The 49,158-nt window shown below is 74.4% G+C and carries 45 protein-coding genes (1 of these 45 only partly in view); 12 read left to right on the forward strand and 33 right to left on the reverse strand.

The features are described from left to right. On the reverse strand, positions 1-114 hold the 5' end (the start) of the coding sequence (locus ACFVX9_RS08485; protein ID WP_387981031.1) for an amino acid adenylation domain-containing protein. 7,848 nt of this gene lie to the left of the window's left edge; only the first 114 of its 7,962 coding nucleotides appear in the window; its start codon is at positions 112-114; the stop codon falls past the left edge of the window. 103 nt (positions 115-217) lie between these two features. Further along, positions 218-1,255, reverse strand: a complete 1,038-nt coding sequence (sbnA, locus tag ACFVX9_RS08490) for a 2,3-diaminopropionate biosynthesis protein SbnA (RefSeq protein ID WP_063348730.1) — start codon at positions 1,253-1,255, stop codon at positions 218-220. Positions 1,256-1,476: 221 nt separating this feature from the next. On the opposite strand from sbnA, the gene ACFVX9_RS08495 reads away from it, so the two are divergent. Beyond that, positions 1,477-8,634: an amino acid adenylation domain-containing protein gene (locus ACFVX9_RS08495; protein ID WP_387981033.1), complete on the forward strand. Its 7,158-nt coding sequence runs from the start codon at positions 1,477-1,479 to the stop codon at positions 8,632-8,634. Positions 8,635-8,748: 114 nt separating this feature from the next. On the opposite strand, the gene ACFVX9_RS08500 is transcribed toward ACFVX9_RS08495, so the two are convergent. From ACFVX9_RS08500 to ACFVX9_RS08570, 15 genes are all read right to left on the reverse strand, one after another. Further along, the gene (locus ACFVX9_RS08500; protein WP_279634911.1) at positions 8,749-9,507 is read right to left on the reverse strand and encodes an AfsR/SARP family transcriptional regulator; all 759 of its coding nucleotides are present in this window, start codon (positions 9,505-9,507) and stop codon (positions 8,749-8,751) included. Positions 9,508-9,643: 136 nt separating this feature from the next. Further along, the gene (locus tag ACFVX9_RS08505) at positions 9,644-9,934 is read right to left on the reverse strand and encodes a helix-turn-helix transcriptional regulator (RefSeq protein WP_107453059.1); all 291 of its coding nucleotides are present in this window, start codon (positions 9,932-9,934) and stop codon (positions 9,644-9,646) included. A gap of 258 nt (positions 9,935-10,192) precedes the next feature. After that, entirely contained in the window at positions 10,193-12,418 is a 2,226-nt protein-coding gene (locus ACFVX9_RS08510; RefSeq protein WP_380487430.1) for an MMPL family transporter, read from the reverse strand. Positions 12,419-12,572: 154 nt separating this feature from the next. Continuing rightward, positions 12,573-13,172, reverse strand: a complete 600-nt coding sequence (locus ACFVX9_RS08515; protein ID WP_371518148.1) for a 4'-phosphopantetheinyl transferase superfamily protein — start codon at positions 13,170-13,172, stop codon at positions 12,573-12,575. A 179-nt stretch (positions 13,173-13,351) separates the two neighbouring features. Next, a complete protein-coding gene (locus ACFVX9_RS08520) occupies positions 13,352-14,512 on the reverse strand; it encodes an acyl-CoA dehydrogenase family protein (RefSeq protein ID WP_380378840.1) in 1,161 nt (386 codons plus the stop codon). Beyond that, positions 14,509-15,240, reverse strand: coding sequence for a hypothetical protein (locus ACFVX9_RS08525; protein ID WP_380335734.1), 732 nt, complete (start codon positions 15,238-15,240; stop codon positions 14,509-14,511). Before ACFVX9_RS08525 ends, ACFVX9_RS08520 begins: the two co-directional genes overlap by 4 nt. Then, on the reverse strand, positions 15,237-16,127 hold the full coding sequence (locus ACFVX9_RS08530) for a hypothetical protein (RefSeq protein ID WP_380427785.1): 891 nt from the start codon (positions 16,125-16,127) through the stop codon (positions 15,237-15,239). The genes ACFVX9_RS08525 and ACFVX9_RS08530 overlap by 4 nt, the downstream gene beginning before the upstream one ends. 2 nt (positions 16,128-16,129) lie before the next feature. Continuing rightward, on the reverse strand, positions 16,130-16,402 hold the full coding sequence (locus tag ACFVX9_RS08535; RefSeq protein ID WP_063348736.1) for an acyl carrier protein: 273 nt from the start codon (positions 16,400-16,402) through the stop codon (positions 16,130-16,132). Positions 16,403-16,449: 47 nt separating this feature from the next. After that, positions 16,450-17,736 (reverse strand): type III PLP-dependent enzyme, encoded by a 1,287-nt coding sequence (locus ACFVX9_RS08540; RefSeq protein WP_063348737.1) that lies wholly within the window; start codon positions 17,734-17,736, stop codon positions 16,450-16,452. A 2-nt stretch (positions 17,737-17,738) separates the two neighbouring features. Then, the gene (locus ACFVX9_RS08545; RefSeq protein ID WP_063348738.1) at positions 17,739-19,151 is read right to left on the reverse strand and encodes an ATP-grasp domain-containing protein; all 1,413 of its coding nucleotides are present in this window, start codon (positions 19,149-19,151) and stop codon (positions 17,739-17,741) included. Positions 19,152-19,268: 117 nt separating this feature from the next. After that, positions 19,269-20,201: a 3-oxoacyl-[acyl-carrier-protein] synthase III C-terminal domain-containing protein gene (locus tag ACFVX9_RS08550; RefSeq protein ID WP_063348739.1), complete on the reverse strand. Its 933-nt coding sequence runs from the start codon at positions 20,199-20,201 to the stop codon at positions 19,269-19,271. Positions 20,202-20,270: 69 nt separating this feature from the next. Further along, a complete protein-coding gene (locus ACFVX9_RS08555; protein WP_380378848.1) occupies positions 20,271-21,851 on the reverse strand; it encodes an ABC transporter permease in 1,581 nt (526 codons plus the stop codon). Further along, positions 21,848-22,750 (reverse strand): ABC transporter ATP-binding protein, encoded by a 903-nt coding sequence (locus tag ACFVX9_RS08560; protein WP_380487418.1) that lies wholly within the window; start codon positions 22,748-22,750, stop codon positions 21,848-21,850. The genes ACFVX9_RS08555 and ACFVX9_RS08560 overlap by 4 nt, the downstream gene beginning before the upstream one ends. A 107-nt stretch (positions 22,751-22,857) precedes the next feature. Next, on the reverse strand, positions 22,858-23,436 hold the full coding sequence (locus tag ACFVX9_RS08565) for a TrmH family RNA methyltransferase (RefSeq protein ID WP_350878299.1): 579 nt from the start codon (positions 23,434-23,436) through the stop codon (positions 22,858-22,860). After that, complete coding sequence (locus ACFVX9_RS08570) at positions 23,433-24,077, reverse strand: class I SAM-dependent methyltransferase (protein WP_380335744.1); 645 nt, start codon at positions 24,075-24,077, stop codon at positions 23,433-23,435. The genes ACFVX9_RS08565 and ACFVX9_RS08570 overlap by 4 nt, the downstream gene beginning before the upstream one ends. A gap of 240 nt (positions 24,078-24,317) precedes the next feature. Here ACFVX9_RS08570 and ACFVX9_RS08575 point away from each other — a divergent pair, with 240 nt between their 5' ends. Then, positions 24,318-24,515, forward strand: coding sequence for a hypothetical protein (locus ACFVX9_RS08575; RefSeq protein ID WP_063348742.1), 198 nt, complete (start codon positions 24,318-24,320; stop codon positions 24,513-24,515). Positions 24,516-24,552: 37 nt separating this feature from the next. Here ACFVX9_RS08575 and ACFVX9_RS08580 read toward each other — a convergent pair whose 3' ends face one another. Then, on the reverse strand, positions 24,553-27,117 hold the full coding sequence (locus ACFVX9_RS08580; RefSeq protein WP_387981040.1) for a lysylphosphatidylglycerol synthase domain-containing protein: 2,565 nt from the start codon (positions 27,115-27,117) through the stop codon (positions 24,553-24,555). An 83-nt stretch (positions 27,118-27,200) separates the two neighbouring features. Next, positions 27,201-27,962, reverse strand: a complete 762-nt coding sequence (locus tag ACFVX9_RS08585) for an SDR family oxidoreductase (RefSeq protein ID WP_387981042.1) — start codon at positions 27,960-27,962, stop codon at positions 27,201-27,203. A gap of 229 nt (positions 27,963-28,191) precedes the next feature. Here ACFVX9_RS08585 and ACFVX9_RS08590 point away from each other — a divergent pair, with 229 nt between their 5' ends. The 3 genes from ACFVX9_RS08590 (at position 28,192) to ACFVX9_RS08600 (ending at position 30,183) form a co-directional block, all read left to right on the forward strand. Then, positions 28,192-28,458, forward strand: coding sequence for a UBP-type zinc finger domain-containing protein (locus ACFVX9_RS08590; protein ID WP_063348745.1), 267 nt, complete (start codon positions 28,192-28,194; stop codon positions 28,456-28,458). Positions 28,459-28,622: 164 nt separating this feature from the next. Then, a complete protein-coding gene (locus ACFVX9_RS08595) occupies positions 28,623-28,895 on the forward strand; it encodes a hypothetical protein (RefSeq protein ID WP_063348746.1) in 273 nt (90 codons plus the stop codon). A gap of 310 nt (positions 28,896-29,205) precedes the next feature. Beyond that, a complete protein-coding gene (locus ACFVX9_RS08600) occupies positions 29,206-30,183 on the forward strand; it encodes a sigma-70 family RNA polymerase sigma factor (RefSeq protein WP_380378856.1) in 978 nt (325 codons plus the stop codon). Here ACFVX9_RS08600 and ACFVX9_RS08605 read toward each other — a convergent pair. Then, positions 30,091-30,429, reverse strand: coding sequence for an STAS domain-containing protein (locus ACFVX9_RS08605; protein ID WP_380487409.1), 339 nt, complete (start codon positions 30,427-30,429; stop codon positions 30,091-30,093). The two genes, ACFVX9_RS08600 and ACFVX9_RS08605, sit on opposite strands and share 93 nt — an antisense overlap. Positions 30,430-30,633: 204 nt before the next feature. On the opposite strand from ACFVX9_RS08605, the gene ACFVX9_RS08610 reads away from it, so the two are divergent. Then, positions 30,634-31,125, forward strand: a complete 492-nt coding sequence (locus ACFVX9_RS08610; RefSeq protein ID WP_063348748.1) for an NUDIX hydrolase — start codon at positions 30,634-30,636, stop codon at positions 31,123-31,125. 61 nt (positions 31,126-31,186) lie between these two features. On the opposite strand, the gene ACFVX9_RS08615 is transcribed toward ACFVX9_RS08610, so the two are convergent. From ACFVX9_RS08615 to ACFVX9_RS08625, 3 genes are all read right to left on the reverse strand, one after another. Beyond that, positions 31,187-31,936, reverse strand: coding sequence for a Clp protease N-terminal domain-containing protein (locus tag ACFVX9_RS08615; RefSeq protein ID WP_380378858.1), 750 nt, complete (start codon positions 31,934-31,936; stop codon positions 31,187-31,189). A gap of 195 nt (positions 31,937-32,131) precedes the next feature. Further along, positions 32,132-32,872, reverse strand: coding sequence for a tyrosine-protein phosphatase (locus ACFVX9_RS08620; protein WP_380378860.1), 741 nt, complete (start codon positions 32,870-32,872; stop codon positions 32,132-32,134). 173 nt (positions 32,873-33,045) lie between these two features. Continuing rightward, positions 33,046-33,756 carry a VC0807 family protein gene (locus ACFVX9_RS08625; RefSeq protein ID WP_380487402.1) on the reverse strand — a complete coding sequence of 237 codons (711 nt, stop codon included), beginning with the start codon at positions 33,754-33,756 and terminating at the stop codon, positions 33,046-33,048. 205 nt (positions 33,757-33,961) lie between these two features. Between ACFVX9_RS08625 and ACFVX9_RS08630 the strand changes: the two genes are divergently transcribed. The 3 genes from ACFVX9_RS08630 (at position 33,962) to ACFVX9_RS08640 (ending at position 38,002) form a co-directional block, all read left to right on the forward strand. Continuing rightward, positions 33,962-34,843, forward strand: coding sequence for an RNA polymerase sigma factor (locus ACFVX9_RS08630; RefSeq protein WP_380487400.1), 882 nt, complete (start codon positions 33,962-33,964; stop codon positions 34,841-34,843). After that, the gene (locus ACFVX9_RS08635) at positions 34,840-35,973 is read left to right on the forward strand and encodes a hypothetical protein (RefSeq protein WP_380487398.1); all 1,134 of its coding nucleotides are present in this window, start codon (positions 34,840-34,842) and stop codon (positions 35,971-35,973) included. The genes ACFVX9_RS08630 and ACFVX9_RS08635 overlap by 4 nt, the downstream gene beginning before the upstream one ends. A 412-nt stretch (positions 35,974-36,385) precedes the next feature. Then, on the forward strand, positions 36,386-38,002 hold the full coding sequence (locus tag ACFVX9_RS08640; RefSeq protein WP_380380330.1) for a protein kinase: 1,617 nt from the start codon (positions 36,386-36,388) through the stop codon (positions 38,000-38,002). A 33-nt stretch (positions 38,003-38,035) separates the two neighbouring features. Here the strand turns inward: ACFVX9_RS08640 and ACFVX9_RS08645 are convergent, their stop codons facing one another. The 8 genes from ACFVX9_RS08645 to ACFVX9_RS08680 all read right to left on the reverse strand — a co-directional run bounded on the left by ACFVX9_RS08645 (position 38,036) and on the right by ACFVX9_RS08680 (position 44,831). Then, complete coding sequence (locus tag ACFVX9_RS08645; protein WP_380346440.1) at positions 38,036-38,662, reverse strand: glyoxalase; 627 nt, start codon at positions 38,660-38,662, stop codon at positions 38,036-38,038. Next, entirely contained in the window at positions 38,659-39,096 is a 438-nt protein-coding gene (locus ACFVX9_RS08650) for a helix-turn-helix domain-containing protein (protein WP_380380328.1), read from the reverse strand. Before ACFVX9_RS08650 ends, ACFVX9_RS08645 begins: the two co-directional genes overlap by 4 nt. An 88-nt stretch (positions 39,097-39,184) precedes the next feature. Beyond that, on the reverse strand, positions 39,185-39,595 hold the full coding sequence (locus ACFVX9_RS08655) for a VOC family protein (protein ID WP_380487873.1): 411 nt from the start codon (positions 39,593-39,595) through the stop codon (positions 39,185-39,187). An 85-nt stretch (positions 39,596-39,680) separates the two neighbouring features. After that, the gene (locus ACFVX9_RS08660) at positions 39,681-40,214 is read right to left on the reverse strand and encodes a potassium channel family protein (RefSeq protein WP_079135787.1); all 534 of its coding nucleotides are present in this window, start codon (positions 40,212-40,214) and stop codon (positions 39,681-39,683) included. A gap of 115 nt (positions 40,215-40,329) precedes the next feature. Next, positions 40,330-41,748 (reverse strand): hypothetical protein, encoded by a 1,419-nt coding sequence (locus tag ACFVX9_RS08665; protein WP_380487871.1) that lies wholly within the window; start codon positions 41,746-41,748, stop codon positions 40,330-40,332. Between the two features lie 151 nt (positions 41,749-41,899). Continuing rightward, positions 41,900-42,196, reverse strand: coding sequence for a Sec-independent protein translocase subunit TatA (gene tatA / locus ACFVX9_RS08670; RefSeq protein WP_063348755.1), 297 nt, complete (start codon positions 42,194-42,196; stop codon positions 41,900-41,902). 292 nt (positions 42,197-42,488) lie between these two features. Next, positions 42,489-43,058, reverse strand: a complete 570-nt coding sequence (locus tag ACFVX9_RS08675) for a methyltransferase family protein (RefSeq protein ID WP_387981049.1) — start codon at positions 43,056-43,058, stop codon at positions 42,489-42,491. 228 nt (positions 43,059-43,286) lie between these two features. Next, the gene (locus tag ACFVX9_RS08680) at positions 43,287-44,831 is read right to left on the reverse strand and encodes an MFS transporter (RefSeq protein ID WP_380380320.1); all 1,545 of its coding nucleotides are present in this window, start codon (positions 44,829-44,831) and stop codon (positions 43,287-43,289) included. Between the two features lie 135 nt (positions 44,832-44,966). Here ACFVX9_RS08680 and ACFVX9_RS08685 point away from each other — a divergent pair, with 135 nt between their 5' ends. Further along, entirely contained in the window at positions 44,967-45,578 is a 612-nt protein-coding gene (locus ACFVX9_RS08685; RefSeq protein ID WP_363375054.1) for a TetR/AcrR family transcriptional regulator, read from the forward strand. 49 nt (positions 45,579-45,627) lie between these two features. Here ACFVX9_RS08685 and ACFVX9_RS08690 read toward each other — a convergent pair whose 3' ends face one another. After that, positions 45,628-45,945, reverse strand: a complete 318-nt coding sequence (locus ACFVX9_RS08690) for a cupin (protein ID WP_363375056.1) — start codon at positions 45,943-45,945, stop codon at positions 45,628-45,630. A gap of 143 nt (positions 45,946-46,088) precedes the next feature. On the opposite strand from ACFVX9_RS08690, the gene ACFVX9_RS08695 reads away from it, so the two are divergent. After that, positions 46,089-46,355, forward strand: a complete 267-nt coding sequence (locus tag ACFVX9_RS08695) for a hypothetical protein (protein ID WP_363375057.1) — start codon at positions 46,089-46,091, stop codon at positions 46,353-46,355. 114 nt (positions 46,356-46,469) lie between these two features. On the opposite strand, the gene ACFVX9_RS08700 is transcribed toward ACFVX9_RS08695, so the two are convergent. Then, the gene (locus ACFVX9_RS08700) at positions 46,470-47,627 is read right to left on the reverse strand and encodes an acyl-CoA dehydrogenase family protein (RefSeq protein ID WP_380380317.1); all 1,158 of its coding nucleotides are present in this window, start codon (positions 47,625-47,627) and stop codon (positions 46,470-46,472) included. A gap of 209 nt (positions 47,628-47,836) precedes the next feature. Here ACFVX9_RS08700 and ACFVX9_RS08705 point away from each other — a divergent pair. Next, positions 47,837-49,158 (forward strand): TetR family transcriptional regulator (locus tag ACFVX9_RS08705; RefSeq protein WP_387981052.1); only part of this gene is annotated, 1,322 nt, incomplete at its 3' end.

The raw sequence follows: 49,158 nt of genomic DNA on the forward strand, positions 1-49,158 counted from the left end.
ATCGATGTAGTCCGCCATGTTGTAGGCCAGCGGCCCGGCGGCGAACTGCTCGTCGAACCAGATCTCGGCCTGTGCCGCGGTGAGCGGAAGGACAGCGTTCCGGTTTGTCGTCACTGCTTTGCTCTCCGTCATTCTCAGCCTCAGCCCCGCCTTGAAAACTCTCGACCCTCTGACCCCGCCGGCTCCGACCCCGCAGGCCCCGCCCCCGGCGGACCGGTCAGCCGGACACCGTCTGGAGCCCGGCGGCGACGCCCGCCCCGAGGCCCCGGTGCTCGACCCCGGGCAGCAGGCCCTCCGGGCCGACCGAACCGCGCACCCACTCGTCGTGGTAGACGGTGTCCATGTAGCGCTCGCCCAGGTCCGGCGAGATGGTCACGGCGGTCACCCGCTCGCGCACGCCGCCCGCGCCGTCGCCGTAGTGCTCGTTCAGCCAGCGCAGCGCGCCGCTGACGGCCGTCCCGGTGGAACCGCCGAACAGGAAGCCGCCGCGCATCAGTTCGCGGCAGGTGCGGACGGTGTCGGTCTCCTCGACGTGCACCGCCCGCTCCACCAGCGACTCGTCCAGCAGCGCGGGCCGCACGCTGGTGCCCAGACCCGGGATGTGCCGGGTGGCCGGCGGGGCGCCGAAGGTGACCGAGCCGACGCTGTCGACCGGGACGACCCGCACCGAGGGGCGCCGCTCGCGGAAGTACCGGGCGCAGCCCATCAGCGTCCCGGTCGTGCCCGCGCCGATGAACAGCACGTTCAGGTCCGGGAACTGGCGGGCGATGGCCGGCGCGGTGGTCCGGTAGTGCGCCATCCAGTTGCCCGGACTCAGGTACTGGTTGAGCCAGACCCGCTTCTCGTCGGCGGCGAGCAGCGCCTTGACGTGGCGGATCCGCGCACCGAGGAAGCCCTCGGTCTCGTGCGGCTCGGTGATCAGGTGCACCTCGGCGCCGTACGACTCCATGGTGCGGCGGGTGACCTCGTTGCAGCGAGAGTCGGTGACGCAGATGAACTTGTAGCCGCGGCTGGCGGCGAGCACGCTCAGGGCGACGCCCATGTTCCCGGACGAGGATTCCACCAGGGTCGAGCCGGGGCCGAGGACGCCCGCCGCCTCGGCCTGCGCGACCATTTCCCGGGCCGCTTTCAGCTTGATGGACCCGGCGAAGTTGAACCCTTCGACTTTCAGGAAGAGACGGTGCCCGAAGAACGGCTGCAGATTCACGAAGAGGTCGCTGACCTCGAATTCGTGCGACGCGGAAATGACCGGCACTGGAGACTCCTGGCCTTCGGTAACGAATTAGCCTCGGCGGCAAGCCTCCCGCCGGGCGCTGACGAGGGGCTGACGGACTGCTGACGGGGTCCGCGACCAGGGTTTCGGACCCGTCCTGAGGCGCGCGTCAGCCGTCCGTCAGTTGCCGGTCAGTTGCTCGTCAGCGCCATCGGAAAGCGTTTGTTATTCCGCACTTGCAGGCCTTCCACGAGGAGCCCGGTTTGAATCGGCCGTCCGCCATCAGTGAAGTCCTTCCACTCTCGCCGCTGCAACAGGGACTGCTCTTTCTCTCGGAGTACGACCGTGAGGGGACGGACGTCTACACCATTCAGCTGGTCCTCGACCTGGACGAGCTGACCGACGCCGATGCCGCCGCGCTGCGCACCGCGGCGGGCCTGCTCCTGGAGCGGCACCCCAACCTGAAGGCCTGCTTCCGGCACCGCAAGAACGGCGAGGCGATCCAGGTGATCCCCACGTCGGTCGAACTGCCGTGGCGCGAGGTCGCGGTGGCGGCCTCCGCCGAGGGGCCGGAGACGGAGTTCGACCGGCTCGCCGAGGAGGACCGGCTGCGCCGCTTCGACCTCGCCCGCCCGCCGCTCCAGCGGCTCACCCTGGCCCGCGCCGAGGGCGGGCGCTGCCGGCTGGTCTGGACCGTCCACCACATCCTGGTGGACGGCTGGTCGATGGTCTCGCTGATCGGCGAACTCGCCGCGCTCGCCGAGGAGCTGAAGGCCGGCGGCACCCCCGCCAAGCAGCCGCGGGCCGGCGCGGCCCGCTACCAGGCGCACCTGGCCTGGCTCGGCGCGCAGGACAAGGAGGCCGCCCGGCAGGCCTGGACCGCCGCCCTGGCCGGGGTCGTCGACCCGACCCGGCTGGTGCCGGCCGGCCGCGACCGGGCCGCCGGTGCGGCCGCGCTGCCGCAGGCCGTCCCGCTGGAGCTGACCCCCGAGGTCTCCACCGCGCTGACCGGCTTCGCCCGCTCGCGCGGCCTGACCGTCAACGCGGTGGTGCAGGGCTGCTGGGCGCTGCTGCTGTCCCGGCTGACCGGCCAGGACACCGTGCTGTTCGGCGCGGTCACCTCCGGCCGGCCGGCCGAGGTCCCGGACGTCGAGCGGATGGTGGGCCTGTTCGCCAACACGCTCCCGGTCCGGGTGGACGTCGACCCGGCCCGCACCCCGGCCGAGCTCTTCGCCGACGTGCAGCGGTCGCAGACCGCGCTGCTGGCGCACGAGCACCTGACCCTGGCGGAGGTCCAGCAGCTCACCGCCGTGCGCGGCGAACTCTTCGACACCGCCCTGATGTTCCAGAACTACCCGATGGGCGGCCTGCCGCTGGCCACTGGCACCGGCCCCCGGGTGACCGGCGCCGACGTCCGCTCCGCCACCCACTTCCCGGTCACCCTCACGGTCTTCCCCGGCACCCCGTTCGGCCTGGCCGTCAACCACGTGCCCGCGCTGGTCACCCGGGCCGAGGCCGAACTGGTCGGGCGGCGCTTCGCCCGACTGCTGGCCGCCGCCGTCGCCCGGCCCGACGAGCCGTGCGGCCGGCTGGACGTCCTGGACGAGGCCGAGCGCGCCGGGATCACCGAGACCCGCAACGCCACCGGGACGCCGCTGCCCGGCGACTGGCTGGCCCCGCTACTGGCCGCCCGGGCCGCCCGCACCCCGGACGCGCCCGCCGTGCGCTGCGGCGGGGAGCGCCTGACCTACCGCGAACTGCACGCCCGCGCCGACGCGCTGGCGCACGCCCTGCACGCCGCCGGGGCCGGCCCGGAGCAGGTGGTGGCGATCGCGCTGGACCGCTCCTGCGACCTGGTGGTCGCCGCCCTGGCCGTCCTCAAGTCCGGCGCGGCCTACCTGCCGCTGGACCCGGACTACCCGGCCGACCGGCTGCGCTACATGCTCGCCGACGCCGCCCCGGTGGTCACCCTCACCCACCGCCGGGTGCGCGAACTCCTCGCCGCCGAAGCCTCCGAAGGCGAGATGAGCACCGGCGAACTGTGGGTCCTGGACGGCCCGGACGCCGCGACCGGTGCGCCCGGGCAGCGCGTACCGGGCACGGCCCCGCGCGCCGACCACCCCGCCTACGTGATCTACACCTCGGGCTCCACCGGCCGCCCCAAGGGCGTCGTGGTGCCGCACCGGGCGCTGGTCAACCTGGTCGAGGACATGGTCGCCCGCTTCGCCGTGACCACCGAGGACCGCTTCCTCGCCGTCACCACCTTCGGCTTCGACATCGCCAACCTGGAGCTGTTCGTCCCGCTCGCCGCCGGCGCCGAACTGCTGGTCGCCGACCGCGAGACGGTCCGCGACCCGGCCGCCCTGGCGGACGCCGTCACCGGCCTGGACGCCACCCTGCTGCAGGCCACCCCCAGCCTGTGGCAGTCGCTCGCCGCCGACCACGCCCCCCGGCTGGCCGGCCTGCGCGCCCTGGTCGGCGGCGAGGCGCTGCCCGAGCCGCTGGCCCGCACCCTCACCGCGCACTGCGCGTCCGTGACCAACGTGTACGGCCCGACCGAGACCACCATCTGGTCCACCGCCGCGCCGCTGACCACCACCGCGGCCGGGCCGCCGCCGATCGGCGGCCCGATCGCCAACACCCGGGTGTACGTCCTGGACGGCGCGCTGCGCCCCGTCCCCGACGGCACCTTCGGCGACCTCTACCTCGCCGGCACCGGCCTGGCCCGCGGCTACCTGGGCCGCCCCGGCCTGAGCGCCGAGCGCTTCGTCGCCGACCCGTACGGCCCGAGCGGCGCGCGGATGTACCGCACCGGCGACATCGTCCGCTGGGACGCCGCCGGCACCGCCCTGGAGTACGCGGGGCGCAGCGACCACCAGGTGAAGATCCGTGGCTACCGCATCGAACTCGGCGAGATCGAGTCCGTGCTCGCGGCGCAGCCCGGAGTGACGCGGGCCGTCGTCACGGCCCGCACCGACCAGGCGGGGGACGCCCGCCTGGTCGCCTATGTCGTACCGGCAGGGATCGACCGCGACCGCATGCGGGAGCGGGCGTCATCGGTGCTGCCCACGCACATGATCCCTGCCGTGTACGTTCCCTTGGACGACCTGCCGCTGACCCCCAACGGCAAGGTCGACCGCAAGGCCCTGCCCGCCCCGCCGGACGAGCGGGCGGGCACCGGACGCGAGCCCGCGGGGGAGCGCGAGGAACTGCTCTGCGCGGTCTTCGCGGAGGCCCTCGGGCTCGACCGGGTCGGCGCCGACGACGACTTCTTCGAACTCGGCGGCCACTCGCTGTCCGCGACCAGGGTCGCCAACCGGCTGCGTGCCGCGCTCGGCGCGGACGTCCCGGTGCGGGCCCTGTTCGACGCCCGGACGGCCGAGGCGCTGGCCCGCGCCCTCGACCCGGAGTCGGCGGCCGCCGACGCGGCGGAGCCGGCCCCCCGGCGCCCCGCGCTGCGCGCCGTCCCGAACCGGCCGTCCTCGGTGCCGCTCTCGCACGCCCAGGAGCGGCTCTGGTTCCTGGACAAGATGGACGGCCCCACCGGCAGCTACAACATCCCGCTGGCGGTCCGCCTCACCGGCCCGCTGGACGCCGCCGCGCTGGCCGCCGCCGTCCGGGACGTGGTGGCCCGGCACGAGAGCCTGCGCACCGTCTTCGCCGAGGCCGACGGGCTGCCCTCGCAGCTGGTGCTCTCCGCCGAGGAGGCCGAGCAGGCCGGCGCCCCGCTGGTCGTGGTGGACCTCTCCGGGGCGGCGCCGGGCGCGCTGGAGGCGGCGCTGGCCGCCGAGGCCGCCCACCCCTTCGAGCTGTCCGCCCAGGTGCCGCTGCGGGCCCGGCTGTTCACCCTCGGCCGGGACAGCCACGCGCTGGCCCTGACGGTGCACCACATCGCCGCCGACGGCTGGTCGCTCGGCCCGCTCGCCCGCGACCTCTCCGACGCCTACCGGGCCCGGCTGGACGGCGCCGGGCCGCGCTGGGAGCCGCTGCCGGTGCAGTACGCCGACCACGCGCTCTGGCAGCGCGAACTGCTCGGCTCCAAGGACGACCCGGACAGCCTGGCCAGCGCCGAACTCGCGCACTGGCGCGAGGCGCTGGCGGGCATCCCGGAGGAGCTGGACCTGCCCACCGACTTCCCCCGCCCGGCCCGGGCCGGGCACCGCGGCGCCGAGGTCGAGTGCACGGTGCCCGCCGAGACCCACGCCCGGCTCGCCGAACTGGCCCGGCGCGGCGGCGCCAGCCTGTTCATGGCCGTCCAGGCGGGCCTGGCCGCGCTCCTCACCCGGCTGGGCGCGGGCACCGACATCCCGCTCGGCAGCCCGGTGGCCGGGCGCACCGACGACGCCGTCCGGGACCTGGTCGGCTTCTTCGTCAACACCGTGGTGCTGCGCACCGACACCTCGGGCGACCCGGCGTTCACCGCCCTGCTCGGGCGGGTCCGGGAGACCGACCTGACCGCCTACGGGCACGCCGAACTGCCCTTCGAGCACCTGGTGGAGGAGCTCAACCCGGTCCGCTCGATGGGCCGGCAGCCGCTCTTCCAGGTGATCCTGGCCTTCGAGAACAGTGCCGACCCGCTGCCCGCGATGCCCGGCCTGAGCGCCGAGGTGCTGCCGATCGGCAGCACGACGGCCAAGTTCGACCTGTCCTTCCAGGTGCTGGAGCGGACCGGCCCGGACGGCGCCCCGGCCGGACTGGACATCCGCCTGGAGTACCGCGAGGACCTGTTCACCGGGGCGACGGCGGCCCGCCTCGCCCGGGCCCTGGCCACCCTGCTCGACTCCGCCGCCCGCACCCCCGACGCGCCGCTCAGCGCCCTCGACCTGCTCACCGCCGAGGAGCGCCGCGTCCTGCTGGAGGAGTGGGCCGGCCCGACCGCCCCGTTCACCCCGGTCACCCTGACCGCCCTGTTCGAGGGCCTGGCGGCCGCCGACCCGGACCACCCCGCGCTGATCGGCCCGGACGGCGTACCGGCCGGCCCGGCGACGATGCGGCTGTCCTACGCGGCGCTCAACGAGCGGGCCAACCGGCTCGCCCACCTGCTGCTGGAGCGCGGGGTCGGCCCCGGCGACGTGGTCGCGCTGGCGATGCCGCGCTCCGCGCCGCTGGTGATCGCGCTGCTGGCGGTGCTCAAGACCGGCGCCGCCTACCTGCCGGTCGACCCGCAGTACCCGGCCGAGCGGATCGCCTACATGCTCGACGACGCGGCGCCCGCCCAGGTGCTGACCGTCGAGGCGGTCGCCGACCGGATCCCGGGGCTGCCCGAGGGCGTCGTCCCGCTGGTCCTGGACTCCCTGCGTACCCGGTCCGACCTGACCGGCCGGCCCGACCGCAACCCCGTCGACGCCGACCGCACCCGGCCGCTCGTCCCGCAGGACGTCGCCTACGTGATCTACACCTCGGGCTCCACCGGCCGCCCCAAGGGCGTCGCGGTGCCGCACCTGGGGGCGGCCAACCTGGCCGCCAACCACCAGGCGCGGATGGGCGCGGGGCCGGACACCCGGGTGCTGCAGTTCGCCTCGTTCAGCTTCGACGCCACCGTCTGGGAGCTCGGCGTCTCGCTGTACTCGGGCGGCACCCTGGTGGTCGCCACCGACGAGAGCCGGGTCTCCGGCGAGGTGCTGGGCGCGCTGCTCGCCGAGCACCAGGTCAACCACGTGGTGCTGCCGCCCACCGTGGTGGCCGGCCTGCCCGAGGACGTGGTGCTGCCCGAGGGCCTGCACCTGCTGGTCGGCGGCGAGGCCTGCCCGGCCGCGCTGGTCGACCGGTTCGCCCCGCTGACCGAGTTCCGCAACGCCTACGGCCCGACCGAGGCCTCGGTCTGCGCCACCTGGAGCGACCCGCTGCGCCCCGGCAGCGGCCGCCCGCCGATCGGCCGCCCGCTGGACAACCACCGGCTGTACGTCCTGGACGACGCCCTCGCGCCCGCGCCGGTCGGCGTCACCGGCGAGCTGTACATCGCCGGCACCGGCCTGGCACACGGCTACCTGCGCCGCCCCGTCACCACCGCCGAGCGCTTCGTCGCCGACCCGTACGGGCCGGCCGGCACCCGGATGTACCGCACCGGCGACCTGGTCCGCTGGCGGGCCGACGGCACGCTCGACTACGTCGGCCGGGTGGACCACCAGGTGAAGCTGCGCGGCTTCCGGATCGAGCTCGGCGAGATCGAGGCCGCGCTGGTGCGCCACCCGGTGGTCGTGCAGGCCGCGGTGCAGGTCGCGCCCTCGCCCACCGGCGTGCCCCAGCTGACCGGGTACGTGGTGCCGCTGCCCGGCGTCGCCGCCGTCGACGTGCCGGTGCTGCGCGCGTTCGTCGCCGAGTCGCTGCCCGCGCACATGGTGCCCGCGACGCTGGTGACGCTGCCCGCGCTGCCGCTGACCGCGAACGGCAAGCTCGACACCCGCGCCCTGCCGGCGCCCGGTGCCGCGCCCGCCGCCGCGCAGGCCCCGGTGCGGAGGCCGGGCACGCCGGCCGAGGAGGTCATCGCCGGGGTCTTCGGCGAGATCCTCGGCCTCGACCAGGTCGGCGCCGACGGGGACTTCTTCGACCTCGGCGGCGACAGCCTGCGCTCGGTGCAGATCGTCAGCCGGGCCGCGAAGGCCGGGCTCACGCTCTCGCTGGCCGACGTCTTCACCCACAAGACGGTGGCGGCCCTCGCCGCCGCCGCCCGGCCCGCAGGCTCGCAGCGGCTCCCCGCGACGGTGCTGGAGCCGGTGCTGCCGATCCGGCCGGCCGGCACCGCCGAGCCGCTGTTCTGCGTGCACGGCGGGGTCGGCTTCGGCCTGCCGTACGCGGAGCTGGCCCCGCACCTCGACCCGGCCCGGCCGGTGTACGCGCTGCAGTCCGACGGCATCGCCGCGCCCGAGGGGGAGTGGGAACGGCCGCAGGGCGTGCGGGAACTGGCGGCCACGTACCTGGCGAGGATCCGCCGGGTGCAGCCGCACGGCCCGTACCACCTGCTGGGCTGGTCCTTCGGCGGGCTGGTCGCGCACGAGATGGCGGTGCAGCTCCAGGCGGCGGGCGAGCGGGTGGCCTTCCTGGCGGCGCTGGACGTCTTCCCGGTGCTGCCGGGCGACCACAACCCGACCGACGAGGAGATCCGCGGGGCCTTCCTCGCCCACCACGCCGCCGGGGCGGGCATCGACGACGGGGAGCTGCGCCGGCTGATGGCGGTGATGCGCCACCACACGGACATCGCCCGGGAGTTCACCCCCGGCCGGTTCGACGGCTCGCTGCTGCTGTTCACCGCCGCCGACGAGGTGCAGGGCGCCCCCGCCGCCGAGCTCGCCGACCGCTGGCGCGCGCACCTGACCGGCGCGCTGACGGTGCACGACGTCGCCTGCGGCCACGAGGAGATGCTCGGCCGGGAGGCGGCCGGCCGGATCGGTGCGGTGGCCGACGCCGCGCTGCGCCGGTCCTGAACGACCGGACGGCCGGGCCCGGAATCCGGGCCCGGCCGTCACGGGGCCGTCGGCGGCTCCCCAGCCGGGGAGCCGCCGGCGTGCCGGGGCGAACTGCCCTCGCCCCGACGGGACTTACAGCGAGGGATCCTGCATCAGGATCGCCTGGTAGAGGTGGTGGAGACGACGACTCGGCTTGAGCCCCAACTCGTCGTCGAGCCACTTCCGGGTGCGGTGGAAGATGTCGACGGCCTCCGACTGCCGGCCGCACCGGTAGAGGGCGATCATCAACTGCTCGCTGAACCGCTCGCGTTCCGGGTACTGGGCGAGCAACTGCTTCAGCTCGGCCACCACCGTCCCCGCCTCGCCCGCTTGCAGCTGGGCCGAGATCAGGTCCTCCCGCGCGGTCTTGCGCTGCTCGTCCAGACGCAGCGCTACGGCACGGCACCAGGGCCCGTCGCTCGTGTCGAGCAGGGCCGGTCCGCGCCACATCCCGAGCGACTTGCGGAGCGTGTCCATCGCTTCGTACGGCCGGTCGCTGACCAGCCCCGCGCCTTTCTCCGCCGTCCGCAGGAACCGGTACGCGTCGACCGCGTCCTCCGAGACGTTGAGCATGTAACCGTTGTCAACCGTGCGGATGAGTTCCTGGTCCGGCCCCTCCAGACCAAGTTCCGCCAACGATTTGCGCATGCGTTTGACATTGGCCTGCAAGGCGTTGCGCGCGTTCTTGAGCGGCGCTTCCCCCCACAGCTCGTCGATCAGTTCGTCGAACGCGACCACCTGACCGGCGTTGAGCGCCAGCATGGTGAGCATCACGCGATTCTTCTTCGCCCGTAGACCTACGGTGCGCTGACCGTCGCCGATCAATAGTGGGCCTAATATGGAGATGTACACCAAATTCCCCGTCCCTAGCGGTGAACTCCAGCCACAAGCTTTTCTCCTGTGACCTCGGCCCGGCCACCGTCAACAGTGGTCGACGTGTTTGGGGTGGCCTGACAAAGGGGAAAAGCCTGGGTATCATTCGCGCTGGTCAAGTATCGGACACGCCTGGGTCGTCCGGCCATGTACCTTCGTACATGAGTTGATGAACCTGCGCCACCAACCCCACCTGAAGCCGCGACTCCACTCCCAGTTTCGCCAGGATGTTGGCGACATGCGCCTTCACCGTGCGCTCCGTGACGTGCAGTCGGGCGGCGATGCCGCGGTTGGAGTGTCCGGCACCGATCAGGTCGAAGACCTGCCGTTCCCGTCCGGACAACGTCCCGACCCGGGTGAGTTCGTTGCGCCAGCGCGCCGAGGCGAGGCTGCCGTCACTGTGCATGGCCACCCCCCTGACCGCCCCCTGCTTCCCCGTGGCGCGTCCACCGGCAGTTGCGCCCCCCCGTCACCGGGAAGGTCGTTCACGTGCCGACGAACGCGCATGCGATTCTACAACTCCCGTAACAAACCACCACGGGACAGTCGGCGTCAAACCCCTTGTCACGACTGGTTGTGGCCAGGCGCCTGCACCAAACGCACACGAAAAGGACCGGGGAGGGGCTAAGCCCTTCCCCGGCCGTCGAGTTGGACGGGTCCCGTGTTACGGGAGGGTCGTGCGTGCCGCCGAGGCCGCCGCCGCGGCGGCCACGATGGCCGGCATCCGCGGGGTCCGGGTCGTGGTCTGGCGCGCGAGCCGCGAGGGCCAGAAGGTCTTCCAGCCGAGCAGGGTGACCACGGCCGGCAGGACGACGATCCGGATCACCGTCGCGTCGAGCAGCACCGCGCAGGCCATGCCCACCCCCATCTGCTTCATCTCGATGAAGTTCAGCGAGGCCAGCAGGGCGAACACGCAGACCATCACCACCGCGGCGCTGGTCACCACGCCGGCCGTGCGGGTGATGCCCTGCTCGACCGCCTCCTTGACGGAGAGCCCGCCGCGCGCCGCCTCCCGGATCCGGCTGACCACGAAGACGTGGTAGTCCATCGACAGGCCGAGCAGGATCACGAAGAGCATCAGCGGCAGCCAGGCCACCACCCGGCCGGTGGACTCGAAGTGCAGCAGGTCCTCCGCCCAGGTGTGCTGGAAGATCAGCGCGAGCAGGCCGAAGGAGGCCGCCGCGGACAGCACGTTGAGCACCACGGTGATCAGCGCGAGCACCACCGAGCGGAACGCGGCGGTCATCACCAGGAAGGTCAGCACCAGGGCCACTCCGAGCACCCAGGGCATCTTGTGCATGACGTTCGCCCGGTAGTCGACGTCGAACGCGACGTCGCTGCCGCCGACCGCGAACTCGGCGCCCGCGACCGTGCCGAGGGTCTGCGGGGCGAGGTCCTGGCGCAGCCGGGCCAGCGAGGCGCGGGCCTGCGGGGAGCCGCTGTCGAAGTGGGTGCCGATCGCGATGGTGGCGACCGTGCCGTCGGGGGAGGTGCGGACGACCGGCGCGGGGTTGTGCACGAAGAGGTCGTCCTGCGAGGCGCGTTCGACCAGCGACTCCACCGCGGTGCCCAACTGCGCCGTCCGGTCGGCCGGGACCTTCACCGCGACGGTGTGGGTGTCGGCCTGGCTCGGGAAGGAGTGGGTCAGCCGCTCGTTGGCCTGCATCGCCGGGATCGACCGGGGCAGGTCGTCGATCCCGGTGGCCTTGAGCTTCAGGCCGAGGGCGGGCAGCGCGAGGACGAGCAGCGCGCCGACCGAGACCACCAGTGCGATCACCGGGTGGCGCAGGGCGGGCTTGAGCATGGTCGACCACAGCCGCGGCTTGACCCCTCCCTTCTGGGTGAGCCGCCACACCAGCGGGACCCGCGGCGCGTCCAGGTAGCGGCCGAACCGGGACAGCATGGCCGGCAGCACGGTCAGCGAGGAGGTGATCGCGATGGCGACCACCAGCACCGCGCCGGTGGCCATCGACTCGAAGGCGATGTGCCCTGCGAGGTAGAGCGCCCCCATCGAGATCATGACGACCACGCCGGACACCAGCACCGAGTGCCCGGAGGTGGCGGCCGCGATCTCGATGGCGTCGATGTTGTTGGCGCCCAACGCCCGCTCCTCGCGCTGGCGCTTGAGGTAGAACAGCGAGTAGTCGACCCCGATGGCCATGCCCATCAGCACGATGACGTGCGTCACCGGCCCCGGATCGGGCACCAGTTGGGAGGCCACCCCCCACAGGCCCAGCCCGGCGAGCACCGAGGACAGGCCGAGGACGACCGGGACGCTCGCGGCGACGATCGCGCCGAACACGAAGACCATCACGAGCAGCGTCACCGGCAGGCTCAGCACGGTCGCCTTGCCGAGGTCCTTGCTCAGCATCTCGTTGAGCCCGGCCTTGATCGAGCCGGCGCCGACGAGTTCCATCCGCAGCTCGGTGTGCGACGAGTGGGTCCTCGCCACGGTGTCGATGAGCGGCTGCACCCGGTCGGCGGAGGTCTCCGGATCGCCGTCGAGGGTCACCGGGACGAGCAGGGCCGAGCCGTCCGGCGCGGGCACCGGGGCGTCGATCGAGCTGATGCCGGGGAGGGCCTTCAGGTCGCGGGTGGCGTCCGAGGCCGCGGACTGCGCCTGGACGGGGTCGAGCCGGCCGCCGCCCCACGGGGTGATGAGGACGTTCTCCACCGCGCGCTCCTGGAGGCCGCCGCTGCGGGCGATCGCGGCCGCCCGGCCGGACTGGCCGATGGCGAGGTCGGAGGTGGTGGCCTGCCGGGTGCCCGTGACGCCGCCGACCACGAGGGCCGCCACGACGAACGCCACCCAGAGCGCGATCGCCCACCAGGGGTGGACGGCGCTCCACCGAGCGGCCCTGGTGATCACGTTCCTGCCTTCCACGATCACGTTCCCCTCCTCAAAAGAAATGCCCGGATCAAGACACGGGCCTGACTTGTGAGTCCGGCCGGTGCGGTGCGGCGTTCGCCTGCATCACTGAATCTAGTGACGCTTCGACGCATGATCACGGGTACAACTTCGACGATTGGAGGGGGAGTTTCTTCTACTTGACAGCCGACCCGAGAGGGCTGCCGCCGGATTCCCCGGGCGGAATTTGATACCACATCCGCCGGGACACGTTAAAGGGCCCGTCGCCGATCAGTGCGACGGACCCCGCGTATTCCTCGGGCAGCGGCAGGTCGGTGACTCTCCACGGCCCGGGCAACGGACCGGAGCGTGCGTACACGGTGGCTTCCGGTCCGTCGTGGGCGACCGGGATCCCCATGCCCTGGGTGAGTCTGGCGCCCGAGGCCTTCACACACGCCTCCTTCCTGGTCCACAGCCGGGTGAAGGCGTCGGGCCCGCCCCGGGCCACCAGCTCCCGTTCGTCCGGGGGGAAGAAGCGACCGGCCAGCCGGGCGGTGTCCAGCTCGGCGCGGGCCAGCTCGACATCCACGCCGACCGGCCGTGATGCCAGGGCGAGCAGGGCGATCTCGCCCGAGTGGGACAGGTTGAAGTGCAGGCCCGGCGCGTCCTCGACGGCCGGCTTCCCCCACGGGCCGCGGCTGAAGCGCAGCCCGGCCGGGGGGCGGCCGAGGCGCTCGCCGAGGACGATCCGGGTGGCGGCGTGCGCGAGCACGAAGCGGCGCCGCAGCCCGGGCAACTGTCCGCTCCGGGCGCGCGCCCGCTCCTGCTCGTCGAGCAGTTCCTCCAGGTGCGGCGGGTACCCGTCCGGGGCGCCCTGGGCGGCTTCGCCGTCCGGGCGGTCCGGGTGCTCGCCACCGGTCAGCGGAATCTGCCAGATCTCGACCGTATCCCGACCGACCGGTTGTTCTGTCCCGTTCAGAACCGGCCCACCTTTCCGGTGTGCAGCCCCTGGAACAGATTCAGCTTCTGGATGTTCCGTGTCCCCTCCATGAACTCCACGCCCCGTGCGTCCCGGGCGAGTTTGTCGAGGAGCGGGTGGTCCAGCCGGGCGCCGGGCCCGAAGAAACCCAGCGCGCGCATCGTGACGTCCTCGGCGAGTTCGCAGGCGCGGGCCTTCGCCGCCGAGGAGAGGTGCCCGGCGGCCGGCTTGCGGTCCACCGCGAGGGCCGCCCGGTAGGTCAACCGGCGGGCCGCGTCGATCCGCTGGCCGAGCGACTCGAACAGCTCGCGCTCCGCGCCGCGCAGTTCCCGGCGGTTCTCGGCGACGTAGTCGTGGGCGGCCCGGGCGATACCGAGGGCGATCGCGGCCACACTCGGGCGGAGCTGGTTGAAGACCGAGACGATGCTCCACATCCCCCGCCGGGTCGGCGGCAGGTGGGCGCCGAGCACCCGTTCGGCCGGCACGTGCACCCCGTCGAGGGTGATCCGGGTCAGCTGGACGCCGCGCAGGCCGAGGGTGGGCAGCGGCTCCGCCCGGAAGCCGGGGTCGGCGGTGTCCACCAGGACGGCCAGCACACCGAGCCGCTCGGTGCCCGCGACCCGCGCGAACACGGCGCCCAGGTCGGCCCGGGCGGCGTTGCCGACGTAGCGCTTCTCGCCGTCCAGGACGTACGAGCCGTCGCCCACCGGGGTCAGCGTGGTGGTCATCTCGCCGATGGCCGAGCCGCGGTCGGGCTCGGTGAGGCCGAAGCAGGTCCAGCGGGGGCGTTCGGCGAGCCGGCCGTACACCCAGTCCTTCTGGGCCTGGCTGCCGAGCACGCTCAGCAGCACCCCGCACATCGAGGCGCCGGGCGCGCCCAGCATCATCCCGGCATCGCCGCGCGCCAGTTCCTCGCTCACCAGGACCCGTTCCAGGGTCGCCAGGCCGTGCGCGGGGCCGGCACCGGCCTCGGCGGACGCCCGGTCCCACTCCGGCGGCACCTGGTGGCCGGCCAGGAAGCGCACGGCGGGCAGGTCCAGGAAGCGGTGGACGGCCTCCGGGTCCCGGTCGAGGTCGAGCGCGCCCGCCCGCAGGTCTTCGGCCCACCGCCGCACGTGCCGGTGCGTGGTTTCCAGCGGGCCGGGCAGGCTGATCACACGTTCCCCTTCCGGGAGTCGACGTTCTGTGCCGTGTCCCCGGCCGGCCCCGGCCAGCCGCAGTACACGTCGGCGAGGAGCTCGGAGGCGTACGCCGCCCGGCCCGGCCCCTCGGCGGTGAAACCGTACGCCCCGAGCAGCCGCAGCAGTGCGCGGTCGGCCTGGGTGATCTGGGCCTGGAGGCGGGCGAGGGCCGGGCCGTCCAGCGGCCGGGCGGGGGCCGGCGGAGAGTCGTCCGGCCCCTCGGTGAGGTCGTCGAGGACGCCCTCGATCTCCAGGTGGTCGATCAGCACGTCGGCGAGCGCGCCCTTGACCAGCTGTTGCAGCAGCAGCGAGGAACCCTCGACCTGGCGGCCCGCGAGGTAGGCCAGGCAGGCCTCCCGCAGCCGCTCGGACGCGCCGAGCCGCAGCCAGGCGAGGCCGGTGCCCCAGTCGTGGGCGTCGGGGCCGGCGGGCGCCCGGGTGGCGTCGGCGGGGCTCAGGACGGCCAGACCGGGCACCGGGTCCAGGCCCCCATTCCCGTCCTCGTCCCCGTCCTCGTCGTCGCCGAACTCGGCGTACTCGCCGAGGAGTTCGCGCGGGACCACGGCGTGCCCGCGCGGGCCGCGCGGTGCCACCCCGGGGGACAGCGCGCGGGAGAGCAGGGTCAGTGCGGGGACGAGGCCGTCGTTGCGCGCGCTCGTCCGGGCCTCCTGCCAGTGCTCGCGCACCTCGGCCGGAACCGTCATCGGACCCCCAACTCCCCCGTGTCGAGTGTGCAGTAGGCCAGGAAGCCGCGTTCCCGGTCGTAGTCGGCCACCACCACCGGGCGGTCCCGGTCGGCGGCGGCGAGCAGGGCGGCCCAGCCGCCGGTGGCGGGCTGTCCGGCCGCCACCTTGGTCCACGGACCGCCGTGTGCCGGAAGTTCAGCACAGCCGTCGGACAGGCCGGAGCCGGTGACCAGCGCGGCCGAGGCGTCCCAGCCGGCGAACAGCCCCGGCTCCGGGAGGCCCTGGGCCGCGCCGCCCAGCGGCGCGTCGCCGCCGTCCCAGTGGATCAGCAGCGCGACCGCGGCGTCCGCGTGGACGGCGCTCTGCCCCGTCGCGGGCAGCGGGAACGGCTGGGTTCCCTGGTCCACGACCAGCAGCAGCAGCCGAGACCAGCCGCACCGCCGGGCGTACTCCACGGCGACCCGCAGCGCGCTGAACGGCGCCAGGACGCCCTGGTCGGACAGGGCGAAGGAGAGCGGCTCGCCCGGCAGCCGCCCCTTCACGCAGGAGGCGACCAGCTCGGCGTGGTCGAAGTCCGGCGCGGAGTAGGCGACCACCACCACCTCGGGGCACTCCTCGGCGGTCAGCGGGCCCAGCGCGTCGAGCGCGCCGTGGGCCAGCTCCACCGAGGTGCGCCGCCCCGAGGCGGCGAACTGCTCGCGGTCGAAGTCCGCGCCGTAGAGCGCCCCGAGCTCGCGGTAGAAGTCCTCCCGCGCGGCCTCCGGCCGGTACGGCGCGCCAGGCCCCGGCGGGGTGTGGGCGCCGGCCCGGATCAGCCGCGGCAGGACCGCCGCCGGGGCCGGGCCGGGCGTGCCGTCCGCGCCGGCCGGGGCCGGACGCCGTACGGGCGCAGTCGCGCGGAACATGCTTAGGCGCTCGCTTCCGCGGCGACGAAGCCGGCCAGCGAGCCCACGGTCTCGAAGTGGGTCATGTCCAGCTCGTCGGCGTCGAACTGCACGTCGAGGATCTCCTCGATGGTGATGAGCAGTTCGAGCGCGCTGCTGGAGTCCAGGCCCAGCTCGTCGAAGAGGCGGACGCCCGGGTCGGCGCCGGAGACGTCCTTGTTGAGGACCTCCGACAGGCCCTTGCGGACGGCGTCGACGTACTTCACGTCGGCCACGGTGTTGGCAGTATCGCTCATGGTGTTCTCCTCGGACTGGTCCCGGCCGTGGGTCGGCCGGTCGGTGGTCAGTTCTGGTCGTCGCCGGGGGCCGCGTACAGCCGCTGGCGGCCGAGCATGGCCTCGACGTCGTCGCGCTCCCGGATCAGGTGCGCCCGCCCGTCCAGGACGAGCACCTCCGCCGGGTAGCCGTGGCTGAGGAAGTGCACCGGCGAGGCCGTCGGCCCGTACGCGCCGGAGCGCTGCACCCCGATCAGCTCGCCGGCCCGCAGCGCCGGCATCGGCACCTTCTTGCCGATGACGTCGTTGGGCGTGCAGAGCGGGCCGGTGATGTGCCAGGGCTCGGTGGCCGGCTCGTCCAGCCGCTCCAGCGCGGCCATCGGGAAGTTGCGCTTCACGTACGAGCCGATGCCGACGGCCGCCATGTGGTGGTTGGTGCCGCCGTCGGTGACCGCGAAGTTCTCGCCCATCGAGGTCTTGGTGTAGCGCACCCGGGTGACGTAGGTGCCGGACGCGGCGACCAGGAAGCGGCCCAGCTCCATGATCATCCGGGTCTCCGGGTGCCGGGCGCGGAAGTCCGCGATCAGCGGGTTGAGCCCGGCGGTCAGCTCGGCGACGTCGAGGTCCTTCTCGTTGTCGAAGTAGGCGATGCCGAGGCCGCCGCCGACGTCGACCGTCTCCAGCGGGAAGCCCAGCTCGGTGGAGAGGCGCTCGGCCAGCTCCAGGATCCGCCGGGTGTTCTCGACGACGGACTCCTCGATCAGGATGCGGGTGCCCAGATACACCTGGACGCCCATCAGCCGGATGTTGGGGTAGCGGCCGGCGAGGTCCTTGCCCTCGGCCAGCAGCAGCTCCTCGTCGGTGCCGAACTGGCGCGGCTTGCCGCCCATGGTCAGGCCCGAACCCTTCACCGAGAAGCGCGGGTTGACCCGCAGCGCGACCCGGGCGGTGATCCCGCGCTCGCGGGCCACCTCGTCGATCAGGTCCAGCTCGCCGATCGACTCGCAGACGATCGCGTGGATGTCCTCGTCCAGGCAGGCCGCCACCTCGCCGCGGCTCTTGCCCGGGCCGAGGAAGATGATGTCGCGCGGCTCGACCCCGGCCCGGCGGGCGGTGACCAGCTCCGTCAGCGAGGACACCTCGGCGCGCGAGCCCAGGCTGTGCAGCAGCGCGCAGACGGAGATGTTGGGGTTCGCCTTGAGCGAGTAGAAGACCTCCAGCGCCGGGTGCAGCGCCTCGCGCAGCCCCTGGAAGCGGGTGGTGATCTCCTCGCCGTCGTACAGGTAGAGCGGGGTGCCGAACTCCTCGGCGAGCTCGGTGATCCCGAGGCCCTGCACCTCGAATGCGACGCTCACGGTCAGCTCCGTTCCGGGTAGGCCGCGAGGCGGCGGGTGATGTCGGTGTCGAGCGCCTCGATCTCCTCGTCGGAGGCACCGACGAGCACGCCGTACAGCCGGCCCTCGAAGCCGTCCGCTTCGGTGTCGGCGGCGGTGCCCGCGGCGGCGTTCACCGTGGCGTAGTTGTTCACGAACAGGCCGCGCGGGCGCGGGCCCCGCTCGGTCAGCAGCAGCCCGTCCAGCACCTCGGCCAGTTCGGCGAAGGGCAGCGGGCGGGTCAGCCGCAGCGGGAAGTGCCGGGCGACGGCGACGTCGTCGGCCCCGGCCAGGCCGCCCTCGTGCACCACGTTCTGGTACGTGGACATGTTGTTGCGGGCGTTGATCTCGATGACCGGGTACAGGCCCTCGTCCGGGTCGACCATCGCGTCGACGCCGACCACGCCGTAGTAGCCGTCGGCGGCGAGCCGCTCGCCGAGCCGCAGCGCCGTCGCCTCGATCTCGGCGACCTGCCCGTCGGTCAGCCGGGCCGGGATCCGGTGACCCTTGTGGACGCCGCCCTCGGTCAGCAGCTCCTTGACGAAGTCGAAGTGCGTGGAGCCGTCCCGGCCCACCGTGAACTGGTAGTTGAGGTCGCAGCGCTTGGCGACCCACTCCTCGATCACCAGCGCGGTGCGCGGGGCCCCGCCTGCGGCCTTGGCGGCGCGCTCGGCCTGCTGGACCGCCATCCGGTGCAGCCGGCCCAGGCGGGCCTCGGAGTCCAGCACGACGATGCCCTTGCCGGACACGCCGAACGCGTCCTTCAGCACCACCTTGCGGCCCGCCGCCAGCAGTTCACCGGCCGCGGCCACCGCCTCGGCCAGCTCCTCCAGCGTCTCGCAGGCCCAGCCGCGGGCCTGGCGGATGCCCAGCTCGTCGGAGAGCCGGCGGCTGTACACCTTGCTGTTGACCCGCTTGCAGACCGCGGCGGTCGGCGCGCCCAGCTGCAGCCCGGTGCGCTCGGCCAGCTCCTCCTCGACGGTGGAGATGCCGTGCGCGGTCAGCCGGGCGCCCTCGGCGGCGACGGCGGACAGCGCGCGCAGCAGCTCGGGGTCGGCGAGGGCGTCCTCGCTGACGGTGCGCTGCGGGTCCTGGCCGGCCACCACGTGCACGGTGGGCAGCTCCAGGCCGAGGCCCTCCAGGTAGCCGCGGTAGCCCTCGTCCAGGGCGGTCTTCAGCACGACGTGGTCGTCCTTGCCGCCGAGCAGCAGCGCGAACTCGTCCATGCGGTTCACCACCGCACTGCCCGCGTGCGAGGCGACCCGGGGCAGCGCGGGCTCGCCGAGCGCCCAGTGGTTCTCCACCTCGAAGTTGCCCAGGAACACCAGCGGGGTGTCCGCGGACCCGGTCACGGCGCGCTTGAGGCGCGCGCTGAAGCCGGAGGACGGTAGATGCATGTCGACCTCGTCATTTCTCGTGTGCGCTCGGGCGCGGTGCGGCGGGTGCGCAGGTGCTGCGGGTGCGGGTGCTGGTGCGCCGGTACTGCGGGGGACGGCCGGTCCCGTGGACGGCCGTCAGTGCTCCAGGACCATCGCGGCGAAGGTCGCCCCGAGCCCCACGCTGGTCATCAGGTAGCGGTCGCCGGGGCGCAGCCGCCCCAGCTCGGTGGCCTTCTGCAGGTTGATGAAGGGGTCGGCGCAGAAGCAGTGCCCGGTCTCGCCGACCAGGTCGAGGAAGACCTTGTCGAGCGGCAGCCCGAGCGTCTTGCAGACGCCGATCCACGACAGCCGGTTGACGTTGTGCGGCAGCACGAGCGCCAGCTCGTCGAGGCCGCAGCCGGCCTCCTCCAGGGCGGCGCCGATCACCTCGCACAGGCCGGGCCCGTACAGGTCCTGGAACTCCTTGGCGGCGGCGTCGCCCATGATGAACTCGTCGCCGAACTGGGTGTGGGTGCGCGTTGCGTACCCGAGCATCCGGTCGGAGCCGGTGCGGTCCGCGCTCACCAGGAAGGCGACGGTGCCCTCGCCCATGACGGTGACGTCCGGGATGGACTGCGTCTGGGTGGTGCACGCCTTCTCCCCGGCCAGGACCAGGGCGAGCGCGTTCGGGTCCGGGTCGGCGGCCAGCAGGGTGCCCGCCAGGTCCAGCGCGAGCAGCCCGGAGGCGCAGGCGTGGTGCGAGACGACGAAGCCGGCGGCGTGCTCCAGGCCGAGCTCGACCTGGAGCGGTCGGAGCGAGGTCATCGGGTACGGCAGCGGCGACGGCATCGTGCGGGCCTGGAGGACGTACTTGACGCGCTGTTCCTGCCCGCGCAGTTCCACCAGCTTGGTCGCGGCGCGCAGCAGCAGCTCGGTCTCGGTGGCCGCGGGGTCGCGGCACACCTCGGAGAGCCCGTAGAAGCGCTGGTAGCGCCGGAGCTGCACATCCGTCAGCTGGAGTTCCTGTTGGAAGCGCGCGATCGGGATGGTGTCGGGAAGACAGCTGGAGACTGCCGTGATCGACGTCATGCCAACTACAGTCGCCTGGAGCGCTGACGCTTAGCTGACGCTGCGCTGACCACCGCCGCGCGGTGGCGGTCAGCGGGCGGCCTCGCGGACCGCGCCCAGGGCGAGCGCGCCGAGGGCCAGTGCGGCGGCGACGGCGGCCACCGCGGTCGGGGCCGGGGCACGCTCCCCGGAGACGCCGAGGAAGTCCAGCCCGGAGACATGGCTGATCATCCCGTACCAGAGCATCGGGTAGAGCGACTGGAACAGCCGCGGCCCGCCCGTGACGGCCCCGCAGAGCAGTGCCAGGGCGGGTATCAGCAGCGCCCCGGCCAGGGCGCCTGCGGCGGCCCGGGGCTGCCCGGCGGCGAGCAGCCGGGCCGCGGGCACGGCTACCACGGCGAGGGCGGGGACGACCCCGGCGAGCAGGGCGGCCAGCCCCCGGCGCAGGGGCGAGGGGCAGGCGCCGAGCAGTTCGCCGGTGCTGCCGCCTCCCGCCCGGTGGCCCATCCGGGACCACAGCAGCACCGGCCAGAGCATCGCGAACGGCAGCACCGGGTGGCTCGGGCCGTCCGGGGCGACCCATGCCGCGAGTGCGGCGAGGGCTACCGCCCCGGCCCACCACAGCCGTTGGCCCTGCACCAGGATCCGCAGTTCGCCCGCGAGGGCGGCGAGCACCGCGCCGCCCCGGCGTGCCGGGGCCGGGGTCGGCCGGGCCGGGTCGAGGGCGAAGGCGGCCGCGCCGGGAGCGACCCCGGCTCCGGGCGCGGGGCCGTCGGTCCGGACGGCTCCGGACGCCCCGGCGGCCGGGCGCGGCCCCTCCCCGTCGAAGCGCCGGAACCAGAGTGCCCCGAGCAGCGCCAGCCCCACCGCGACGGCGGTCAGCAGCAGCGCCCCGGCGGCCTGCGAGCCCGCCTCGCCGGGGCCGAGGCCGGGCCAGTCGAAGGTGCCCAGCACCCGGTTGTCCGCGGTGAGCCCGACCCCGAACTCGACCCCGTCCGCCGACCGCCCGCCGGCCGCGATCGCCTCCCGGATCGACGCGGTGATCCGGCGCATGCCCAGCAGGTCGGGCCCGCCGCCCGCCTGCGCGCCGAGCACGGCGACCAGCCAGACCGCGAACCACACCAGTGCCCCGAGCCCGCCGCGCAGCCCGGGCAGGGTGTCGAAGAGCACCGCGCACCCGGCGACCGCGGCCAGCAGCGGCAGCGTGATCAGCACGTACGGCAGCAGCAGCCGCAGCACGTCCACGTGCCCGGAGTCGCCCTTGACCAGCTGCACGCCGAGGGCCGTCCCGGCCAGGGCCAGCAGCATCGAGCCGAACAGCAGCAGGTTGCTGCCGAACTTGCCCGCCAGGTAGCCGATCCGGGTCAGCGGGGTGGCGGCGAGCAACCTGCCCACGCCGCTCCGCTCGTCCCGCCCGATCGACCCCCGGGCGATGCCGAAGCCGGCCAGTGACAGCCAGACCGCGCCGCCGAGCGCAGTCACCGTCCCCACGTAGCCGCTGGTGTAGCGGCCGTGCAGGTCGGTGACCTGGAACACCGTCCAGCGGGAGTCGCCGACCGGCGCGGCCAGCAGTCCGAGCGCGAGCGTGCCGAGCAGCACCGCCAGGTACCCGGGCCGTCGGCGGCGCTCCCGGAAGTCGGCGAGCGGGAGCGCCCAGAGGCCGGCCGTCACGCCGCCACCCGCTCGGGCCCGGCCTGGGCGGCGGTGAGCAGCAGGTACGCGTCGTCCAGCCGGGGCGGGACGGGCTCGGCCTCCGGCGCGGGAGGGTGCGGGGACAGCACCCGGACCCGGACGCCCTGCGGGGTGCGGGTGGTGGCGCCCAGCAGGAACCGCGAGCGCAGCGCCGGGAGCCGGTCGGCGGCCACGGTCAGCTCCCAGACCGAGCCCGCCGCGCCCCGCAGCAGGTCCTCCGGGGTGCCGTGGTGCAGCAGCCGGCCGTGCCCCATCACGGCGATCCGGTCGGCGGTGGCGGCCACGTCGGAGACGATGTGGGTGGACAGCACGACGATCCGTTCGGCGCCGAGCCCGGTCAGCAGGCCGCCGAAGCGCAGCCGCTCCTCCGGGTCGAGCCCGACGGTCGGCTCGTCGACGATCAGCAGTGCCGGGTCGTTCAGCAGCGCCTGCGCGATGCCGACGCGCTGGCGCATCCCGCCGGACATCGCCCCCAGCCGCTGCCCGGCCGCGCCGGACAGGTTGACCAGGTCGAGCAGTTCGTCGATCCGGGCCTTCGCACGGCGCCGCCGCAGGCCCTTGGCGGCGGCCAGGTAGGCGAGGAACTCGCGGGCGGTGAGCTGCGGGTAGCCGTCGAAGTCCTGCGGCAGGTAGCCGACCGTGCGGCGCAGCGGGCCGGGCCGGCGGGCGGTGTCCGCGCCGTCCCAGAGCACCTGCCCGGAGGTGGGCCGGGTGACCGTGGCCAGGATGCGCATCAGGCTGGACTTCCCGGCGCCGTTGGCACCGAGCAGGCCGAGCACGCCGGGCCGCAGCGTCAGCGAGAACGAGTCCACCGCGCGCTTGCCGCCGCGGTACTCCTTGGTCAGGTCGAGGATCCGGAGTTCCGTCATGTCCGCCATGCTTCCGGCGCGGGCGGCCGGGCACATCTGCCGTTCGGCAGAGATGGCAGACGGAAACGACCGGAGGGGTGGGCCTTTCGGCACACCCCTCCGGATCGGATCAGGTCCTACTCGTCGTCGGCCCCGCCGAGGTCGCCGAGGTCGGTGCCGTCCGGGGTGCCGCTGATCGCGTACCCCTGGCGGCGCGCCTCGTAGCAGGCCACCGTCGCGGCCGCCGACACGTTCAGCGAGCCGACCCGGCCCAGCTGCGGCACGAACACCACCTGGTCGCAGAGCGCCAGCGCGTCGGGGGTGATCCCGCGGTCCTCGTGCCCCAGCACGAAGGCCACCGCCGGGGTCAGTTCGGCGGCGAACATCGGCACCGCCTCGTCCGCCAGCTCCAGGCCGACCACCTTGAAGCCGTCCGCCTTCGCCGCCGCGACCGCCTCCGCGATCGTCGGGAAGTGCTCCACCTTCAGGTACTTGTCGGTGCCCATCGCGGCCTTCTGCGCGCCCGAGGAGCGCACCGACGGGGTCTCCCCGGCCAGGTACAGCTTCTCGGCGCCCATCGCGGCCCCGGTCCGGACCACCGAGCCGACGTTGAACGGCGACTGCAGGTTCTCCAGGATCATCGCGAGCCGGAACTCGTTGCTGCGCCGCCACGAGCGGTGCAGTCGCTTCAGTTCGGTCCCGCGCAACTGCTTCACGACGACGTTCCCCGTCCACTCTCCGTACCCTCGCCCGGCTCCGGGCGGGGTCGTGCTTCCAGAATCCGGAACCCGTTGACCGACGCGACCCGGGTGGTCGGGTAGCCCTGCTCGTTCAGCCACTTCTGCAGCGAGTCCGAGCCCAGGTGCTTCTGCACCACCAGGAACGCCGAGCCGTCCGGGGTCAGCCGGCCGAGCCAGTGCGTGAGCAGCCGGCGCAGCTCGGCCTTGCCGATCCGGATCGGCGGGTTGGAGTAGATGGTGGCGAACCGCACGTCCTGCGGGACGTCCTCGGGCAGCGCGGCCTGGACGTTGCCCAGCCGCAGTGCCTCGGCGTTCAGCCGCACCAGTTCCAGCGCGCGCTCGTTCACGTCCACCGCCCAGACCGGCAGCCGCCTGCGCCGGCTCGCCCAGGTCAGCGCGATCGGGCCGTAGCCGCAGCCGACGTCCAGGATCGGGCCGCGCACCCGCGGTTGCGGGGCGTGCTCCAGCAGGATCCGGGTGCCCGGGTCGAGCCGGCCGCGCGAGAACACTCCGGTGTCGGTGGTCAGTTCGAGGGTGAGGTCCGGCAGGGAGACCGTGATCGGCCGGCGCTCGCTGGCGACCTCGGGTGCACCGGTGAAGTAGTGCGAGCCGGACATGATTTCCCCGTCGTTCGTAAGGGCCTCGGGGCCACCGGGTGGGTGTGGGTAAGCCCTTGGTACGGCACCGATCGTACCCCCGGTGGCCTGCGGCGCGTTCCGTGCCGGCCGGCGGCCCGGGTGCCGCGGGGCCGCCCCGGCGCGATCGCGCCCGGCCGCCCGGCGACGGATACTGCCAGTACCGCCCCCGCGCCCGTGGGAGCCTCCGGACAGCGCCTCCGAACAGTGAGGACGGACGCCATGCCGCAGAATCACGAGGACTACCTGATCGACGAGGCCGTCGAGACCGTCGAATCCGACGACGAGGCACCCGAGGGCGACGAGTACGACGAGGTGGCCGAACGCCGGGCCGTCGGAGCCGACCCGGCCACCGATGTCGCCGACGCCGCCGAGCAGAGCCGCGTCGTCCAGCTCGACGAGGACGAGTACCGCGAGTAGCCGCCGCCGGGCCCGGTCCGGGGCGCCGTCCGGTGCGCTACAGCGCCCGGCGGCGCTGCAGCCAGGTCATCGCCGCCCAGCCCGGCAGCACCGGCAGGATCAGCGTCAGCAGGCGGTACATCGCCACCGCCGCCAGCGCGCCGCCCTTCTCCATCGACGCGGTCTGCTGCAGCAGCGCGATCAGCGCCCCGTCCACCGCGCCGGCCCCGCCCGGGGTCGGCGCCACGTTGCCCGCCGCGTTGCCCACCAGGAACACCACCGCCACCGAGGCGAAGGACGGCTCCCGGCCGATCGCCCGGGTGCAGCAGTACAGGCAGCCGATCAGGCAGATCGACACCAGCAGTTGCCCGGTCAGCCCCACCGCCAGGCGGGCCGGGCTGCGCAGCAGGTCCAGCAGCCGCGGCAGCACCTCGGTGGTCAGCGGCCGCAGCCGGGCCGCCAGCCAGCGCCGGGCCGGCGGCACCGCCGAGACCACCGCCAGCAGCGCCGCCGCCCCCGCCAGCCCGCCCACCACGGCGGGCAGCGCGTCCAGCTCCGAACCGCCCGGTTGCAGGTCCAGCAGGTAGACGAAGGCGCCCAGCTGGAGCAGGTGCAGCACCAGGCCGATCAACTGCCCCACCCCGACGCTGGACAGCGCCTGCGCGGTCGGGATCCCGGCCCGCTGCAACAGCCGGGTGTTCAGCGCGATCCCGCCGACGCCCCCGGGCGACACCAGCTTCACGAACGCCCCGGCCAGCTGCGCCAGCACCGCGTTGCGGAAGTCCAGCCGCTCCGGCACGAACCCGACGAACCCCATCGCCGCCGTCACGTGGCTCAGCGCCGCCGCCAGCAGCGCCAGCGCCAGCCACGCCGGATCGGCGTCGGCCACCGCCGAGATCGGGTTGTCCTCGGCCGCGAACAGTTGCGGGATCAGCAGCCACCCGGCCACCACCCCGCCCACCACCGCCAGCAGGGTCCGCGGCCGCAGCCGCTCCAACCGCACCGGCCGCACCTCCGCCTGCGGCCTGGTCCGCAGCACCTCCGCCCGGATCTCCTCCAGCAGCCCGCCCCCGCCGCCGGCGGCCTCGTCGGGCCCGGGGCCTGCCGGGCCGCCCGAGCGCGCGGCGGCGGTCGGGTGGGCGGCGGTCGGGCGGGCGGTGCGCTTGAGGGCGTGGCGGGTGGTGCGGGCGAGGGCGATGGGCTGGAGGAGGGGGAGGGCGGCCTCGACGGTGTCGGCGCCGAGGACGGTGACGGCGGTGTGGACGGAGCGGGCGGCGCCGGCCCGCAGGGCGAGGGTGGTGAGCAGCTGGGCGATGTCGCAGCGCAGCACGAGTTCGCTGGCCGCGATGTCGCCGTCGGCGAAGTCGACCAGGTGCACCGCGCCGGTCGCGTCCACCAGCAGGGAGGACGGGACGAGCGCCCGGTGGGCGATCTCCCGGCGCTGGAGGCGGGCGAGCTGTCGCCAGGCGTCGGCCAGCAGGTCGTCGGTGACCTCCTCGTCGGGGAGCCGGTCGAGGGCGCGTCCGGGGAGGTGTTCGTAGGCGATGAGGGCGGTGTCCTGGCCGAGGCCGGCGGTGGCGGCGATGCGGCGGGTGCGGACGCCGGCGGCGAGGGCCGCGTAGGTGACGAGCGCCTCGTGTTCGAGGCCGGCGCGGGGGGAGCGCAGGGCCCGGGGGTGGGGGGCGGTGCGCAGTCGCAGGCGGCGCCAGGCGCGTTGGACGGCGGCGGCGGTGACGGCTTGCCGGTCGAGGAGCTGGACGTCGAGGTCGGGCCGGTCGTCGGCTTGCCGGACCAGGTAGCGGTCGGGCCCGGCGGGGTGGGCCTCGGCCGGGCGCAGGCCGCTCTCGCGCAGGGCCCGGAGGATCTCGCCGGGCCTGGGCAGCGGGTCGGGGGTGCCGACGGCGTAGAGGGTGCCGTGGGCGCCGGTCCAGCCGATGAGCAGGCCGAGCAGCAGGGCGGTGGGGGTGGCGTACCCGCCGGCGAGTCCGGCGAGGCCGGAGAGGGCGAGGACGGCCCAGGGGGCCCGGTGTTCGCGGTTGCCGGAGGCGGTCATGAAGGCGAGGACGGGCGCGAGGTAGCCGTAGACGGGCTCGGTGTGGCCGAGGGCGCCGCCCGGCAGGGCCTGGGTGAGGGCGGCGAGCAGGGAGGCGGGGGCGACGCCGTCGGCCCACAGGTCGAGGAGCAGGGTGGCGCCGTAGGCGAGGACGGCGGCGAGCAGGCCGTCGGAGACCTGCTGGAGGGCGCGTCGCCGGTCGGGGCCGAGGAGGCGGCGGGCGGCGAGGACGACGGGAACCAGCAGCACGGCGGCGGTGGTGAGGCCGCCGGCGAGGCCGGCGAGCGGCCGGGGCACCAGTTCGGCGGCTTCGGCGACGTCGGCGGCGATGCCGCCGGTGGTGGCCCGGGCGTAGTCGGCGAGCAGCAGGGTGAGCGCGATGGCGATGAGCCCGGTGAGCAGCCGGATCAGGGCGACGGGCTGCCGGATCCGGCCGGGTTCGGACACCGCCCGGGCCGGGCCCCGGCCGGCTCCGGCGCTCGCCGGTATGCCGGTGTCCGCCGGTGCGGGCGTGCCGGCGGTGTCGCCACCGCCGGTGTCGCCGTTCGTTCTCCCCGTCACGATCGCCACGGGTGGCATGCTCCCATGCCTCCCCTGATGGTGGAGCCGGAGCCCGGAAGCCGACCCGGATCGGGGGAGTTCGGGGACCGGCCCTACGCCTGCCGGGTCGGCACGACGACCGTGTGGCTCAGGTTGACGTGCCGGGGGCGGCTGACGGTGTAGGCGATCAGGTCGGCGAGGTCGTCCGCGGTGAGTGCGGGGATGGCCGCGAACATGCCGCCGAGCTGTTCGCGCAGGGCGGGGTTGTCGATGTGGCCGCCGAGTTCGGTGTCGGTCAGGCCGGGCTCGATGGAGCTGACCCGGACGTCGCGGGGGCTGAGTTCGGAGCGCAGGGCGGCGGACAGCTGGGTGAGCGCGGCCTTGGTGGCGCCGTACACGGCGTAGTTGGGGAAGACGACGCGCGAGGCGATGGAGGAGACGTTGACCAGGTCGGCGGCCCGGCCGTCGGCGGCGGCCGCGGTGAGGTCGTCGGCGAAGGCGCGGATGATCCGCAGAGCGCCGGTGAGGTTGGTGTCGACCATGCGGGTCCACTCGTCGGTCCGGCCGTCGGCGAGGGGGTTGGGCAGCATCACGCCGGCGCTGTTGACCACCAGGTCGACCCGGCCGTAGGCGTCGTGGACGGCCTTGGCGGCGGCGTCGACGGAGGCCTGGTCGGTGATGTCGGCGGTGACGGCGAGGGCCTGGCCGCCGGCGGCGGTGAGCTCGGCCGCGAGGGTGTCGAGCCGGTCGGTGCGGCGGGCGAGCAGGGCGACCCGGGCGCCGTGGGCGGCGAGCAGGCGGGCGGTGGCCGCGCCCATGCCGCTGGCGGCTCCGGTGACGACGGCGGTGCGGGCGGCGAGGGCGGGGTAGCTCATCGGTGGCTCCTGGGCCTGGGAGGGTGGTGGGGCTGACGACGACAACTGTGCGCGGGCGGCGGAGGTTCGCCCAGGGCCGTGTGCGTCCCGGGTGCGGCCTTCCTGGGATGCGCTTTCCCGGGATCCGCGGTCCTGGGTGCGGCAGGACCACCCTGGCGCCGGGAAGGCCGACCGGGCGCGCGGCGTGTCTTGAGGCCGGGGCCGGCCGGGCCGTCACTACCCTGCGGGCATGAGTGCCTGCGAAGACCTCGCCGCGGCCCCCCAGGGCATCGAGCCCCTCCCCCCGGTCGACGGCTGCGCCGACTGCCTGGCCCAGGGGCGCCGGGACTGGGTGCACCTGCGGATCTGCCTGGACTGCGGCCACATCGGCTGCTGCGACTTCTCGCCGCAGCGGCACGCCACCGCGCACTTCCACAACACCTCGCATCCGGTGATCCGCTCGTACGAGCGGGGCGAGGACTGGCGCTGGTGCTTCGTCCACGAGGTCATGGGCTGAGGCCCGGGCCGGCCCGGCTCGGGGAAGCCGAGGCCCGTTCCCGGTGGCATCTCCCGGTGGCATCCGGGCGCAACCCCGATAAAATCCGGACATAACGCCCGTGCGGCCCCCGGCCCCTCCGGTCGACATCCGTCCGGCCGGTGACCGCCGAAGGGAGGCCGACGATGACCAAGCGAACACCGGGCAGCACCGCCCAGCTCCGCCGGGGCACCCAGGAACTGCTGGAGCGCCGCGGCATGGCGACCGCGCCCACCCGGCTGGTGCCGATGCTGCGCGCCGACGCCATGTCCTCCGCCACCGCCGGGTACGCCGTGCCCGACGCCTTCCGGCACGGTGGCCGCGACCGGGCGGCCTCGGCGGGGCACGCCGCCCCGTCGATGCACGCCGAGCTGAAGGGCCACCGGCACCGCGGCGCGGAGAAGCACTCCGCCCACTGAGCGGATCCGGGTCCGGGGGGGGGGGGGGCAGGTCGGTGTCCAGCCCCACCAAAGCCCTCCGGAGGAGTACGAGGGGGTCTTTACATGTAGGAGGGGACGAAAAGACGCAAGAAAGAAAAAACACCCCCTCGCAGTGGGCGGTCTTGGGTCGGGTCCCTCCTCTCTCTTCCCCCCCCCCCCCCCCCGACGCGTGCTCGGAGGGTGTCCGGGGTGGTTCGCGGTCGGTGTGGGGGCGCGCCGGGCGGTTGTCAGTGGGCTGGAGTACCTTCGTGCCGTTCACCAGCACGGGGCGGGACGACGGGGGCGCACCATGGCCGACCTGATCACGGAGGAGCCGGTCGAGCTCCAGTTGGAGCGGTACCGGACGGAGCTGACGGGCTACTGCTACCGGATGCTCGGCTCGGTCTTCGAGGCCGAGGACGCGGTGCAGGAGACGATGGTCCGCGCCTGGCGGGGCCACCGCGGCTTCGAGGGCCGCGCCGCGCTGCGCTCCTGGCTGTACCGGATCGCCACCAACGTGTGCCTGGACGCGCTGAACGGCCGCAACAACCGGGCCCGCCCGATGGACCTGGCCGGCCCGGTGACGGTGGCCACCGCGAGCGACACCCGGCTGCCCGAGGTGACGTGGATCGGCCCCGCGCCGGACGGCCGGGTGCTGCCCGAGACGGGCGACCCGGCCGAGGTGGCGGCCCGGCGCGAGTCGGTGAAGCTGGCCTTCGTCGCCGTGCTGCAGCGCCTCGCGCCCCGGCAGCGGGCCGTGCTGATCCTGCGCGAGGTGCTCGGCTGGAAGGCCGCCGAGGTGGCCGAACTGCTCGGCGTCACGGTGGCCTCGGTGAACAGCGCGCTGCAGCGGGCGCGCGCGGTGCTCGCCGGGGACGGCGCGGCCGCCCGTCCGGCCCCCGCCCTGGACGACGACCACCGCGCGCTGCTCGACCGCTACGTCCGCGCCTTCGAGGCGTACGACATGGACGGCCTCGCCGCGCTGCTGCACGAGGACGTCACGCTCAACATGCCGCCGTACGCGATGTGGCTGCGGGGGCAGGGCGAGATCCGGGCCTGGATGCTCGGCCCGGGCCACGGCTGCCGCGGCTCCCGGCTGGTCCCGGTGACGGCCAACGGCGCTCCGGCCTTCGCCCAGTACCGGCCGAGCCCGGCGGGCGGGCACGAGCCGTGGGCGCTGATCGTGCTGGAGGTGTCAGCGGGCCGGATCACCGGGTTCACCAACTTCCTGGACACCGACGTGCTCTTCCCGCTGTTCGGCCTCCCGCCCCGGCTGGCCGCCGAGTAGCCCCCGGAGGTCGAGGGGGTCCACGCCCCCCGGCAGCAGGGCCGCGAGCCCGCTGAACGCGAGCAGTTCCCGCAGCGGGCCGCTCGCGTTCAGCAGCACCACGCCCACCCCGTGCCGAGCGGCGGCGAGCCGCAGCCGGGCGAGGGCGTCGACGACGGCCAGGTCGGGCGCGGTCAGCGCGCCCAGGTCGCAGGTCAGGTCGCAGGTCAGGGCGGGGGCGGTCGGGGGCTTCGGCGTGGTGTCCATGCTGCTTGGACCGGCCCGGCGGTCCGGGCTCATCGGCTCCGGCGGAACTTCTCGCAACCTCCCGGAGCTCCGCCCTGGCCGAGGAGAGCGTGGGCCTGTGCTCCGCCCAGCGTTGAACCGACGGCCCAGCGCTGAACCGACGGCCCCGGGCGGGTCGGTGGCAGAGTGGGCGGTGCAGAACCACCGTGCCCCAGGAGGATCGCAGTGACGGCTGAGCCCTTGAAGTCCCGTGAGGAATGGTTGGCGTCCCTGCCCAGGATCTACGCGGCGGCGGGCTGCCTGCTGCGGGACGAGTCCGGCCGGATCCTGATCGTGAAGGCCGGGTACCGCGAGTACTGGCAGTTCCCGGGCGGCACGATCGACCTCGGCGAGGGCCCGGTGGAGTGCGCCTCGCGGGAGTTGCTGGAGGAGACCGGCATCGTCAAGGCGACCGGGGATCTACTGGCCATCTCCTGGACCCACCCCTCGTCCGAACTCGACCACCCGGCGCAGCACTTGATGTTCGACTTCGGCACCGTCCCGGACGGCACCCCCGTGACCGTCCCGGCCGGTGAACTGGACCGGCACCAATGGGCCACCGTCGAGGAGGCGCTGGAACTCCTCGGCCCGGCCCGCTCGGTCCGGTTGCGGGCGGCGCTGGAGGCGGCCGCCGACGGCCGGGTGCGGATCGTCAGCACGCCCATCTCCGGCTTCTGAGTCCCACCCCGGCCCAACCGACCGGCCCCGGGCGGGAGTTCCTCCCGGGGCCGGGCCCGTCTCACGCCTGCTCGGCGTTCCGGGCGGCGATGATGGCCTTGATGGCCTCGGAGGTGAAGGTCTCCGCCTCGGACTTCTCGACGCCGAGGCCGGCGAGCACGCCCGAGCCGTTCTCCAGCTCCAGCAGGGCGAGCAGGATGTGCTCGGTGCCGACGTAGTTGTGCCCGAGCTTCAGCGCCTCGCGGAAGGTCAGTTCCAGCACCTTCTTGCCCTGCGCGTCGTACGGGATCAGCGCGGGCACCTGCTCGGTGGCGGCCGGCAGGGCGGCGGCGGCCGCCTCCCGGACGGCCTCCGGGGTGACGCCCTGGGCGGCGAGCGCCTTGAGCCCGATGCCCTCCGGTTCGGCGAGCAGGCCGAGCAGGAGGTGTTCGGCGGTGATCTCGGCGTTGCCGGCCGCCCTGGCCTCCTCCTGCGAGGCCATCACGACGCTCCGGGCCCGGTCGGTGAACCGGGCGAAGCCCTGGCTGGGGTCGAGGTCGGTGGGGGTGCCCGGGTCCTTGGGGACGAACCGCTTCTGGGCGGCCTGCTTGCTGACGCCCATGCTGCGGCCGATGTCGGTCCAGGACGCGCCGGAGCGGCGGGCCTGGTCGACGAAGTGGCCGATCAGGTGGTCGGCGAGGTCGTCGAGGTGGTCGGCGGCGATGACCGCGTCGGACAACTGGTCGAGCGCGTCGGGGTGGACCTTCTTGATCGCGGCGATCAGGTCGTCGAGGCGCAGCGGAGTGGTGTTGGGAACGACGGGATTCTCCATGCGTCAACCGTAGGTTGTCGATCCCAGGTCGTCAACCATCGGTTGACGCTACGCGTGAGTAGTCTTCGGTGACCCTGCGGAACGGAGGCGTCCGATGGGCGGGCCGCGGATCCCGGCCCTGCCCGAGGCCGAGCCGCCTCGCGAACTCAACTTCCAGCTGGCCGAGTTGCGGGAGCCGGCCAGGCCCGGTGGCCGCTACGCGGCGGGCAGCAGCCGGGCCCGGACGGCGGCGACCTCGGCAGGGGTGGCCCCGGCGGCGAGCAGGTAGCCCGCCGGGTCGAGGCCCTCCAGTGCGCCCGCCAGGGCGGCTTCGGCGGTGGTGCCGGCCTCGGCGAGCACCGCGTCGATCCGGTGGTACTGGTCCGGCAGGCCCAGCATCCCGTACAGCGGGCGGACGTTGGGGCCGCTGAGCTGGTAGTCCTCGACGATCGCGGCCCGTTCGACGCCGGCCAGGGCGAGCAGCAGCAGGGCCGCCAGGCCGGTGCGGTCGCGGCCGGCGCCGCAGTGCACGACCAGGCCGCCGGGGCGGGCGCCGGCGATGGCGGCGATCAGCGCGGCGGCGGCGTGCGGGCAGTGGTCCAGGTAGGGGCGGAGCGCGAGCGGGGTGCCGTCCAGTCGGCCGTAGGCCTCCCACCAGGCGGGGCCGGCGAGTTCGTCCAGCGGGACGCGGACCAGCTCGACGCCCTCGGGGAGCGGGAGGAGCGGCTTGTACTCCTCGGCGTTGCGCAGGTCGACCACGGTGCGGACACCGTGGTCGAGGAGGGCGTCCCAGCCCTCGGCGGTGAGGCGGTCCAGGTTGTCCGCCCGGACTATCGCCCCGCGGGCGGTCGGCCGGCCGGAGACGGTGGGCAGTCCGCCCAGGTCGCGGACGTTCAGGCAGCCGTCCCACACGAGGGTGCGGTCCTCGGTGGTGGTCAGCGCGTGCGTCCGGCTCATGGGGCCCCGTTTCCTCGACCGGGGGTCCCGTTACCCCCTCGTTATGAAGGACTCCCGGGAGATCCGGATGGTTCCGTGCTGTTCGGATCGCCGACACCCGGCGTTGGGGCCGGTTCGGGCACCGTCCGGGGGCGGTGATGCTCCCCCGGGCGGCAGGTAGATGGCAGGCGAGGTCAGGCGGCGGTCGGGGCTTCGGTCTCGGCGGCGACCAGCTTCTCCATCGGATCGGCCGCGATCCGACCGAGCATCGCGCCGGCCGCGATCGCGCCGATCATGAACACGGTGGACAGCCAGGCCATGGTCGCCACCGGCAGGGTGAAGGCGCCGACCACCCGGGCGACGCAGTCGGCCAGCAGCGCGGTGCCCCAGACACCCGCGAACACCCGCTCGTGGCGCCGGAAGGCCAGGGAGCCGGCCGCCCGGCCCTCGACCAGCCGCTGCCAGGCGGCGGCCCGGTCGTGCTTGCCCTTGGTGAGGAAGGGCATCAGCACCGGGGTCATCACCGACCGGCCGACCAGCGCCGAGATCAGGACGGCCAGCGCCACGGTGCCGCTCAGCCCGCCGTCCTTGGCGATCATCAGCCGGGCGTCGCCGGTGACGAACGTGAGCGCCAGGCCCGCCAGGTTCACGGTCAGCATCAGCGCGGCCCACAGGTTGAGCCTGTGCTCGCGCAGCAGGCCGAGCACGGTCCGGGCGGCCGGGATGGCGCTGCTCCACGCCAGCGCGGCGAACACGCTCAGGTCGCAGACCGAGTGCAGCAGGTAGTAGCCGGCCAGCGGGGCGACCACGTCGATGGCGAGCGGGCGGAGCCCGGAGGCCGACGGGTTCGGGGTCGCGCCGGCCTCGGCGGTGGTCGCGGCGGTGATGGTGACGGTCCGGTTCACGGCGGGTTCCTTCCCTGCTGGTGGCCGCGGGCCGCTGCCCGCGTCGTGCCTCCAGTGTTTCCGTCCGACCCTCCGTCAGAGCAGTGTCGTCCGTTGCCGGATCCGCGTGACAGCTGTCATGGTGCGGGCCGTGACAGCCGCTCCGACCTGCGACTTCTCCCGGCTCGCGGGGTCGCGTTCGCCCGGATGGCCCATGATGTGGCGGGTGCAGAGTGCAGAGCGCCCCGGAGCGGGCACCGGCAGCCCCGTCGGCCGGTCCGGACCAGTCCCTTCCGTCGGCCCGCCAGCGGGCCGGGCCCCCGCTCCCGCCGATCTGACCGAGGCCGTCCGGGCCGCCCAGGCCGGGGACGAGGAGGCGTTCCGGCTGCTGTTCCGGACCGTCCAGCCGGGCCTGCTGCGCTACCTGCGGGTCCTGGTCGGCGGCCGCCCCGAGGACGCCCAGGACGCCGAGGACATCGCCTCCGAGACCTGGCTGCAGATCGCCCGCGACCTGGGCGGCTTCTCCGGTGACGTGGACGGCTTCCGCGGCTGGGCCGCCACCGTCGCGCGTCACCGCGCGCTCGACCACCTGCGCGCCCGGCGCCGCCGCCCGGTCGCCGACCTGCCCTTCGAGTACCTGGCCGGGCTGGCCGCCGGGGACGACACCGCGGGCGCCGCGCTGGCCACCGTCGGCACCGCCGACGCGCTGGCGCTGATCTCCCGGCTGCCGCGCGACCAGGCCGAGGCCGTCCTGCTGCGGGTGGTCATGGAGTTGGACGCCGAGAGCGCCGCCCGGGTGCTCGGCAAGCGGGCCGGCAGCGTCCGGATGGCCGCCCACCGGGGGCTGCGGAAACTGGCCACGCTGCTGGAGCAGTCCTTCGCGGCCGGGGTCGGGATCCCCGCCGCGCGCGAGGCCGAACCGGCCGTGCGGCGGCCCGGCCGGCCCGGCCGGCGCCGTACCGAGGGGCCCGTCGAGGAACCCGCCGAGGAAACCGCGGGGAAGGCCGCCGGGAAGCCCACGGGGAAATCCGCGGGAAAGCCTGCGGGAAAAAGTTCTCCGCAAGGTGTGACAGAACGCCGGGCCGCGACGCTGAAGGACATGAGATGAGCACCAACCGATCCCGTCGGATCGACCGTGACGCTGCCGAGCATCTGCTCGGCGGTGCCGTGGGCGGCCCGCCGGCCGGGCAGGACGCCTCGCTCACCGGACCGGACGGCGGTCCCGGGCCGCTCGCCCGGATCCTCGCCGCGGCCGCCGCCCCGGCGACGGCCGACGAACTGGCCGGGGAGCAGGCCGCCCTGACCGCGTTCCGGGAGGCGCGTCTCACGCCCGACCCCGTAGTGACCACACCCGTCCGGAGACGATCGATGGCAACCGCCGCGCTGGCCAGGGCCTTCAGCACGAAGGCCACTGCCGCCGTGCTCGGCGCCACCGCGCTGTGCGGGGTCGCGGTCGCCGCCGGCACCGGCAACCTGCCGTCCCCGCTGGGCGGCGGGTCCGGCGCACCCGAGCACGCGCTCGCCGCCGCGGGCGGGCCCTCCGGCAGTGCGCCCGGCACCGCGTCCGCCGATGCGTCGGCCGGTTCGTCCGCCTCCTCGCCCGGCAGTGCCGCGCCCGGCACCTCGTCCGTCCGCCCGTCCGGCGGCGGCTCCGCCTCGGGCGGTCCGCAGCTGGTCGGACCGTCCACCGCCGCGAAGCCCGGCACCCCCTCCACCGATACCGACGGCGACGGCGACGCCGAGGGGCACGGTGCCCGGCCGCTCGCGCCCGGACTGGTCGCCCTCTGCCACGGCTTCGCCGACTGGTCGGGCCGGGGCGAGCGGTCACCGGCCACCGAGCCGCGGTTCGGCCCGCTGGTCGCGGCGGCCGGCGGGGCGGAGAAGGTGGCGGACTACTGCGCGGAGGCGCTCGGCGAAGAGGACGACGACCACCCGGGCGCCACCGCACAGCCCCACGAACCCGGCCGGCCCACCCCCGGCCCTGGCGTGGGCAAGGGGAACACCGAGGACGGCCGGGGCAACGGGCAGGACAAGAACAAGGGCAACGGCCAGGACAACGGTCAGGACAAGGGCCAAGAGAAGGGCCAGGACAAGGGCAACGGCGGCAACGGGGCCAAGCCCGGCCGGCCCGGCGTGACCGTCCCGGCGCCGCCGAGCGCGCCGCCCCTGCCCGACGTCCGCCCGAGCAGGACCGACCGGCCCGACCGGCCCGACGACAGCCAGTCGGGCCGGAGATAACCCAGGAACTCCGGGTGGGCGGCGAGCGACTCCCCCCGGGCTCGCCGCCCACCCGGACCGCACCACCCGCAGGACCGCACCACCCGCACCACCCGCAGTACCGCTCGTCAGTACCACCCGAAGACCCCGGGTGGCCGGTCGGCTCCCCGTGCCGCCCGGCCGCCCGGCCGGCCCCGGCCGGATCGGCAGGCGCCCACCCCGGACGCGCCGCCGGCCCGGTCGGCCTGGAACGTGCGGCCCGCCCTCCCGCAGTCAGGGCGGGCCGCACCCCCGCGCCGGCGGTCGGGGGACCGCTGCCCGGTCCCCCGACCGCCTCCCCGCCCCCGGCGGTGCGGTCCGGCGGTGCGGCTATCGTGCACAGGTGCACGAGGCGGCCCGGAACACCGGGCACGGCACGTGAGGGGAGTCCCAGGTGATCGGACGGGCGCTGAACGGGCGTTACGAACTCGTCGAGATACTCGGCGTCGGCGGCATGGCCACCGTCTGGCGCGGGCTGGACCACGTGCTGGGCCGTCAGGTGGCCGTCAAGGTCCTCAACGGGGGACTCGCCGACGACCCCCGCTTCGCCGAGCGGTTCAGCCGCGAGGCGCAGCACGCGGCCATGCTGGTGCACCCGAGGATCGTCATGGTCTTCGACTCGGGCGTCGACCAGGGCACGCCGTTCATCGTCATGGAGCTCGTCCACGGCCGTTCGCTCGCCGCCGTGCTGGCGCAGCAGCCGGGTCTGCCGGTGGAACGCGCCGTCGGCATCGCGGCGGCGGTCTGCGAGGCGCTGGCGGTCGCGCACGCGGCCGGGCTGGTCCACCGGGACATCAAACCCGGCAACATCATGATCACCGACGACGGCGGGGTGAAGGTCGTCGACTTCGGCATCGCCCGGGCCGGTTCGTCCAGCAACCTGACCCAGACGGCGAGCGTGCTCGGTACGGCCGCCTACCTGTCGCCCGAGCAGGCCACCGCCTCGCCCCTGGACGGCCGCACCGACCTCTACGCGGTCGGCTGCGTGCTCACCGAAATGCTCACCGGCGAGACGCCGTTCACCGCCGAGACGCCGGTGGCGATCGCCTTCAAGCACGTCAGCGAGCAGCCCCTGCCGCCGTCCTACCGCCGCCCCGGCCTGCCGCCCGCGCTGGACGCGGCCGTGCTGCGCCTGCTCGCCAAGAACCCCGCCGACCGGCCGGCGGACGCCGTCGCGGCGCGGGCCGAACTCCTCTCCACCATCCCCGGGTTGGCGGTCGGCGACCCGACGGCGGAACTCCTCGCCACCGCCGCCGCCACCCAACTGCTGCCGCCCGTACGGCCGGTGAACCCCAACCAGCAGCACACCACCCTGCTCCCGCCGCAGGCCCCGGCCGTCACCTCGCTGATGGCGCCCGTCCCGCAGGCCCCGCCGGCCACTTCGCTGATGGCGCCCGTCCGGCAGGCCCCGCCCGGGGCCGCCGGCCGCAACCGCAACCGCCGCCGCAGGCCCCTCGTCCTCGGCGCACTGGGCGTGGCCGGACTCGCCGGCGTCACCGCCCTGGCCGTCGCCGCCCTGGACGAGCCCGCCGGCAACGCCGCCGCTCCCGCTCCCGCCAAGCCGCCGGCGGCCACCGCCCCCAGCACCCCGGCTGCCGCGCCCAGCACCCCGGCCCGCGCGTCCACCCCCGCGGCGACCCCGACGCCCACCACCGCGGCCCCCACCACCCCGGCCGGTCTCCCCACGGCCCCCAACCCGGGCGTCCCCCGCAACCAGGGGGCGGCCCTCCAGCTCAACGCCTTCCGCCAGGCCGTCGTCCAGACCCCGGTCGGGGGCAAGGAGCACGACCGCCAGGCGGAGCTGCTGCGGATCCTCGACGACGCCTCCGCCCGCCTCAACGAGGGCAATCCGGACGACGCGGCCCAGGAGCTCAAGGACGCCCAGAAGGTGATCCGCGACCTGGCCAAGAAGCACGCCATCGACGGCCCCACCAGCGCCAACTGGAACGCCCGCCTCGGCGCCCTGCTGATCACCCTGCACGCCACGGCCGCCGACAACCAGGACTGGTGACCGCAGGGCCCAAGTTCTGTCCGGCGGGGCGCTTCAGCGCGCGGCCGCGGGCTGTTCGGCGGCCCAGGCGAACCCGTCCGGGTCGGTGAAGGTTCCGGCGGTGCCGCCGATCACGAGCCGGTGCGATCCGCTGCCGTCGGGGGAGACTCCGGCGTCCTTGGCGAGGGCCCGGCGCTTGTACAGCGCGAGCTTGACCGGGCTGGACCCGGTGGCGAACTCGACGTACACCGGGCCGAAGCTCTTCGCCACGGCGAGGCCGCGGTCGACGTAGAACCGCTTGCTCGCGGAGACGTCCGCGACTCCCAGCAGGAGCACGAGCCGGTCGATCCGCCGGGTGGCCGGGCCGGTGTCCTTCTTCGCGGAGGTCGCGATCTTCCAGATCGTCCCGTCCGGGGCCTGGACGACGCCGCCGTAGCCCCAGAGCGACTTCGCGGCGGGCTTGAGGGCGGTGGCGCCGGCGTCGAGGGCGGCGTCGACGAAGCCGTCGACGGTGGCGGGCTGGGACACCGTGAGCGACAGCGTGAACCCGCGGAAGCCGGTGGTCGGCTCCTGCGAGGCCCGCAGGCGCAGCTGCGTGTCCAGGCCGAAGGCGGTGGTGTAGAAGCTGCGGGCGGCCGTGGGGTCGGCCACGTCGAGGATGAGGGAGTCGATGGAAGTCATGTCCTCCACGCTAGGTGGGGCCCGGTGGCCGGGGCTTCTCGAATCCTGACCGGTCCGGGGGCCCGTCGTGCGCGGCGCCGGTAGTCGTCGGGCGGCATGCCGACCAGTTCGGTGAAGCGGGTGCGGAAGGCGTCCGGCGAGGTGCAGCCGACCGCGCGGCGGACCGCGGTGACGCCGAGGCCGCCGCAGCGCAGGAACGCGGCCGCGCGCTCGACGCGACGCGCCGTCAGGTAGTCGTACGGCGAGTCGCCGTAGGCCAGCCGGAACTCGCGGCTGAGCTGCCCGGCCGCCAGGCCGGCGTCGCGCGCGAGCGCCAGGACGTCGAGTGGCCGCGCGTACTCGCGGTCGATCCGGTCCCGGACGCGGCGCAGCCGCGCGAGGTCTTTCAGTCGCTGCGCCGCCGCGCGGGCGCGGGCCCACGAGGGGTGACACACGGGAGGACTCCTCTCACCGGGCCCGACTCCGGCCGTCGCGGCCGTCAGGGACTGCACGGCCCGTACGGCCGGCGCGCGGCCGGACGGCTCAGCGCAGTTCCTGGATGCGGATCAGGTTGCCGGCGGGGTCGCGGAAGGCGCAGTCGCGCATGCCGTACGGCTGCTCGGTCGGCTCCTGGACGACCTCGGCGCCGCCGGCCTGCACCGCCCGGAAGGTGCCGTCGAGGTCCCGGGTGGCCAGCAGGATCCAGCCGTAGGTGCCCTTGGCCATCATCTCGGCGATGGTGCGGCGCTCGTCCTCGGTGACCCCGGGGTCGACGGCCGGCGGCGCCAGGAGGATGGAGGTGTCGGGCCGCCCGGCGGGGCCGACGGTGATCCAGCGCATCTTGCCCTGCCCGACGTCGCCGCGGACCTCGAAGCCGAGGACGTCGCGGTAGAAGACCAGGGACGCGTCCGGGTCGTCGTGCGGGAGGACGCTGGTGTGAATGGTGATGTCCATGGCGCCGATGCTAGGTGTGGCCGCGCGGGCGTGCTTCTCGGATCCTGACCGATCGGACGTGGCCGTCCACAGCCTGTGGACAACGTCACGGCTTGCGGTGGCTCCGGGTCTCGACGTTCGCCCGGATCGCCCGCGACAGCGTCCCCGCCGCCGTGGCGAGGAAGACGAAGGTGTACCCGATCTGCAGGATCACCACGAGGCGGGGCGCCTGTGCGGCCGGGGTGATGTCGCCGTAGCCGACGGTGGCCAGGGTGACGACGGTGAAGTACAGGGCGTCGAGCCGGGTGACCAGCCCATCGAAATCGCCCGGACGGGCGGCCATGACGTAGTAGGTCGCGGCGAAGATGGTCATCGCGAGGAAGATCAGGAAGGACAGCCAGGCCACCGGGCGCTTCGCGTCGCCCCGCAGCACGGCGGTGGTCTTCGCCAGCAGCAGGCCGCTCAGGCCGACCAGCGCGGCGGTGAACACCAGCCAGCTGAGGACGGGGTGGTGGTAGCCGAGCCGGCGCAGGGGGAGAATCCAGTACGCGAGGATCAGCGCGGTGCAGGCGCCCAGCAGCCAGAGCGCGGACCTCGGGTCGACCCGGCCTTGCGGTGGTGGTGGCTGGCTTCCGGACATCGCGTCCAGCCTGCGGCTGCGCCGGGTCGGGCGCGTCCCGGGCTGGGCCGTTCGGGCCGGACCGTCCGGGGGCGGGTCGGCGGCGGCCGCGGTACCGGCCCCCGCCGACCGCCCCTCAGGCGGAGGCCGGGGCTCCTCCGTCCGGTCGGCCGGGCTCGTCCAGCAGCTCCAGCACCGCCAGGACGGCGACCAGCGCGAGCGCCAGACAGAGCGTCACCAGCACCGTCGGATAGCTCCACAGCACGAACGCCAGCGCCGCGCCCGCGACCGCCGCCCAGCCCAGCCAGGCCTTCCAGCGGTGGACGAACCGCCCGACCGGCCCGAGCCGCAGCCCGGCCCGCTCGGCGGTGCTCCGGGCCGCGCCGAGCCCCGCGTGCCAGCTGCCGCGCGCGGTGCGGGCCCAGCGCCCGCCGCCGCTGATCCAGGCGCCGAGCGCGACGATCAGGCCGAGCGCGATCACCACCCGGACGGCGGAGCGCAGGTAGCGCACCAGCGCGTCGTACACCGCCTGGGCGGCCGACTGGTCCACCCCGGCGGGGAGCCCGTCCAGGTAGACGGCCCGGAACACGCTCAGCCCGATGCCCAGCAGCAGCGCCCCGCCGGCCATCCCCAGCGCCACCGTGACCGCCGCCCGGCGCCGCCGGACCGCGAGCAGCACCCCGCCGACCGCGCAGGCCAGCGTGATCACCGGCATCCAGAAGCCGGCCAGGTCCAGCAGCCGCAGGCCGGTGCGGACCTTGGGGATGGCGGAGGACTGCACCAGCGTGAACGAGGTGTGGATCTCCGGGATCCTCGCGGCCGGCGTGAGCCCGTTGTCGACCAGCGCGGTCTTCACCCGGGCGATCACCGGGGCGAGGTCGAGCACCACGGTGTCGTTCCTGACCTCGACGGCGCCGCCGCCCTGCCCGGTCAGCATCCGGTCGATCGCGGTGTGCGCCTGCCGGTTGACGTCCGTCCAGAGGGTGGCGAAGGCGTCGCTGTCCACCACCCGCTGGACCTGGTTGCGGACGAAGCCGGTGAGCCCGTCGGTGAGGGCCTGGCCGATGCCGTTCAGCAGCGCGCCGAGCTTGGGCCGGTCGTCGGGGGCGATGGTGTCGAGCAGCGAGTCGACCGGGATCCGCGTCACGATCTCGTCGGTGACCCGGTTGGTGACGGCCGCCCTGACCGCCGGGTCCCTGGCCAGCGGCGCCATGGTCGCGACGTACCGGTCGGTGTCGCCGATCTCCGACCTCGCCCACACCGCGACGGCGCTCAGCGGGGTCAGCACGCAGGCCAGCAGGATCAGCAGGACGGCGAAGAGGGAGCGCACCCGGTGGCGGTCCGGGCGGGTCTCCAACTGCCGGGTGAGCCGCGCCTGGTGGGCCTCGGCGGCGTTCAGGCGGGCCCGCAGGTCGGCCAGCTCGTCGGGCGACCCGGCAGGCGGTTCACCGGGGGATTCACCGGGGGGTCCGCCCGGCGGTCCGGCAGGCGGTCCGCCCGGGGGTCCGACGGGCGGTCTGACGGGCGGCTCGTCGCCCGGTTCGTCGGTGGGCATGCCGCGACTCCGTTCCTCCGGTAGGTGCATACCAGGAGATAACGGATCAGATCGGACGGCCAGTCGGGAGGGCCGTGAGCAGCCCGGATGCAGCAGAAACCCCCGGCACCGTCATCGGACGGTACCGGGGGCTTCCGGAAAAGAGCGGGACTCAGACGGCCGTCTCGGGCCGCTTCGTCTCGGTGGCCTTGGTCACGTTGGTCGGCGTGACGGCCGGCGGGGTCGTGGCGGCCGGCTGCGGCGCGGCGGTGCTCTGCGCGGTGCCGGCGCTCTGCGCCGCGTCCGCCGGGGCTTCGTCCTCGCGCAGCGCCTTCGTCTCCGCCTTCAGGATGCGCATCGACTTGCCGAGGCCGCGGGCCATCTCCGGCAGCTTCTTCGACCCGAACAGCAGGATGACGATCGCCAGCACCACCAGGAGGTGCCAGGGCTCAAGACCGTTCCGCAGCATCCCTGGCCACCGGTCCCTTCTTGTCTAGAGTCAAGGGTGGGCGAGCGCCCGTGCTGGCCAGTATGCCTGGCGACGACGGCGAACGGATACACCGGCCGGGAAACGCTGGCCAAAAAGCAGGTGCCGTTCGAGCGGAACGCGAGCGCCCGCGGCAGCGGCCGGAACCGGCCCGGTCCGGCTCGCACACCCGTGACCAGCCCGCACGGCACCGCGCCGCGCAACACCCGCCCCTCGGGCCCCTTCGCTCCCGTCGCCAGGGGTCGCAGCCGACAACCGCCCGATCGGCGGCGGCTCAGTACACGAAGGGCACGAGTCGCTTCGACATCCGCCGGTATTGCGCGTACTCCGGCCCGAAGGCGGCCAGCAGCAGCCGCTCCTCGGCGGCGATCCGCCAGCCGTACGCGCCGAGCAGCAGCGCCGGCACCAGCAGGGCCGCCGGCCAGCTGCCCAGGCCGAGCGCGTAGCCCGTCCAGACCAGCAGGCTGCCGGCGTAGCCGGGGTGGCGGATCTGCCGGTACGGGCCGCTGCGGACGACGCGCTGGGTGTCCACGGTGCGCAGGGTGCGGGTGTAGTAGCGGCCCAGGGTGCGCATGCCCCAGGCCCGCAGCGCCAGCCCGGCGGCGATCAGTGCGATCCCGAACCAGCGGGCCCAGGGCGGCAGTTCGCCGATCCCGGCGCGGCCGAACAGCACCACGACCAGCACCGCGGCTACGTAGCAGGCGAGCAGCAGCCGGGTCGAGCCGCGGTCGCGGTCGTCCGCGCGCCAGGTGCCGGCGGCGGAGTCCTCGCGGCGGCGCAGCATCAGCTCGTAGCCGACCCAGCAGAGCATGCCGAGGAGGGAGAACAGGGTCGTCAGGGACATGCGGCGGCTCCCGGCGGATAGGAGGGACGGGCCAGTACCCCTTCACGGTCCTCCCCGGGGGCCGCCGACGCACGCCCCTGGGGGTGGACGCCCCGCCCTCCACCCCCAGGTGGACCGTCGTGAGGTCTACCGGTACCGGTACCGGTAGAGGTGGGGTGGGAGCGGCGGAGAGCCCCCGCCCGAGGGGGCGGGGGCTCTCGATGACTCGCGTGGATCGGTCCTGGTGGGTCAGACGGTGACGGCCTCCGGGGCCGGGGCGGCGGCGGGGAGGTGGCGCATCAGGCGGTAGGCCAGCAGGGCGGCGCCGAGGGCGAAGACCAGGCCGACCACCGCGGCGACGTGCAGGCCGTCGGTGAAGGCGGCCCGGGCGGTCTCCAGCAGGTCCGTGCCGATCCGGCCGGGCAGGTGGCCGGCGACGGTGACCGCGCCGCCGAGGGTGTCCTGGGCGGTCCGGGCGGCCTCGCCGTCGACGCCCGCGGGGAGGGCGCCGTCCAGCTGGTGGCGGTAGACGGCGGCGCCGGCCGCGCCGAGCAGGGCGATGCCGAGTGAGCTGCCGAGTTCGACGGCGGTCTCGGAGGTGGCGGAAGCGGCGCCGGCCTGCTCGACGGGGGCGGCGGAGACGACCATTTCGGCGGTCATGGTCATGGTGCCGACGGTGCCGGCGGCGAGGACGCCCGCCGCGACGAGGATGAGCGCCAGCGGGGAGTGTGCGCCGACCTGGGTCATCAGCGCGAAGCCCGCCGCGCCGACCAGGAACCCGCCGCCCATCAGGGCCGCCGGGCGGACCTTGCCGGCCAGCGCCGAGCTGGTGCCGACGGCCGCGCCGACGCCGACGCTGGGCACCAGCGACCAGAGCGAGGCGGTGAGCGGGCTCATGCCCTTGACCAGTTGCAGGTACTGCGAGGTGAAGAGGGAGAAGCCCATCATCGCGAACATCGCGATGGTGTTGACGCTGATCGCGCCGCTGAAGGTGCGGATCCGGAACAGGCCGAGGTCGATCAGCGGGTCGGCGGCGGTGCGCTGGCGCCGGACGAACGCGGCGGCCAGGAGCAGGCCGACGGGGACGGCGAGGGCGGGCAGCGGGCTCCAGCCGTCCACGGCGAGGGTCTTGACGCCGTAGACCAGCGGCAGGATCGCGGCCATCGAGAGCGCGGCGCCGGGCAGGTCGAAGCGGCCGGTGCGGGCGGTGGAGCGGTACTCGGGGAGCAGGGCGGGCGCGGTGAGCAGCACCAGGGCCATCACCGGGACGGCGACCAGGAACGTGGAGCCCCACCAGAAGTGGTCGAGCAGCAGGCCGCCGACGACCGGGCCGAGGGTGGCGCCGGCGGTGAGGACGCCGCCCCAGGCGCCGAGGGCGATCTGCCGCTGCTTGGGGTCGTGGAACATGTTGCGGATCAGCGCGAGCGTCGAGGGCATCACGGTGGCCCCGGCGACGCCGAGCAGGGCGCGGGCGGCGATCAGCTGGTCGGCGGTGTCGGCCCGGGCGGCGAGCAGCGAGGCACCGATGAAGCCGGCGGCGCCGATCATCAGCAGTCGGCGGCGGCCGATCCGGTCGCCGAGCGAGCCCATGGTGATGAGCAGCCCGGCGAGCAGGAACGAGTACATGTCCATGATCCACAGCTGCTGGGTGCCGCTGGGTGCCAGCGTGGTGGAGATGAAGGGGACGGCGAAGAAGAGCACGCCCATGTCCATGGCCAGGACGAGGGTCGGGAGCAGGAGGACGGCCAGGCCGATCCATTCGCGACGGCCTGCGCGGCCGGTGGTTGCGGTCATGGGGAAGACGGTACGGGCGTGTCAGACGCCTGTCTAGTACATCCGTGTAAATCGCTCGTGTGAGACGAATGCATGAGACGACCGTGCGAGACATTCGTGCAAGACATTTGTGCAGTCCTTCCGTAGGATCGGGTCATGGGAAACCGCGAAGACCTGATGGCCGGCGCCAAGCGCTGCCTGTACGAGAAGGGGTACGGGCGCACCACCGCCCGTGACGTCGCGACCGCCTCGGGCGTCAGCCTGGCCGCGATCGGCTACCACTTCGGTTCGAAGGACGCGCTGCTCAACGCGGCGATGATCGAGGCGATCGGGGAGATGGGGGCGGCCCTGGGCGCGGTGGTGGACGCCGCCAACCGGGTGTCGGACGACCCGGAGGAGCGCTTCGCCGCGGTCTGGGACGGCCTCAGGACCGTCTTCACCGAGCACCGCGGGCTCTGGGCGGCCCAGTTCGAGGCGCTCGCCCAGGCCGCGCACGCGCCCGAGCTGGCGCACGCGTTCGCGGAGGCGCAGAAGGAGGGCCGGCTCGGTCTCGCCGCGCTGTTCCAGGGGCTGCCCGAAGTGCCGGACACCGAGGAGGAGATCGTCCGCGGCTCCTTCTACCAGACCCTGCTGGCCGGGTACGCCGCCCAGTGGCTGGCCGCCCCCGAACTGGCGCCGAGCGGGCGGGACTTCCTGCGCGGGCTGCGGCTGGTCAGCGCAAGCGTGCTCAGCCCCGCGGTGCCGTCACCGCCCGCTGCCGCCCGCTGACGGCTGCCAGCCGTCAACCGCTCCGCCCGCTGTCGACGGCGCCGCCCCGCTAGGCGGTGACCACCGTCAGCAGCACCACCGAGTCGACGTGGGCCAGCAGCCCGTGCCGCTCCTGCGGCACCGGCTCCAGCCGTCCGACCGGCAGCTCCTGGTGCCGGCCGGCGATGGTCAGCGAGACCCGGCCGCGCAGCACCTGGACGCTGCCGGCGGTCGGCGGGGTGTGCTCGTCCAGCGAGGTGCCCGCGGTCAGCGCGATCACGGTCTGCCGTAGGACGCCGTCGTGGAGCACCAGGTGGGCGCTGCGCCCGTGTGGGCTCTCGGCCGCCCGGGCGAGGTGTTCCACGGCGAGCTGTTCGAGATCGGGCATCGCGCGTCCTCCTGACCCGGCGTGCCGGGCCGACCCCGGGCGCCCGGACCGGCGCCGTGTGCCCAGGTTCGCGGACGCGCTCGGCTCGCGCACCCGGAGCCGTTCGACGTGCAGCCCCCGGCGAGTGCCCGCATCGTGGAGGCATGGCGATCAACGAGACAATCTCCGGCGGGTTCCAGGTCAACCGCTCGCTGCTGGCCGGCGGCGCGCTGCTCACCGGTATCGGTGCCGTGCTCGGCGTGGCCGGGGCGGCGATGGTGTGCGCGGCGCTGGCCACGGCGGGCCGCAGCTGGGTGCGCAGCCTGGAGACCGCGCCGGCCGCGTTCGCCCAGCGGGCGCTGCGCGAGGCGAAGGTGGCGTCCAGTGCGGGCTGGGAGGCCTGGCGCGCGGAGCACGGTTCGCCCAACTGATCGCACCCGTCCGCCTGAGCCGCACCCGCCGGCCCCGGCCGAGTGCGCCCGTCCGGGTGCGGCGGGCCGCCATGGGGGTGCGGCCCGCCGCGGCTGTGGACCCGCCTGCCCCGCCTACAGGCCGAGCGACTTGGCGATGATGCTGCGCATGACCTCGCTGGTGCCGCCGTAGATCCGGAACACCCGGTTGTCGGTGTAGAGCCGGGCGATCGGGTACTCCAGGATGTAGCCGTAACCGCCGTGCAGCTGAAGGCACTTGTCGATGACGGTGGAGGCCGACTCGGTGCAGAACAGCTTCGTGGCGGCCGCGTCGGCGACGGTCAGCTCCCCCTGCTGGTACAGCTCCAGCGCGCGGTCCACCATCGACTGCTGCGCCACCACCTGGGCCTCGCAGTCGGCCAGGGTGAACTTGGTGTTCTGGAACTCGGCCACCGCCTTGCCGAACACCTTGCGGTCCTTGACGTACTGGAGCGCGAACCGCACCGCCGCGGCCGCCGACGCGTACGCGCTGACGGCGATCGCCAGCCGCTCCTGCACCAGGTTGTGGGTCAGGTAGGAGAAGGCCCGGCCCTCCTCGCCGAGCAGGTTCTCCACCGGCACCTTGACGTCGCTGAAGGCCAGTTCGGCGGTGTCCGAGGTGCGCAGGCCGATCTTCTGCAGCTTGCGGCCGACCGTGTAGCCGGGGGACGTGGTGTCCACGCAGAGGATGGACAGGCCGGCCCGGCGGTTGTCCGGGTCGTACGGGGCGGTGCGGCAGACCACCAGGACGAGGTCGGCCAGCACGCCGCCGGTGATGAAGGTCTTGGCGCCGTTCAGGACGTAGTGGGTGCCGTCCTCGGAGAGCCGCGCGGTGGTGGCGATGCCCGCGAGGTCGGAGCCGGCGCCCGGCTCGGTCATCGCGATGGCGGTCATGATGTCGCCGGAGACGAAGCCGGGCAGCCAGCGCCGCTTCTGCTCCTCGGTGGCGTACTCCAGCAGGTAGGGCAGGACCAGCGCGGTGTGCACGCCCGAGGAGCCGAAGCTCACGCCCGCCCGGGCGGTCTCCTCGGTGATCACCGTCTGGTACTTGAAGCCGCTCTCGCCCGCGCCGCCGTACTCCTCCGGCACTTCGATGCCGTAGACGCCGAGCGCGCCGAGCTGTCGGTAGAAGTCGCGCGGCGGGTGGCCGTCGGCCTCCCAGCTCTCGTAGACCGGGACGACCTCGTTGGCGATGAAGTCCCGGATGGTCTCCCGGAAGGCCTCGTGGTCCTCGTTGAACACGGTGCGGCGCACGGCGGCGCTCCCTTCGGTGGTGACCGGCTGCGGGCGCCGGCGGGGGCTGAACGTGCCAGGTGATGGCCTCACAAGTTAATCCCGGGTAGCTTCGGCTGTCCAGGGTCGACGGCCCCGGAAAAGGTCGGTGGCCACCGGCGGTCGGCGCCCTCAAGTGAATCCCTGCTAGCCTTCGGTCGGCAGTCCGGAGCGCGGGAGGGAGGCTCGCCATGGTGGTCCGACGACCGCCCGGGCGGCGCGCCCAGATCCTCGCCGTGGCGGCCGACCGGTTCCACCGCAGCGGCTACCACCAGGTCTCCATGACCGAGGTCGCCGCCGGGGTCGGCATCACCGCGCCCGCCCTCTACCGGCACTTCCGCGGCAAGCCCGAACTGCTCGACCGTGCCGTCCGGCTGGGGCTGGACGCGCTGGCCTGCGGGCTGCGCGGGGCCCGCACCACCGGCGACCTCGGCGCCGCGCTGGCCGCCGTCGCGGTCGGACACCGCCCGCTCGGCACCCTGGTGCAGCGCGACGCCAGGCTGCTGCCGCCGGCCCGGCGGGCGGCGCTGCGCCGCGAACTGCGTGCCGACGTCGCGCTGATGACCGCCGTGCTGCGCGCCGACCGGCCGGAACTTGCGTCGCCGGACGCCGAGTTGCTCTGCTGGTCGGCGCTCTCCGCCTGTACCGGGCTCTCCTACCAGTCGGCCGCGCCGCAGCCGCGCCGCGCCGAGGCGGTGCTGCGCGAACTCGTCGCCGCCGTCCTCGCGGCCTCCCTGCGCGGCGCCGCCGCCCACCCGGATCCCGCTGTCCACCCGGATCCCGCTGTCTCCCCAGGTCCCGCCACCGACCCTGCCGCCGATCCTGTCGCCCCCGGGCCGCCGGAGCCCAGGCCGCAGGCACGCCGCGAGGAGCTGCTCGCGGCGGCCGTCCGGCTCTTCCACCAGCGCGGCTTCGACAACGTCAGCACCGACCAACTCGGCGCCGCCGTCGGCATCTCCGGCCCCAGCGTCTACCGGCACTTCGACAGCAAGGCCCAGTTGCTCGCCGCCTCGCTGGTGCGCAGCCGCGAACGGCTCTGGCAGGAGGTGGACGGCGCGTTCGCGGCCGCCGCCGGGCCGGAGGCGGCGCTGGCGGCCGGCCTGGGCGCGTACGTCGGCTTCGCGCTGCGCAACGGCGACTACCTGGGCGCGATGCTGAGCGAGACGGAGCGGCTGGCCCCGCCGGACCGCCGGGTCGCGGTGGACTTCCGGCGCGACTTCCTGCGCACCTGGGTCGGCCTGCTGCGGCGGGTCCGGCCCGAGTACGACGCGGTCGAGGCCCGGATCCGGGTGCACGCCCTGTTCGCGCTGGTCAACGACGGGGTGCGGAACCGCCCGCACAGCGCCCGCCCGGACCTCGGGGACTGCCTGCTGCACCTCGGCCGGGCCGTCCTCGGACTGCCCGGAACGGACGGCGGCCGGGGGGGCCCCCCCCCCCTCAACGGAGGGGAACACACCACCGGGGGGTGGGCGTTCCCACAGCGAGGGGGGCCTAAGACAACAAGAAAAAAAAA

Origin of the sequence: Kitasatospora sp. NPDC058243 (genome assembly GCF_042882025.1) — a bacterium.
GTDB lineage: Bacteria > Actinomycetota > Actinomycetes > Streptomycetales > Streptomycetaceae > Kitasatospora.

Coding starts and splice junctions, on each gene's coding strand:
- ACFVX9_RS08680 (WP_380380320.1), bottom strand. CDS start 44,831: ATGACCGCAACCACCGGCCGCGCAGGCCGTCGCGAATGGATCGGCCTG.
- ACFVX9_RS08550 (WP_063348739.1), bottom strand. CDS start 20,201: ATGACGTCGATCACGGCAGTCTCCAGCTGTCTTCCCGACACCATCCCG.
- ACFVX9_RS08605 (WP_380487409.1), bottom strand. CDS start 30,429: ATGGACACCACGCCGAAGCCCCCGACCGCCCCCGCCCTGACCTGCGAC.
- ACFVX9_RS08545 (WP_063348738.1), bottom strand. CDS start 19,151: ATGCATCTACCGTCCTCCGGCTTCAGCGCGCGCCTCAAGCGCGCCGTG.
- ACFVX9_RS08570 (WP_380335744.1), bottom strand. CDS start 24,077: ATGTCCGGCTCGCACTACTTCACCGGTGCACCCGAGGTCGCCAGCGAG.
- ACFVX9_RS08530 (WP_380427785.1), bottom strand. CDS start 16,127: ATGTTCCGCGCGACTGCGCCCGTACGGCGTCCGGCCCCGGCCGGCGCG.
- ACFVX9_RS08505 (WP_107453059.1), bottom strand. CDS start 9,934: ATGCACAGTGACGGCAGCCTCGCCTCGGCGCGCTGGCGCAACGAACTC.
- ACFVX9_RS08535 (WP_063348736.1), bottom strand. CDS start 16,402: ATGAGCGATACTGCCAACACCGTGGCCGACGTGAAGTACGTCGACGCC.
- ACFVX9_RS08685 (WP_363375054.1), top strand. CDS start 44,967: ATGGGAAACCGCGAAGACCTGATGGCCGGCGCCAAGCGCTGCCTGTAC.
- tatA (WP_063348755.1), bottom strand. CDS start 42,196: ATGCTGCGGAACGGTCTTGAGCCCTGGCACCTCCTGGTGGTGCTGGCG.
- ACFVX9_RS08575 (WP_063348742.1), top strand. CDS start 24,318: ATGCCGCAGAATCACGAGGACTACCTGATCGACGAGGCCGTCGAGACC.
- ACFVX9_RS08600 (WP_380378856.1), top strand. CDS start 29,206: ATGGCCGACCTGATCACGGAGGAGCCGGTCGAGCTCCAGTTGGAGCGG.
- ACFVX9_RS08615 (WP_380378858.1), bottom strand. CDS start 31,936: ATGGAGAATCCCGTCGTTCCCAACACCACTCCGCTGCGCCTCGACGAC.
- ACFVX9_RS08655 (WP_380487873.1), bottom strand. CDS start 39,595: ATGGACATCACCATTCACACCAGCGTCCTCCCGCACGACGACCCGGAC.
- ACFVX9_RS08675 (WP_387981049.1), bottom strand. CDS start 43,058: ATGTCCCTGACGACCCTGTTCTCCCTCCTCGGCATGCTCTGCTGGGTC.
- ACFVX9_RS08660 (WP_079135787.1), bottom strand. CDS start 40,214: ATGTCCGGAAGCCAGCCACCACCACCGCAAGGCCGGGTCGACCCGAGG.
- ACFVX9_RS08635 (WP_380487398.1), top strand. CDS start 34,840: ATGAGCACCAACCGATCCCGTCGGATCGACCGTGACGCTGCCGAGCAT.
- ACFVX9_RS08690 (WP_363375056.1), bottom strand. CDS start 45,945: ATGCCCGATCTCGAACAGCTCGCCGTGGAACACCTCGCCCGGGCGGCC.
- ACFVX9_RS08645 (WP_380346440.1), bottom strand. CDS start 38,662: ATGACTTCCATCGACTCCCTCATCCTCGACGTGGCCGACCCCACGGCC.
- ACFVX9_RS08560 (WP_380487418.1), bottom strand. CDS start 22,750: ATGGCGGACATGACGGAACTCCGGATCCTCGACCTGACCAAGGAGTAC.
- ACFVX9_RS08665 (WP_380487871.1), bottom strand. CDS start 41,748: ATGCCCACCGACGAACCGGGCGACGAGCCGCCCGTCAGACCGCCCGTC.
- ACFVX9_RS08595 (WP_063348746.1), top strand. CDS start 28,623: ATGACCAAGCGAACACCGGGCAGCACCGCCCAGCTCCGCCGGGGCACC.
- ACFVX9_RS08620 (WP_380378860.1), bottom strand. CDS start 32,872: ATGAGCCGGACGCACGCGCTGACCACCACCGAGGACCGCACCCTCGTG.
- ACFVX9_RS08525 (WP_380335734.1), bottom strand. CDS start 15,240: ATGACGGTTCCGGCCGAGGTGCGCGAGCACTGGCAGGAGGCCCGGACG.
- ACFVX9_RS08585 (WP_387981042.1), bottom strand. CDS start 27,962: ATGAGCTACCCCGCCCTCGCCGCCCGCACCGCCGTCGTCACCGGAGCC.
- ACFVX9_RS08590 (WP_063348745.1), top strand. CDS start 28,192: ATGAGTGCCTGCGAAGACCTCGCCGCGGCCCCCCAGGGCATCGAGCCC.
- ACFVX9_RS08695 (WP_363375057.1), top strand. CDS start 46,089: ATGGCGATCAACGAGACAATCTCCGGCGGGTTCCAGGTCAACCGCTCG.